The organism is Pseudomonas sp. MBLB4136, from assembly GCF_051904765.1.
Classification (GTDB): domain Bacteria; phylum Pseudomonadota; class Gammaproteobacteria; order Pseudomonadales; family Pseudomonadaceae; genus Aquipseudomonas.
Map to the genome: position 1 here is coordinate 3,500,471 of NZ_CP196713.1, position 56,314 is coordinate 3,556,784.

A 56,314-nucleotide genomic window follows, 5' to 3' on the forward strand; every position below is an offset into this window, starting at 1 on the left:
CAGGCCGAACTGCGCGAGTTCCCCGGTGTCTCGGCACTGATCTACGACCAGACCTGCGCCGCCGAGAAGCGTCGCCGGCGCAAGCGTGGCAAGTTCCCCGACCCGGCACGCCGCGTAGTGATCAACGAGGCCGTGTGCGAAGGCTGCGGCGACTGCAGCAGCAAATCCAACTGCATGTCGGTGGTCGCGGTGGAGACCGAGTTCGGTCGCAAGCGCGAGATCGACCAGTCTTCCTGCAACAAGGACTTCACCTGCCTGTCCGGCTTCTGCCCGAGTTTCGTCACCGTCGAAGGTGGCCAGTTGCGCAAGCCCAAGGCCCTGGCCGAGAACAACGAAGAACACTGGGACCTGCCGCAACCCGCGCCACTCGACCTGGCCGAGCCGTACAGCATCCTGGTCACCGGTGTCGGCGGCACCGGCGTGGTCACCATCGGCGCCCTGCTCGGCATGGCGGCCTTTATCGAAGGCAAGGGGGCGCTCAACCTGGACATGGCCGGCATGGCGCAGAAAGGCGGCGCGGTGTGGTCGCACATCCGCATCGCCGCGCGCCAGGAGCAGCTGTTCGCGCCGCGCATCGCCGAGGGTGAAACCAGCCTGTTGCTCGGCTGCGACCTGGTGGTCAGTGCCAACAGTGAAACCCTGACGAAGTTGCGTCAGGGCATCACCCACGCATTGGTCAACAGCGAGGAAAGCATCACCAGTGCCTTCGTGCGCAGCTTCGCCAAGCAGGCGGAAAGCGGAGATCTGCAAGCCAACCCAGATCCCAAGTTCCAAAGCCAGGACATGGCCGCGCAAATCCGCGAGGCGGTGGGTGACGGTCAAGCCAACTTTATCGACGCCAGCCGGATCGCCACCGCGCTGATGGGAGACTCCATTGCCACCAACACCTTCATGCTCGGCTTTGCCTACCAGAAAGGCTGGCTGCCGGTGGGCGAGGACGCCCTGTTGCAGGCCATCGAGCTGAACGGTACGGCAGTAGCGTTCAACCGTGCGGCTTTCGCCTGGGGCCGCCGCGCGGCCGTCGACCTGCCTCGGGTACAGCGCAACCTCGAGACCAGCAAGGTCCAGAGCAGCGGGCGCCAACTGTCGCAGAGCCTGGAGGAAAGCATTACCCGGCGTGCCGACTTCCTCACCGAGTACCAGGATGCAACCCTGGCCACACGCTATCGGGATCGAGTCGAGCAATTCAGGGAAGCGGAATCGGCCCTGTCCGGCCAGCCGGGTCCACTCACCGAGGCGGTGGCGCGCTACTACTTCAAGGTCCTGGCCATCAAGGACGAGTACGAAGTGGCACGCCTGTTCACCAACGGCGAGTTCCTCAAGAAAATCGAAACAACGTTCGAGGGTGACTACAGCCTGCGCTTCCACCTTGCGCCACCGCTGCTGAACAAGGCCGCCCCCGGCGCTGAACCGACCAAGCGTAGCTTCGGCCCGTGGATGCTCAAGGGTTTCAAGCTGCTGGCCAAACTGAAATTCCTGCGTAACACCAGGCTGGATCCGTTCGGCTACACCCACGAACGCAAAGTCGAGCGCGAGTGGCTGCACAGCTATGAACAGATCCTCGAGCAACTGCTAACGGACCTCAGCCCGGAAAAGCTCGAGATCGCAGTGAAGCTGGCCAGCCTGCCAGATGCCGTGCGCGGCTATGGCCCGGTCAAGGAACGCTACCTGGCTCACGCGCAACAGCAGAAGGCACGACTGCTTGAGCAATGGCGCCATGCAGATCAGTTCCACGATGCCGGCCTGGCCGATAAACCCGTACGGATCCACGCGACCCAACTTTGATCGGGCGGCAGGGCCTTCCCACGAGGGCCCTGCGCACAGCTGCGGATCACAGTAGACACAGCTGTCGAACGCTTAGCCGCCTGGTGATGCAGCCGCGGTTAAATCGGCGGCACCGGGCAAACGTTAACGTAAAGGTAATACCCGCGTGAGCATGCCAAGGACCTACAGCATTTCCGAGCTCGCCCGCGAGATGGAGGTGACCACCCGCACCATCCGCTTCTACGAGGAGCAGGGCCTCCTCGTACCCCAGCGGCGCGGCCAGGAGCGCATCTACTCGCTGCGCGACGGGGTCACCCTGAAGTTGATCTTGCGCGGCAAGCGTATCGGCTTCTCGCTGGCCGAATGCAAGGAGCTGATCGGCATGTACGACCCCGCAGGCGGCAATCGCAAGCAGTTGAGCCGACTCTTGGACAAGATCGCCGCACGCCGGCAGAAACTCGCGCAACAGATGCAGGACATCCAGCACATGCAGCTGGAGCTGAACACCGCCGAACAGCGCTGCCAGGCCGCACTGCTGTCATCGGCACCATGAACCGAAGAATCGACGACCAATACAGGAGAGCTGGACCATGAGCCATTTGCCCGGACTGAATTTCTTCCTCGGTGAAGATATCGACATGCTGCGCGATTCCGTTGCCAGCTTTGCAGCTAAAGAAATCGCACCTCGCGCTGAAGCCGCAGACCGCACCGATCAGTTTCCTATGGACCTCTGGCGCAAGTTCGGCGAAATGGGTCTGCTCGGTATGACCGTACCCGAGCAATACGGCGGTTCAGGCATGGGTTATCTGGCGCACATGATTGCCATGGAAGAAATCTCCCGCGCCGCGGGGGGTATAGGCCTGTCCTACGGCGCCCACTCCAACCTGTGCGTCAACCAGATCAACCGCAACGGCACTGCCGAGCAGAAGGCTAGGTACCTGCCCAAGCTGGTTAGCGGCGAACACATCGGCGCCCTGGCCATGAGCGAGCCCAATGCTGGCTCCGACGTGGTGTCGATGAAGCTGCGTGCCGATAAGCGCGGCGATCGCTATGTGCTCAACGGCAACAAAATGTGGATCACCAACGGCCCCGATTGTGACGTACTGGTGGTCTACGCGAAGACCGACCTGAGCGCCGGTTCCAAAGGCATGACCGCGTTCATTCTTGAGAAGGGCGCGCCTGGCTTCAGCTGTGCGCAGAAGCTGGACAAGCTTGGCATGCGTGGTTCGCACACCGGCGAGTTGGTATTCCAGGATGTAGAGGTTCCCGAGGAGAACGTACTGGGCCAAGTCGGCGAAGGCGTCAAGGTGCTGATGAGCGGTCTCGATTACGAGCGGGCAGTGCTCAGCGGAGGTCCATTGGGGCTGATGCAGGCCGCGATGGACGTGGTGGTGCCTTATATCCACGACCGCAAGCAGTTCGGCCAGAGCATCGGCGAGTTCCAGCTGATCCAGGGCAAGGTCGCCGACATGTACACCACCCTTCAGGCCTGCCGTGCCTATCTCTACGCGGTCGGCAAACACCTCGACGCCCAAGGCAGTAGCCATTTACGCCAGGTCCGCAAGGACTGCGCCGGAGTCATCCTCTATGCCGCGGAGAAAGCCACCTGGCTGGCGGGCGAGGCAATTCAGATTCTCGGTGGCAACGGCTACATCAACGAGTTTCCCGTCGGCCGCCTGTGGCGCGACGCCAAGCTCTACGAGATCGGCGCCGGCACCAGCGAGATCCGCCGCATGCTGATCGGCCGCGAGCTGTTCAACGAAACCAAGTGATCCGTAAGGTGTGCGCGGCCGCGAGGCCGCGCGCACCGGTACAAGGGCAACGGTGCGCACGGCGCACCCTACAGGAAGCGCACATGACCATCCTGCATAGCCAGATCAATACCCGTTCACCGGAGTTCGCCGCCAACCGCGCGGCGATGCTCGAGCAGGTGGGCGCCCTGCGCAGCCTGCTGGCGCGCATCCACGAAGGCGGCGGCGAGAAGGCCCAGCACCGCCATACCTCGCGCGGCAAGTTGCTGCCGCGCGAGCGCATCAACCGCCTGCTCGACGTCGGCTCGCCCTTCCTCGAGATCGGCCAGCTGGCCGCCCACGAGGTGTACGGCGAGGACGTACCGGCCGCCGGCGTGATCGCCGGCATCGGCCGGGTCGAGGGCGTCGAGTGCATGATCGTGGCCAACGACGCCACGGTGAAGGGCGGCAGCTACTACCCGCTGACCGTGAAGAAGCACCTGCGCGCCCAGGCCATCGCCCAGCAGAACCGCCTGCCCTGCATCTACCTGGTGGACTCCGGCGGCGCCAACCTGCCGCGCCAGGACGAGGTGTTCCCCGACCGCGAGCACTTCGGGCGGATCTTCTTCAACCAGGCCAACATGTCGGCCATGGGCATCCCGCAGATCGCCGTGGTCATGGGTTCCTGCACCGCCGGCGGCGCCTATGTGCCGGCCATGGCTGACGAGGCGATCATGGTGCGCAACCAGGCCACCATCTTCCTCGCCGGCCCGCCGCTGGTGAAGGCCGCCACCGGCGAGGTGGTCAGCGCCGAGGACCTCGGCGGCGCCGACGTGCACTGCAAGACCAGCGGCGTGGCCGACCACTATGCCGACAACGACGAGCACGCCCTGGCCCTGGCCCGCCGTAGCATCGCCAACCTCAACTGGCGCAAGCAGGGCGTGCTCAACAACCGCGAGCCGATCGCTCCGCTGTACGACGCCGATGAGCTGTACGGGATCATTCCGAGCGACGCCAAGCAGCCCTTCGATGTGCGCGAGGTGATCGCGCGGCTGGTCGACGGCTCGGCGTTCGACGAGTTCAAGGCGCTGTTCGGCGCCACCCTGGTCTGCGGCTTCGCCCACCTGCACGGCTACCCGGTGGCGATCCTCGCCAACAATGGGATTCTGTTCGCCGAATCGGCGCAGAAAGGCGCGCACTTCATCGAGCTGGCCTGCCAGCGCGGCATTCCCCTGCTGTTCCTGCAGAACATCACCGGTTTTATGGTCGGGCAGAAATATGAAGCGGGAGGGATTGCGAAACATGGCGCCAAGCTGGTCAACGCGGTGGCCTGCGCCAAGGTGCCGAAGTTGACCGTGATCATCGGCGGCAGCTTCGGCGCCGGTAACTACGGTATGTGCGGGCGCGCCTACGACCCGCGCTTCCTGTGGATGTGGCCGAACGCGCGGATCGGCGTGATGGGCGCCGAACAGGCCGCCGGCGTGCTGGTGCAGGTCAAGCACGAACAGGCGGCGCGCGCCGGCCAGGCCTTCTCCGCCGAGGACGAGGCCAAGCTCAAGCAGCCGATCCTCGAGCAGTACGAGCGCCAGGGCCACCCCTACTACTCCAGCGCACGGCTGTGGGACGACGGCGTCATCGACCCGGCGCAGACCCGCGAGGTACTCGGCCTGGCGTTGTCCGCCGCGCTCAATGCGCCGATCGAGCCGACGACCTTTGGCGTGTTCCGCATGTGATGGGTTTTGCCCGTAGGGTGCGCCGTGCGCACCCCCTCGGCCGCCGGTGCGCAGGGCGCACCCTACAGGAATGACCATGAACGATTTCACTACCGTACAACTGGAAACAGACCCGCGCGGCGTCGCCACCCTGTGGCTCAACCGCCCGGAGAAGAACAACGCCTTCAACGCGCAGATGATCCGCGAACTGATCCTCGCCCTGGATGCGGTGCAGGCGGACAAGAGCCTGCGCTTCCTGCTGCTGCGCGGCCGCGGCAAGCACTTCTCCGCCGGTGCCGACCTGGCCTGGATGCAGGAGTCGGCGGCGCTCGACTACAACGCCAACCTCGATGATGCCCGCGAACTGGCCGAGCTGATGTACAACCTGCACAAGCTGCCCATCCCCACCCTGGCGGTGGTCCAGGGCGCGGCCTTTGGTGGTGCAGTCGGCCTGGTGAGTTGCTGCGACATGGCCATCGGCGCCACGGATGCGCTGTTCAGCCTGTCCGAGGTGCGCATCGGCCTGGCCCCGGCGGTGATCAGCCCCTTCGTGGTGCAGGCCATCGGCGAACGCGCCGCCCGCCGGTACGCCCTGACCGCCGAGCGCTTCGGCGGCGAGCGGGCCCGCGAGCTGGGGCTGCTGGCCGAGTGCTATGCGGCCGGGGAACTGGAGCAGGCCTGCGCCGACTGGGTCGGCAACCTGCTGCAGAACAGTCCCCAGGCCATGCAGGCGACCAAGGGCCTGTTGCGCGAAGTCGGCAGCGGCGCGCTGACCCCGGCGCTGCGCCGCTACACCGAGAACGCCATCGCCCGCATCCGCGTCAGCGCCGAGGGCCAGGAGGGCCTCAACGCCTTCCTCACTAAACGCCAACCCAGCTGGCAGGAGCCGCAAGCATGAGCAGCCATATCGACACCCTGCTGGTGGCCAACCGCGGCGAGATCGCCTGCCGGGTGATGCGCACCGCCAAAGCCATGGGCATCAAGACCGTGGCGGTACACAGCGCCATCGACCGTGACGCCCGCCACGTGCGCGAGGCGGACATCGCCATCGACCTGGGCGGCGCCAAGCCCGCCGACAGCTACCTGCGCATCGACGCCCTGATAGCGGCGGCCAAGGCCAGCGGCGCCCAGGCCATCCATCCGGGCTACGGCTTCCTCTCGGAGAACGCCGGCTTCGCCCGCGCCATCGAGCAGGCCGGCCTGCTCTTCCTCGGCCCGCCCGCCTCCGCCATCGACGCCATGGGCAGCAAGTCCGCTGCCAAGGCCCTGATGGAGGCCGCCGGCGTGCCGCTGGTACCCGGCTACCATGGCGAAGCCCAGGACCTGGAGACCTTCCGCGCCGCCGCCGAGGTGATCGGCTACCCGGTGCTGCTCAAGGCCGCCGCTGGCGGTGGCGGCAAGGGCATGAAGGTGGTCGAACGCGAGGCCGAGCTGGCCGAGGCCCTGGCCAGCGCCCAGCGCGAGGCGCAGTCGTCGTTCGGCGATGCGCGCATGCTGGTGGAGAAGTACGTGCTCAAGCCGCGCCACGTGGAGATCCAGGTGTTCGCCGACCGGCACGGCCACTGCCTGTACCTCAACGAGCGCGACTGCTCGATCCAGCGCCGCCACCAGAAGGTGGTGGAGGAAGCCCCCGCCCCGGGCCTGTCCCCCGAGCTGCGCCGCGCCATGGGCGAGGCGGCGGTCAAGGCCGCCCAGGCCATCGGCTATGTCGGCGCCGGCACCGTGGAGTTCCTGCTGGATGAGCGCGGCGATTTCTTCTTCATGGAGATGAATACAAGACTCCAAGTGGAGCACCCGGTGACCGAGGCCATCACCGGCCTCGATCTGGTCGCCTGGCAGATCCGCGTGGCCCGCGGCGAAGCGCTGCCGCTGAGCCAGGAGCAGGTGCCGCTGATCGGTCATGCCATCGAGGTGCGCCTGTACGCCGAGGACCCGGACCACGACTTCCTGCCCTCCACCGGCACCCTGGCGCTGTACCGTGAAGCCAGTGCCGGCGAGGGACGCAGGGTCGACAGCGGCGTGGCCGAAGGCGATGAGGTGTCGCCCTTCTACGACCCCATGCTCGGCAAGCTGATCGCCTGGGGCGACAACCGCGAGGAGGCGCGCCTGCGCCTGCTGGCCATGCTCGACCAGACCGCCATCGGCGGGGTCAGGACCAATTTGGCCTTCCTGCGCCGCGTGCTGGCCCATCCGGCCTTCGCCGACGCCGAGCTGGATACCGGCTTTATCCCCCGCCACCAGCAGCAGTTGCTGCCCGAGGCCGGCGCCCTGCCCGCCGAATTCTGGCAACTGGCGGCCGAAGCCTTCAGCCAAAGCGAGCCGGTGCGGCGCAAGCACGAGGACTATCACTCGCCCTGGAGCGCCACCAGTGGCTGGCGCGCCGGCCTGCCGGCGGAGACCGACCTGCACCTGGCCTGCGGCGGCGAACGCCAGGTGGTGCGCCTGCGCCATAGCGCGCCGTCTGCGGCGCAACTGCGCGGCGAGCAGCTGGTGGTCGAACGGGATGGCCAGCGCCGCAGTCATCTGGCAATCCGTCGTGGCGACACCCTGTACCTAGAATTCCATGGCGAACTGCGCACTGTCAGCCGCGTCGATCCGATCGCCGAAGTCGAAGCCAGCCACAGCCAGCATGGTGGCCTGACCGCACCGATGAACGGCAGCATCGTGCGGGTGCTGGTCGAGGCCGGCCAAGTCGTCGAGGCCGGTGCGGCCCTGGTGGTGCTGGAGGCGATGAAGATGGAGCACAGCATCCGCGCGCCCCACGCCGGCACGGTCAAGGCGCTGTACTGCGGCGAAGGCCAGATGGTCGCCGAAGGCACCCTGCTGGTGGAACTGGAGGAAGAGCCATGACGCTGCCGCAAAAAGTCCGCCTGGTCGAAGTCGGCCCCCGCGACGGTCTGCAGAACGAGAAGCAGCCGATCAGCATCGCCGACAAGGTGCGCCTGGTCGACGAGCTCAGTGCCGCCGGCCTGAGCTATATCGAGGTCGGCAGCTTCGTCTCGCCCAAGTGGGTGCCGCAGATGGCCGGAAGCCGAGAGGTGTTCGCCGGCATTCAGCAGCGCCCGGGTGTCACCTATGCCGCGTTGACGCCCAACATGAAGGGCTTCGAAGCGGCCCTGGAGGCCGGGGTCAAGGAGGTGGCGGTGTTCGCCGCGGCCAGCGAGTCCTTCTCGCAGAAGAACATCAACTGCTCGATCGGCGAGAGCCTGCAGCGTTTTCTGCCGTTGCTGGAGGCGGCCGAGCAGCACGGCGTCCGCGTGCGCGGCTATGTCTCCTGCGTGCTCGGTTGCCCCTACGACGGTTTCATCGCCCCCGAACAGGTGGCCCGCGTGGCCAGCGATCTGTTTGCCATGGGCTGTTACGAGGTGTCTTTGGGCGACACCATCGGCACCGGTACCGCCGGCGATACCCGCCGCCTGATCGAGGTGGTTGGCCGGGATATTCCCCGTGACCGCCTGGCCGGTCACTTCCACGACACCTACGGCCAGGCCCTGGCGAACATCTACGCCAGCCTGCTGGAGGGCGTCAGCGTGTTCGACAGCTCGGTCGCGGGCCTCGGCGGTTGCCCCTACGCCAAGGGCGCCAGCGGCAATGTCGCCAGCGAGGATGTGCTGTACCTGCTCGACGGCCTGGGCATCGCCACCGACGTCGACCTCGAACGGCTGATCGCCGCCGGCCAGCGCATCTGCACGGTGCTGGGCAAAAACACCGGGTCTCGCATCGCGCAGGCGCTCAGCAAATGAGCAAAGCCGCCTAACTATGCCATGAGGAAGTTCACACGATGAATAAGATCTACCCCAGCGCCCACCATGCCCTCGAAGGACTCGTGGAGGACGGCATGACCTTGGCCGTCGGCGGCTTCGGCCTGTGCGGAATCCCCGAAGCACTGATCGAAGCGCTGCGCGAAAGCGGCAAACGCGAACTGACTGTGATCAGCAACAACGCCGGTGTCGACGGCTTTGGGCTAGGTCAACTACTCAGCACCCGACAGATCCGCAAAATGATTTCCTCCTACGTCGGCGAGAACAAGGAGTTCGAGCGCCAGTACCTTGCCGGTGAACTGGAGCTTGAGTTCACCCCACAGGGCACCCTGGCAGAAAAACTACGCGCCGGCGGCGCCGGCATCCCGGCCTTCTTCACCAAAACCGGCTACGGCACCCTGGTTGCCCAAGGAAAGGAAACACGTCAGTTCGACGGCGATTGGTATGTGATGGAGCGCTCACTGACAGCCGACATCGCCTTGATCAAGGCCTGGAAAGCCGACACCTCAGGAAACCTGGTCTTCAACAAGACAGCGCGCAACTTCAACCCTCTGGCGGCCATGGCAGGCAGGACCTGCGTGGTCGAGGTTGAAGAAATAGTCGAGACCGGCGAGCTGGAGGCAGACCAAATTCATCTGCCAGGTATCTATGTCCAGCGCCTCGTGCATAACCCAGCACCACAGAAACGTATCGAACAACGCACCCTACGGAGCGCTTGATCATGGCTTGGACACGCGAACAAATGGCGCAGCGCGCCGCTCAAGAACTGCAGGATGGTTTCTACGTCAACCTGGGTATTGGCCTCCCAACTCTGGTGGCCAACTACATTCCCGAGGGAATGGATGTCTGGCTGCAGAGCGAAAACGGTCTGCTAGGCATTGGTCCCTTTCCACTCGAACACGAGATCGATCCCGACCTTATCAACGCTGGCAAGCAGACCATCACCAGCTTGCCTGGCAGCAGCTTCTTCAATAGCGCCGACTCCTTCGCCATGATCCGCGGCGGTCACATCAACCTCTCGATCCTCGGTGCCATGCAGGTGTCAGCGGATGGCGACCTCGCCAACTGGATGATTCCCGGCAAGATGGTCAAGGGAATGGGTGGAGCCATGGATCTGGTCGCTGGCGTAAAGCGAGTGGTCGTACTGATGGAGCACTGCGCCAAAGGCGGCGCTCACAAGATCCTCCAGCAGTGTGATCTTCCGCTGACCGGCCTCGGTGTCGTCGACCGGATCATCACCGACCTGGCCGTTCTGGATGTAACAGAACAGGGCCTGCGCCTGGTCGAGTTGGCCGAAGGGGTCACCCTCGAGGAGCTTCGAGCAGCTACCGGCTGCCGAGTCCTTAGCTAGCAAAGACAAGGCTAGTTCGTGGGGGCATCCCCCCAACTCGACTGGCCCAATATTTCTGCCTACTGGCAGAGCGTGGCGCACAAATTGTGAGCGGAATAGCGCCACGCCTTTTATCCGGAGCAAATCATGCAAGACGTAGTCATCGTAGCTGCAACCCGAACCGCCATAGGCGCCTTTCAAGGCAGCCTGGCCTCCGTCAGCGCCGTGGAACTGGGCAGCACCGTTATTCGTGCGCTACTCCAGAAAACCGGCCTGGACCCAGACGCTGTCGATGAAGTAATCCTCGGTCAGGTGCTGACTGCCGGATGTGGACAGAACCCCGCGCGCCAGTCGGCGATCAATGCTGGATTGCCAAACAGCGTGCCAGCTCTAACCGTAAATAAACTCTGCGGCTCCGGTCTAAAGACCGTGGCCATGGCAGCCCAAGCGATACGCTGCGGCGATGCCGAGGTGATTATCGCAGGCGGCATGGAAAATATGAGCCTGGCGCCATATGTGCTGGGCAAGGCACGTACCGGCCTACGAATGGGCCATGCCCAGCTGGCCGACTCACTACTTCAGGATGGCCTGATCGATGCCTTCAACGACTACCACATGGGCGTCACCGCGGAGAACTTGGCCGAGCGCTATGAGTTGACCCGCGATGAACAGGACAGCTACGCCGAGCGCTCGCAACGCTTGGCGTGCTCAGCCATAGAGGCAGGCCTATTCGAGGACGAGATCACTCCCGTGGCAATACCCCAGCGCAAGGGCGAGCCGCTGTTGTTCAAAACAGACGAGCAACCTCGCGCCGGGACCTCGGTTGCGTCTCTGGCCATGCTCAAGCCGGTCTTCAAGAAGGACGGGACCGTAACCGCCGGTAATGCCTCCACCATCAATGACGGCGCCGCCGCTGTTTTGCTAATGAGTGCCGCACGAGCAGAAGCGCTAGGCCTACCAGCACTGGCGACTATCCAAGCCTACGCCAGCGCCGGCGTAGACCCCGCCATCATGGGTATTGGCCCAGTCCCGGCCAGTCAAAAATGTCTGGAAAAAGCCGGCTGGAGCTTGGACGACCTCGACTTGATCGAAGCCAACGAGGCCTTCGCTGCGCAGGCCCTGTCTGTAGGCAAGGAACTTGACTGGAACTTCGATAAGGTCAACGTCAACGGCGGAGCCATCGCACTCGGCCATCCCATCGGGGCATCTGGCTGTCGGATATTGGTTAGCTTGCTATACGAAATGATTCGCCGAGATGCCAAAAAAAGTCTCGCCACCCTGTGCATCGGCGGCGGTCAAGGTGTAGCTCTGGCACTTTCCCGACAATAAGGCTAACTGGATGGCTCAGCCAACTGTATAGCGCCTAAGCATGGCCGTCAGTTGGCTTAGCCTTTTCTCAGACACTACGTGATGGAAATCTTCAGGACGCCCAGCGATATGCCAATGAGAAAAGCAACGTCTAATTCGGCCCTTGCTGAGCCACACTCGCAGGTCCGAAACACTGCGCTATATCTGTTTGCCGAACAAGGTTTTCAGAAGGTTAGCCTCAGAAAGCTGGCAAGCGCATTGAGCATGCAGGCCGGCTCCCTCTACAACCACATATCAAGCAAGCAAGATTTACTCTTCGAGCTAATCGATGAGCACGAGACTGACCTGCTTGATGCAATTGAAACAAATCAGCTGAGCGATACAACCCCTGAAGAAAAATTGCTTGCATACATCCGCACGCATGTTGACTTCAACGTTCGCCATGCATGCCGTCGCTCCATCACTCAACTAGAATTCAGAAACCTGAGTCCCGAGCAACAACAAGAGATCCTCGACAGCCGTAACTTGCAAGCGAATACATTGTCGAACATTATTCAACAGGGCGTTCAACGACAGGTTTTTGACCAGATGCAACTTAAAACGACGACAGCCTTGTTGCTTGCCATGCTCAACGAAGCCGCCTCGATGATCAGCACAGACTGCAACACGGCATTGGATGACACGATAGAATCACTTCAGAAGATCATAGTTACTATATTACGCGCCGGGTCGGCAGAAACCTAAGCAGTACCGAAAGAATTGTAGCCTGCCGACTTACTCTCCGGACAAACCAAGCACCGACAAATCAAAGGCCAGATGCACGATGACAAATCAAGACTCTATCCTTGCCCTCATACTCGCAGCGCAAATTCACGGCACCCAAAAAGCAGTAAAAGTCACAGCTAAACGCTGCGCGAAACTACTACCCAAGTCCAAACGCTCACTAATGCTCTCCGTAGCAAAGAGCCCTCGACCAATGACAATGATTGCCGTCCTAATGGATAATTTAGGCGAGGCTAAAAAGCCATTTCATGAGCAAACTATCTAACAAACAATGCGTGCAAGCGCCCACTCACTAATGCCAACCAGGACTCTTCAACTTGTTCTGCCCTGTACCAAAAACTCGACGAACGGCAGATACCTCCATTGACCAGCGGCGACGCATGGTGCACTAAGGAAAGCAGGAAATTAGCCAAGATTACAAATATAAGAAGCGAGCTATCCAATGAAAACAATAACAAATGCCACCTTTTTCTTTTTACTCCTACTTACTGGCTGCGCTGAGTTCAATGAAACAAATGCGAGCGCAGACAGAGCTGTTGACCGCTGCCAAGAACAGAGGGGCGCGTGCGCTCATCATGCAACCGTTACATGGTCTAGTTTTTTTTAATACCCGCAATCTATATCTCCCCATCAAGAATCGCACAAATCAGGCCCGAAGCTCCGCCAAACGACATGGCACACCCGGGCGGAACTTGCCTTGTGAATCGCCCCGGGTTTCCTAGACACTCTCCAAGCTTTGGAAATAGCGCTTTTCAAACTCCACTGGCGATAGCTGTATAGCGCTGCCGTGCCGGCGTTTTGGGTTATAAAACATCTCGATGTAATCGAACACATCACTGCGGGCTTCTTCGCGGGTGCCGTAGGTTTCCCGTCGGATGCGTTCCCGCTTCAGCAACTGGAAAAAGCTTTCTGCTACCGCGTTGTCGTGGCAGTTACCGCGTCGACTCATGCTGCTGATCAGGTTGTTGGCCTTGAGGAAACTCTGCCAATCCGAGCTGCTGAACTGGCTGCCCTGGTCGGAGTGGATCATCACTTCCTGCTTGGGCTTGCGCCGCCACACCGCCATCAGCAATGCATCGATGGCCAGGTCGCTGCACATCCGTGGCTTCATTGACCAGCCAATCACCTGGCGTGAAAACAGATCCAGCACCACCGCCAAGTACAACCAGCCTTCATAGGTGCGGATGTAAGTGATGTCGGTGACCCAGACCTTGTTCGGTTCACTGACGTTGAACTGCCGCTCCAGGCGGTTGGGCGAGGCCACCGTCGGCTTGCCGCCGTAATAGCCGGGGCGCCGACGATAGCCGGTCTGCGAGCGCAGCCCCTCTCCCCGCATCAGGCGAGCCACGCGGTGCCGGCCACAGGACTCCCCCAGCTCACGCAGGTCGTCGTGGATCTTGCGTAGCCGTAGACCCCACCGCTTTCCAGCCAGGCATGTTTGATCAACCCGAGCAGGCGCTGATCTTCCTTGGCGCGTACGGATATCGGCTCGGATAGCCAAGCGTAGTAACCGCTGGGATGCACCTTGAGAGTCTGGCAGAGACGCTGCACTGGATACTCCGCCGACAGCTTGCTGATGACGGCGTACTTCAGCCGGACTCCTTGGCAAAGTACGCGGCGGCCTTCCTAAGAAACACCTTCGACAGCCTGTAGCGCTTTACCCAGGCGTACAGGCTATGAGTGGACACTCCTAGACGCTCTGCCACATCGGCAACGCGCAAGCCGCGCTCGGTGACTTGCTTGACCGCTTCGATCTTGAATTCTTCGGGGTAACGCTGGTTGCTCATGGCACCTCCTGATGGGCCTCATTATGAGGCTTGGAGGCATCTACGAAACCCGGGGCGATTCACCGGCTCCGGTAGCGCCACGCTCGGCTAGATGCCAACAACGCCGTTACACTGATGGCTCCATGCCCGGCCTGGCACTGGAGCGAAGGCGCAGTCGCCTCGCCAGCCCAGCCGTTATGTCCAGCCCCTGTCGCGTCGAACCGCGCAACGAGGACCGATATGAGAACCCCATTCGAGAAAAGTGCTGTGCTTGAAGCCAGCAACCGGCGTGAAGCCGGCCTTCACCACGTGCCCCATCGACTGCCGGTGCCAGCATGATCGAGGTCACCGAGGTTTCCATCGCCGAACTGCGCGCAGCGCTCGAGTCCGGCCAGACCACGGCGGTCGAGCTGGTCCAGGCCTATCTCGCCCGCATCGATGCCTACGACGGCCCGGACACGCCCACCGCCCTCAACGCCGTCGTGGTGCGCAACCCCGAGGCACTTGAAGAGGCACGGGCCTCCGATGCCCGTCGGGCCAGGGGCGCAACCCTCGGTCCGCTCGATGGCATCCCCTATACGGCCAAGGACAGCTACCTGGTCAAGGGCCTCACGGCCGCCTCCGGCAGTCCGGCCTTCGCCAAGCTGATCGCCTACCGCGATGCCTTCACCGTCGAACGGCTGCGCGCGGCCGGGGCGATCTGCCTGGGCAAGACCAATATGCCGCCCATGGCCAACGGCGGCATGCAGCGCGGTGTATACGGCCGGGCGGAGAGCCCGTACAACGCCGACTACCTCACCGCGCCCTTCGCCTCCGGCTCCTCCAATGGCGCCGGCACGGCGACCGCCGCCAGTTTCGCGGCATTCGGCCTCGCCGAGGAAACCTGGTCGAGCGGACGGGGTCCCGCCTCGAACAACGGCCTGTGTGCCTACACGCCGTCGCGCGGGGTGATCTCGGTGCGCGGCAACTGGCCGCTGACCCCGACGATGGACGTGGTCGTGCCGTTCGCCAGGACCATGGCGGACCTCCTCGAGGTGCTCGAAGTGGTGGTGGCGGAAGACCCGGACACCCGGGGCGACCTGTGGCGCATGCAGCCCTGGGTGCCCATTCCCAGCGTGGCCTCGGTCCGCCCGGCCGCCTACGCCGAGCTTGCCGCGACCGCCGAGGCACTCGCCGGCAAGCGCTTCGGCGTGCCGCGCATGTACATCAACGCCGACCCCGACGCTGGCACGGCCGAGTGCCCGGGCATCGGCGGCCCAACGGGACAGCGTATCCACACCCGCCCCTCGGTGATCGGGCTCTGGCAAGCGGCTCGCCAGGCACTCGAAGCCGCCGGCGCCGAAGTGGTCGAAGTCGACTTCCCGCTGGTCTCCAATTGCGAGGGCGATCGCCCCGGCGCGCCCACCGTGTTCAACCGCGGCCTGGTGTCCAAGGAGTTCCTGCATCACGAGCTGTGGGACCTGACGGCCTGGGCCTTCGATGATTTCCTGCAGGCCAACGGCGATCCCAACCTGAATCGCCTGATCGACGTGGACGGGCCGCAGATCTTCCCCCACGACCCGGGAACCCTGCCGAACCGCGAGGGCGACCTCGCCGCGGGCATGGACGAATATGTGCGCATGGCCGAGCGCGGCATCACCCCCTGGGACCGGATCGCCACGCTGCCCGACGGCCTGCGCGGCCTAGAGCAGACCCGCCGCATCGACCTCGAGGACTGGATGGCGCGGCTGGGCCTCGATGCGGTGATCTTCCCGACCGTCGCCGACGTCGGGCCGGCGAACGCCGATGTCGATCCGCAGTCCGCGGACATCGCCTGGAGCAATGGCGTCTGGGTCGCCAACGGCAATCTGGCCATCCGCCACCTGGGCGTTCCGACGGTGACCGTGCCGATGGGCGTCATGGCGGATATCGGCATGCCGGTCGGGCTGACCTTTGCCGGCCGGGCCTATGACGACTCGGCGCTGCTGCGCCTTGCCTCGGCCTTCGAGTCGCTCGGCAGCAAACGCCTGATCCCGCCGCGCACGCCGCCGTTGAGCAGCGGCAAGCCCTAGCAAAAGGCGGGATCGGCGCCGTACTGCCGTACAGGCGACAGACCCGCCCGATGGCAGTGACTGGCTGGATCGGCAGACTGTTAAGCAGCGCCCGCACCGACCTGGCGAAGCTGACGGAATGCCGAGCCGAACTGCCTTCTAAGGGGCCCGGCGACTCCTCCGCTTGCACGGCACTCAGGCAGAAATCCCGCCAGGCCGAACGCGCCGTAGCCAGTCGGCCCATCGACTAGGCTTGCTGGTGACTGCAACTGGCCGCGCGGACGCTGCAGCGGGCGCGGCGACAGAGGGGCTGCTCGTGGAATCTGTGCACTTCGATATCGACGCGGTGCTCCGGCGCCTGCTGGACGAGGCCTACGGCCTGCTCAGCGCCCTGCCACTGCTGGTCCTGGCGCTGCTGGTGGTGTGGCTGGCCTGGCTGGTCGGGCGCTGGCTGTCGCAGCGCACCCTGCTGGAGCGCCTGGCCAGGCGCAATCCGTTTCTGCGCGAACTGGCGCGCACCACCGCGCAGTGGGCGGTGACCTCGATCGGCGTGCTGGTGGCCCTGGAGATCATGGACGCCACCTCGCTGGTCGGCGCCGTGCTGGGCACCGCGGGCGTGCTTGGCGTGGCCCTGGGCTTCGCCTTCAAGGAAACCCTGGAGAACTACCTGGCCGGCATCCTGATGAGCATTCGTCAGCCGTTCTCGCCGCGCGATCATGTGGTGATAGACGGCAACGAGGGCCTGGTGATCGCCCTGACCTCGCGGGCGACCATCCTGATGACCCCGGACGGCAATCACCTGCGCCTGCCCAATGCCCTGGTGTTTCGCAGCGTCACCCTCAACTACACGCGCAACCCCAGCCGGCGCTTCGAGTTCGAGGTCGGCCTGGCCAGCGACGAAGACCTGCTGCGGGCGCAGCAGATCGGCATCGAGCGGCTGCGCCAGCTGGACGGGGTGCTGCAGGCGCCGCCGCCGCGGGCGTTCATCAGCGCCCTCGGCGACTCCAGCGTGCAGCTGCGCTATCACGGCTGGGTCGATCAGCGCAGTCACGATTTTCTGATGGTCAGGAGCGAAGCCATGCGCCAGGTCACCGCGGCGCTGGACGAGGCCGGCATGGACATGCCGGAGCCGATCTATCGGCTGCACATCCACGAGCGGGGCCACGCGCTGCCCGGCGCGCCGGCGGCCAGGCAGGAAGCGCGCCCCGCCGCGCCGGCGCAGGCCGACACGCGGGTGATCACCGACCTGGTCGAACAGATCGAGCAGGAGCAGCGCACCCGCGACGAGGAGGACCTGCTCGACCCGAGCGCGCCGAAGGAATGAACGGCAGCGGACGGGATAAGCCGGGCAAGCACCGCTGAGGCGAGCACAGGCGCCGAGCGCGGCCCAGGGTCGCCGATGCGCAGGAACTGGATCAGCGCGGCGCGGCCAGCCTGTTCACCTCGCGCCGCACCATGCTGGCGTATTCCGCTGGCGACATGTCGCCCAACTGGGCGCGCAGCCACTCCTCCCACTTGCCCTTGCGCTTGCTCTTCTCGGCGAACAGGCGTGCCGCGTCCGCCTTGGCGCGCTGCAGGTTGTGTTGCCACAACTCGAACAGGCGGGCCTTTTCCGCCTCCGCCACGTCGCGCTCTGCCGTGGGTTTGTCTGCCAGGTTGTAGCTCATCGGGCACTCCAGCCGGTGGAAAAAAGCCGCGCATTCTACGCACTTTCCCGCCGCCGGCCAGGGCTAACTGCCGGTGCCGGAGGACCAGTCGTCGCTCGGCGCGCCCTGCATCTGCACCTCCACCACCAGGTCGGTCTTCTCCTCGGGCGTGGGCTGGCCGGTCAGTTCGCCGATCATCGCCCACTGCTGGTCGAGTTCGCCGCTGATCTGCGCCAGGTGATCGATCATCCGCTGTCCGGCGCGCTGGCTGGAGTGGTCGCTGCTGCGCATCAGCTCGAACGACAGCTGCGCCAGCGCCGCCGTCAGGTGAGTCATGCTGCGTGTGGTGAGGTTGAGCAACTGCGCCAGTTGGCGGTCTTTCGCGTCCATACGCCTTCTCCCTTGGCCGAAACGGCGCCGTGCCTGGTCGCTCCGCCAGGAGGCCGGCGCCTTTCACCCTGCCAGCATAGCCGCCAGCGAAGCGAGCGGGCGCGCGCCGCCCTCAGCTCTTCAGGCGGTAGCCGGTCTTGAAGATCCAGCCGACGGCGAGGATGCACAACAGCAGGAAGCCGAGAATCATCGCCAGGCTGATCCCCACATTGACGTCCGACACGCCGTAGAAGCTCCAGCGGAACGCGCTGATCAGGTACACCACCGGGTTGAACAGGGTCACCGTCTGCCACACCGGCGGCAGCATGCTGATCGAGTAGAAGCTGCCGCCGAGGAAGGTCAGCGGCGTGACGATCAGCGCCGGCACCACCTGCAGCTTCTCCCAGCCATCGGCCCAGACGCCGATGATGAAGCCGAACAGGCTGAAGGTCACCGCCGTGAGCACCAGGAAGGCCAGCATCCAGACGGGATGGAGAATCTCGAAGTCGACGAACAGCCGCGCCGTGAGCAGGATGATCAGGCCGAGGATGATCGACTTGGTCGCCGCCGCGCCGACGTAGCCGACCAGAATCTCCAGGTAGGACACCGGCGCCGACAGCAGCTCGTAGATGCTCCCGGAGTACTTGGGCATATAGATGCCGAACGAGGCGTTGGAAATGCTCTCGGTGAGCAGCGCCAGCATGATCAGCCCCGGCACGATGAAGGCGCCGTAGCTGACCCCGTGGACCTCGGTCATGCTCGAGCCGATGGCCGAGCCGAACACCACGAAATACAGCGAGGTGGAAATCACCGGGGTGGCGATGCTCTGCAGCAGGGTGCGCCAGGTGCGCGCCAGCTCGAACAGGTAGATGGCGCGGATCGCGTAGAGGTTCATGCGCGTTGCTCCCGCACCAGGTTGACGAAGATTTCCTCCAGCGAGCTCTGGCTGGACTGCAGGTCCTTGAAGTCGATGCCGTGCTGGGCCAGCTCCCTGAGCAGCTCGGCGATGCCGGTGTGCTCGCGCTGGGCGTCGAAGGTGAACACCAGGGCATGGCCCTCGTCCGCCAGCTCCAGCGGATGGTGCGCCAGTTCGGCGGGGATGTTCGCCAACGGCTGCTGCAGCTGCAGGGTCAGCTGCTTCTTGCCGAGCTTGTGCATCAGCACCTGCTTGTCCTCGACCAGGACGATCCGCCCCTTGCTGATCACCCCGATGCGGTCGGCCATCTCCTCGGCCTCCTCGATGTAGTGGGTGGTGAGGATGATGGTCACCCCGCGCGCGCGCAGGCCGCGCACCATGGCCCACATGTCGCGGCGCAGCTCGACGTCGACCCCGGCGGTGGGCTCGTCGAGAAACAGGATCTGCGGCTCGTGGGACAGCGCCTTGGCGATCATCACCCGGCGCTTCATGCCGCCGGACAACTCCATGATCTTGGCGTCGCGCTTGTCCCACAGCGACAGGTCGCGCAGCAGGCGCTCCAGGTAGGCCGGATCGGCCTTCCTGCCGAACAGCCCGCGACTGAACTTGACCGTGGCCCAGACCGTCTCGAACACGTCGCTGACCAGCTCCTGGGGCACCAGGCCGATCTGCGCACGCGCCGCGCGGTAGTCGCGAACGATGTCGTGACCACCGACCCGCACCGAGCCGCCGCCCGGATTGACGATGCCGCAGATGATGCTGATCAGGGTGGTCTTGCCCGCGCCGTTGGGCCCGAGCAAGGCGAAGATCTCGCCCTGGCGAATCTCCAGGTCGATGCTCTGTAGCGCCGGATGGCCCGAGGCGTAGGTCTTGTTCAGTTGCTGGATGGAGATCACCGGTTGCACGGGGTGGCCTTGGCTGGAAAAAGAAAGGCAGAGTGTAGGGAAACAGGGGTGGGGTAAGGCAAGTGCGGCGTGCGGCCGTGACCGGCGGCCCTTGAGCCGGCCGGGGCAGGCTTGCATGATGGAGCACATGACTCGCGCCGCCGATTCGACCACGCCCGAGCGCGTGCTGGAGGCCTTCCATCCGGCCGTCGGTGCCTGGTTCCGCAGCCAGTTCGCCGCGCCCACCGCGGCGCAGGCTGGCGCCTGGCCGGCGCTCCACGCCGGGCGCTCGACCCTGGTGGCCGCGCCCACCGGCTCGGGCAAGACCCTCACCGCCTTCCTCGCCGCCATCGACGCGCTGGTCCGCCAGGGCCTGGCCGCCGACGGCAGCCTGGAAGACCGCTGCGCCGTGGTCTACGTCTCGCCGCTCAAGGCCCTGTCCAACGACATCCGCCTCAACCTGGAGCAGCCGCTGGCCGGCATCCGCGCCGAACTGGCCCGCCAGGGCCTGGCCGATGTCGAGATCCGCACGGCGGTGCGCACCGGCGACACCAGCCCCGGCGAGCGCGAGGCCATGCGCAAGCGCCCGCCGCACATCCTGGTGACCACCCCGGAATCGCTCTACGTGCTGCTCGGCTCCGAATCCGGGCGCGAGATGCTGGCCGGCTGCCGCAGCCTGATCATCGACGAGATCCACGCCGTCGCCTCCAGCAAGCGCGGCAGCCACCTGATGCTCAGCGTCGAGCGCCTGGAAGCCCTGTGCGGCCGGCCGCTGCAGCGCATCGGCCTGTCCGCCACGCAGAAGCCGCTGGAGGCGGTGGCGCGCCTGCTGCTGGGCAGCCAGGCGCCGCTGCCGGCGCTCGATCCCGAGGTTGATCAACCGGAACTGGCGCTATGCCCTGACGCCGATGGACCGGGGCCGCAACCGGGCGACTGCGCCATAGTCGACATCGGCTACGACCGGGCCCGCGACCTGGCCCTGGAGCTGCCGCCGGTGCCCCTGCAGGCGGTGATGAGCAACGAGGTGTGGGACAGCGTCTACGACCGCCTGGCCGAACTGGCGCGCCAGCATCGCACCACCCTGGTTTTCGTCAACACCCGGCGCCTGGCCGAGCGCGCCTGCCGTCACCTGGCCGAACGCCTGGGCGAAGCGGCGGTGGCCGCGCACCACGGCAGCCTGGCCAAGGCGCAGCGCCTGGACGCCGAGCAGCGTCTCAAACGCGGCGAACTCAAGGTGCTGGTGGCCACCGCCTCGCTGGAGCTGGGCATCGACATCGGCGAGGTGGAGCTGGTCTGCCAGCTCGGCTCGCCGCGCAGCATCGCCGCCCTGCTGCAGCGGGTCGGGCGCTCCGGCCACAGCGTCGGCGGCACGCCCAAGGGCCGTTTGTTCCCGCAGTCGCGCGACGAGCTGGTCGAATGCGCCGCCCTGCTCGACTGCGTGCGCCGCGGCGAGCTGGACGCCCTGGTCATCCCGAAGGCGCCGCTGGACGTACTGGCCCAGCAGATCGTCGCCGAGGTGGCCTGCCGCGAATGGGACGAGGACGCGCTGTTCCAGCTGCTGAGCCGCGCCGCGCCCTACGTCGACCTGCCGCGCGAGAAGTTCGACGCCCTGGTGAAGATGCTCGCCGAGGGCTACAGCGGCCGCCGCGGGGTGCGCGCCGCCTATCTCCATCGCGACGCGGTGAACCGCCGCCTGCGCGGCCGCCGCGGCGCCCGCCTGACCGCCCTCACCTCCGGCGGCACCATTCCCGACAGCGGCGACTACGCCGTGCTGCTGGAGCCCCAGGGCCTGCCGATCGGCAGCCTCAACGAGGACTTCGCCATCGAGAGCATGGCCGGCGACATCTTCCAGCTCGGCAACCAGTCCTACCGCATCCTGCGCATCGAGCCAGGCAAGGTGCGGGTCGAGGATGCCCGTGGCCTGCCGCCGAGCATCCCCTTCTGGCTGGGCGAGGCGCCGGGGCGCACGGACGAGCTGTCGGCCGCGGTGGCGCGGCTGCGCGAGGCAGTGGAACAACAACTGCAGGCCGGGGTGACAGCGGCCACGTCCTGGCTGATGCAGGCCCTCGACCTGGATGAGGCGGCGGCGCGGCAGATAGTCGAGTACCTGGCCCAGGCCCGCGCGGCCCTGGGCGCCCTGCCGACCCAGCAGCGCCTGGTGATGGAGCGCTTCTTCGACGAGTCCGGCGGCATGCAGCTGATCATCCACTCGCCGTTCGGCAGCCGCGTCAACCGTGCCTGGGGCCTGGCCCTGCGCAAGCGCTTCTGCCGCAGCTTCAACTTCGAGTTGCAGGCCGCCGCCAGCGAGGACGCGCTGATCCTCTCGCTGGCCACCAGCCACAGCTTCCCGCTGGACGAGGTGTGGCGCTACCTGCACAGCAACAGCGCCGAGCAGATCCTGGTCCAGGCGTTGCTGGACGCCCCGCTGTTCGCCGTGCGCTGGCGCTGGAACGCCGGCGTCGCCCTGGCCCTGCCGCGCTTCGCCGGCGGCCGCAAGGTGGCGCCGCAACTGCAGCGCATGCGCAGCGAGGACCTGCTGGCCACGGTGTTCCCCGACCAGGTGGCCTGCCTGGAAAACATCGTCGGCGAGCGCGAGATTCCCGACCACCCGCTGGTCACCCAGACCCTCGACGACTGCCTGCACCAGGCCATGGACTGCGAGGCCTGGCTGGCCCTGCTGCGGCGCATGGAGCGCGGCGAAGTCGAGCTGCTCGCCCGCGACCTGCCGGCCCCCTCGGCACTGGCTGCGGAAATCCTCAACGCCCGGCCCTACGCCTTCCTCGACGATGCGCCGCTGGAGGAAAGACGAACCCAGGCGGTGCAGAGTCGGCGCTGGTCCGATCCCGAGTCGAGCGACGACCTTGGCGCCCTGGACCCAGACGCCATCGCCGCGGTGCGCGAGCAGGCCTGGCCCGAGGTGCGCGATGCCGACGAGATGCACGAGGCGCTGCTCAGCCTCGGCGCCATCGCCCAGGCCGAGGCGCAGGCCAACGCCGGCTGGCCGGCCTGGCTGGGGCAACTGGCCAAGGCCCGCCGCGCCACCTGCCTGCAGCTGGACGGCGCGCCGGCGCTGTGGCTGGCGGCCGAACGCCTCAGCCAGTGGCAGGCGTTGCACCCGCAGGGCGCATTCAAGCCGGCCATCCAGGCTCCCCAGGGCTGCGCCGAAAGCTGGAGCGCGGACGCCGCCCTGGTCGAGCTGGTGCGCGGCCGCCTGAGCGGCTTCGGCCCGCTGCCAGCGGCGCGCGTCGCCGCCGATCTGCAGCAGGCGCCGGCGGCGCTGAACCAGGCCCTGCTGGCCTTGGAGCGCGAGGGCTATGTGCTGCGCGGGCGCTTCACTCCGAATGCCGTGGAGGAGGAATGGTGCGAGCGCCATCTGCTGGCCCGCATCCACCGCTGCACGGTGGGGCGCCTGCGGCGCGAGATCGAACCGGTGCAGCCGGCCGACTTCATGCGTTTTCTGTTCGACTGGCAGCGCGTTTCTCCAGCCAGCAGGGTCCGCGGCGCCGAGGCCCTGGGCGGCGTGCTCGGCCAACTGGAAGGTTTCCAGGCGGCGGCCGGCGCCTGGGAAAGCGAGCTGCTGCCGAGCCGGGTCGCCGACTACGGCATCAACTGGCTGGACGAGCTGTGCCGCTCCGGGCGCTGGCTCTGGTGCCGCCTGGCCGGGCGCAGCCGCGCCGCCAGCGGGCCGCTGCGCAGCACGCCGATCGTGCTGCTGCCGCGCAAGAGCCTGGCGCTGTGGCGCGCCTGCCTCGGCGATCTGCCTGCGGCCGAGCCCTCGCCACGCGCCGAACGCCTGCGCCAGGTGCTGGCCGGCCAGGGCGCGCTGTTCTTCGACGAACTGCAGGACGAGGCGCACCTGCTGCGCAGCGAACTGGAGGATGCCCTGGGCGAGCTGGTGAGCCTCGGCCTGGCCCACTCCGACAGCTTCGCCGGCCTGCGCTCGCTGCTGCTGCCGGCGGCCAAGCGCAGCCAGCAACAGCGCCGGGCGCGGCGGGCCCTGGCCAACATGCAGGACGCCGGACGCTGGGCCCTGCTACGCGGACGCGGCGATGAGCCCGACAAACCCGAGCGGGCGGCCGAGGCCCTGGAGCATGTGGCGCGCAGCCTGCTGCGCCGCTATGGCGTGGTCTGCTGGCGTCTGCTGGCCCGCGAGGCCGACTGGCTGCCGTCCTGGCGCGAGCTGCTGCGCACCTACCAGCGCCTGGAGGCGCGGGGCGAGGTTCGCGGCGGGCGCTTCGTCGCCGGGGTGGTCGGCGAGCAGTTCGCCCTGCCGGAAGCGGTCGGCCTGCTGCGCGAAATGCGCAAGCGGCCGGCCGACGGCAGCCTGATCTGCCTGTCGGCCAGCGACCCGCTGAGTCTTGTGGGTACCCTGCTGCCGGGCGCCAAGGTGCCGGCCGTGGCCGGCAATCGCCTCCTCTATCGCGATGGCGTGCCGGTGGCGAGCCTGATCGCCGGCAAGCCCCAGCTGCTGGTCGAGGCCGATGCCTTCAGCGCCGGCCAGTGGCAGGCCGCGCTGCTGCGCCAGGCGGGCGCGCGCCCCCCAGCCGGCCGCTCGCCGCGACGCGCCCGACTGCAACCCTAGGCAGAGCACCCGGCGAGGGCCATGCGGGGTTGAACTTTGCGCCCCGAGGCCGCAGCTTGCCCCACTCAAATGGATTCGGAACGCTGCCCATGTATCACGGAGAACGCCTCAACGCCTGGACCCACCTGGTCGGCGCCCTGCTCGCGACACTCGGCGCCGTCTGGCTGCTAGTGCTGGCCAGCCTGCAGGGCGACCCCTGGAAAATCGTCGCCTTCGCCATCTACGGCCTGAGCCTGGCGCTGCTCTACAGCATCTCCACGCTCTACCACAGCCTGCGCGGGCCGGCGAAAAGCATCATGCGCAAGCTCGACCACCTGTCGATCTACCTGCTGATCGCCGGCAGCTACACGCCCTTCTGCCTGGTGTCCCTGCGCGGGCCCTGGGGCTGGTCGCTGCTTGGCGTTGTCTGGGGGCTGGCGCTGCTCGGCATGCTGCAGGAGCTCAAGCCGCGCTCCGAGGCACGGGTACTGTCCATCGTCATCTATGCGCTGATGGGCTGGATCGTCCTGGTGGCGATCGAGCCGCTGCTGGCCGCCCTCGGCAGCGCAGGCTTCACCTGGCTGGCCGCCGGTGGCGTCTGCTACACGGTGGGCATCGTCTTCTTCGCCTTCGATGAACGCTTCCGCCACTGGCACGGCATCTGGCACCTGTTCGTCATCGCCGGCAGCCTGCTGCACTTCGTGACGCTGTGGCGCTACGTGGTGTGAGCTGGCGGCGCACTCCCGAACCTCGGCTCGCAACACCGTCGCAACCTGACCGCACCAAGAGCGGTGCGTGGATCATCCGCCTGCACGCCTGACTGCGCAGTTACCGGAAAAGGCCGATAACCCTGACGCGAGGCCATTGATGATCATTCCCTGATGTCCTATCAAGCCGCCTCGCTACTTATCTGCCAGCCCGGAAGCCAGAGCGAGCCGGCAACGGCCGCCCCACCGGGCAACTAACGAGCCTTGGCGGCAGCTCGCATGGCCGGTGGACAAGCCAACCCGGTCCGCCCGACCTAGCTGGATGATTTCCGCACTCAACCCACGCTAGATACTGGCTCGCCCTCGGTTGCGAGGGCGATGCAAGAGGCCGCCAACACGCTGGTCGGATCAATCAGCGGTACAGCCGTTGGTTCTGCGCCTGGCAGTTCGATCAGCGGTAGCTCGGTACAACCCAGAATCACCGCTTGAGCGCCTAGCTCCAACATATGGGCGATGGCGGCGGCAAGATCTTCGCTGCAGCGGCCTGAGGTGTGTCCGGCCTTAACGCCGCTATCGCCATATATGGCGGCCATGACCCGTTGCTGTACTGGCTCGTCGGGTACGAGGAGTTCCAGGCCGGAGCCAGCGAACGCCCGATGGTAAACACCGCTGGCGACAGTACCGGAGGTGGCGAGCAGGCCCACACGGCTGATGCCCGGCAGATTGAGCTGGATATGCTTCTGCACTTCGCCAAGCATGTTCAAGATCGGCACGTGCAGATGCGGCTGAATCCTCTCGACGAAGGCATGGGCGGTGTTGCAGGGAATGACGATCACGTCGGCTCCGCCTGCTTCCAGCCGCTTGCCGGTAGCCAGCAGCGCAATGCTCGGATCTTCTCCACCGGCCAGGAGGTTCGCCGTACGATCGGGAATCTGAGGATTCTGTTCGACGAGCATCTTTATGTGGTCCTGGTCGCGCGCCGCCGTGGTCAGCTGAACGACCTTGCGCATGAAGTCGACCGTTGCCGCCGGCCCCACGCCGCCGACGACCCCAACCTTGAACAGGTTGCGCGGATGCCTGGCACCAACGGCCAGAGCGTATTCGGCGTAGGCTTGATTGCTATCGATGACCGGCGCCGCGACGCGAGCGCGCAAGGCCTCGATGAATACGGGAATTTCCGTCAAACCGGGGACTATCACCTCGGCGCCACGCTGGAGCAAACTTTCACAGGCCTTGGCCAGTCTTTCGACGCACGGCAGGTCATGGTGGCCGCTGCGAATGCCCTGCGGGCCATAGACAGCCGTCATCAAGTCATCCGTTTGCACCCGAGCATCGGGATAGACGACGTTCCATTGGTCCGCGAACGCGCGCTCGAACAGCCCCGAGCTCTTGACGAAATTAGACGTCAGCACGCCGATCGAGCGCGCCTCGGGATGATCCCGCTGTATCCGCGCGCGCAGAGCATCCATCAGGTTCACGACGGCCAGACCCAGTTCGGGCCTGAGTTCATCGAGAAAGCAGTGGGAAACGAAGCACGGCACCAGCGCAATATCGACGCCACTGCGCTCCATGCTCCGCAGCGCGTCGTACACATAGAACTTGCGCCGCGTCGGATCGTAGTCGTCCTCGGCTGCCAGCCCGGCGTCGGCAAACGTATGCTGTTCGAAGGCAATATCCAGCTGCTGCTGAGGCGTGCCCTTGATCAGCTTGAGCAGCGTGTCCACTCCAGCTACGGCGCCTAGGCCACCGACAACACCATACTTTTTCGGCGTAGCGCGGCTCGCCATTTTTCTTGCCATGGATAGATCTACCTGCCTGCGAGTGGCCGGGGCCGCAAGCGCCGCCCCGGCGAGAGTCATGCCTTGACCGGATTGGCTTGGACTGCAGCGTCTGCCGACTTGAGCACCTGGTGTGTGTCGTAGAGTTCTTGATCCAACTGTCCTTCGCTCTTGGCGACCAGAACGGAAACGGCACAGTCACCCATTACGTTCACCGAGGTGCGAGCCATATCGAGTATCCGGTCGATGCCGGCGATGATTGCCACGCCTTCCAGTGGCAGGCCGACCGAGGTCAGAACCAGCGACAGCATGATCAGGCCGGCGCCGGGAACCCCTGCGGTGCCGATCGAGGCCAGGGTGGCGGTAAGGACGATGGTGGCGTACTGGGCGAGGCTCAGGTCGATGCCGTAGGCCTGGGCGATGAACAGGACACACACGCCTTGGTAGAGCGCCGTACCATCCATGTTGACGGTCGTGCCAAGCGGCAGCACGAAACTGGATACGCCGCGGGACACGCCCAGGTTGCGCTCAGCCGACATCATCGTAATGGGCAGAGTGCCAGCACTGGAGGTGCTGCTGAAGGCAACGATGGCCGGCTCGATTACGCCTTGGATGTAACGAACGGGATTGAGTCGTGCGACGAACTTTATCAGCCCCGCGTAAACAACTACGGCATGAATAAGGCAACCCAGGTACACCGCGCCAATTACTTTCGCCAGGGGCGCGAGCAGGTCAAGGCCGTAAGTGCCGGCTACCCAGGTGATAAGGGCGAATACGCCATAAGGTGCGAAGGAAATAATGATGCCGGTGAGCTTGTAGAACACTTCGGCAAGCCCATCCATGAACACCTTCACCGGCTTCGCCGCGTCGCCGGTCAGGGTAATGGCCAAGCCGAACAGGATTGCAAAGACGATGATCTGCAGCACGTTGCCCTGGGCAAACGCGGCCACTGGGTTGGCCGGAACCAGGCCGACCAGCGTGGCCACCAGGCTCGGTGATTCCGCCGCGGTTACGGCTTGCGCAGCACCCAGGTCAATCCCGAGGCCCGGCTGGATGACGGCAGCCAGCGCCAGGCCGATCATGATCGCCACCGCCGTGGTGGCCAGGTAAAGCACCATGGTCTTGAGGCTGAGGCGGCCCATGGTGGTCATGTCGCGCAAAGCGGTTACACCACTGACCAGCGAGATGAAAATAAGCGGCACGATCAGCAGTTTGATGCCGTTGAGAAACAGATCGCCGATCGGCTTCACGGCCGCCGCGTATTCACTGTTTCCAGTCTGATTAAGAGTGATGCCAAGTATCAGTCCGAGAGTAAGGGCGATGAAGATCTGTTTCCATAGAGGCATTGCAGTCCAGAAGGAAAGCAAGCCTGGAGTTGGCTGAACGGACGGTGTGTTCAATGAAAAGACTCCCAGTGTTTGAGTGCAGAGTAATAGTTGTTGTAGGCAGTACAGGGGGCGCGGTGGCGGATATCTTTAGTTCTTATCGGGAAGGACAACGAGCGGGTAATTCTTATACGCGCCGGCCCCGGCGCATGCCCAATTCTTCTTTTCGATGAGCAATGCTTTTTGTGCATGGCGCTGGCAAGGGCAGCGTGATCCCGTAAAGTGATGGCTACGGGTGTGAAGGCTAACAGCGCTGAGGTGCGAGTGGACGAAGTAGCAGGCGGGGCCGATGGAAGTTAACTGGCTCGAGGATTTCTTGACGCTCGCCATGACTCGCAATTTTTCGCGAGCGGCCGAGATGCGCAACGTGACGCAACCCGCCTTCAGCCGGCGTATTCAGACCCTGGAGGCCTGGGTTGGCGCGTCGCTCATCGATCGCAGCGTGTTTCCCATTGCCTTGACCCCGGCCGGCAAGGCGTTCCGGGGAACGGCCCAGGAAGTGCTGCAGGCACTGCGCGATGGCAGGGACGAGGTTCAGGGGCTGTTGCCCAGGGGCGGTGGAGTGGTCACCATTTCGGCGTCACATACCCTCGCGGTGAGCTTCTTTGCCGATTGGCATGCGGAACTGCAACGCAACGTGGGTCCGATCAAGGCGCGGGTGCAGGCCGACAACGTGGCCGCCTGTGCCGAGGCGCTGATCTCGGATACCTGTGATCTGATGCTGGCGTATAGCGATTCTGGCGTGGCGAACATAGTGGGTCTGGAGCGCTATCCCTCGGTCCTGCTGGCGAGCGATCGACTGGTTCCGGTCAGCGCGCCCGACGCGGATGGGGCTGCGCTGCATTCACTGAGTGGCACGCAGCTGGTCCCCTATCTGTGCTACCCCAGCAACAGCTTCCTTGGACGCATGACCAGCTCGGTGGTGGAACGCGAGCGCCTGGCCGCAACTCTGGAGTATCGATTCGAATGTTCCATGGCCGATGTACTCAAACGTGGGGCTATTGCCGGCGTTGGATTGGCCTGGGTCCCGGAACGAGTGGTTCGCGATGAGCTCGCATCCGCCGCCCTGGTGCTGGCTGGAGACGAACGGCACTGCATCTCGCTGGGAATCACCCTCTATCGCAAGTCTGGCAGTTGTAGTCCGCAAGTAGAGCGGATCTGGGCCCTGGCGCAGTCCGGGTCCAGCTCGACATGACTGCGCAAACTACCCCCTCCAAATAGGACCCGCCAACTGTGCGGGCCCACCCCTCCCGATCAACCATTGAGGTCCGCCGTCGCATTCGCCACCAAAGGTGAACCACCAGCGCTGCCGGCCCATCGAACCGGACGAAGCGCGTCGCCGGCTGCCGGGACGTCCAGAACCTTGCATCAGCAGCGGGGCGAGTAGCCTGCCCCCCTACTCAATCTTGAAGCCGCGCTAGGCTGGACAACGTTTACTTGTCCACGGGTTTCTGTGCTTGGCTGACTCGGCCGGCACTGCCACTCCTCGCCGCCGCCCCCACTCGCAAGTAGCCACTCGTAACTACCAACGACGCCGGCCAAGATCTCGTTGCAGCGGCCGCTGCTGTCGGCACGGTTGCATGCCATTTCCAGTTTTCTAGGACTGTTCGCCTTGAGCAATCCGTAGTTCATGCGACGGGGCCAAACATTCGACTGAGCCAGCAGCTCCCGGTTGCTATAGCACCCAGGACGAGTACAGCACTCATCCTTTGCTACCGGCCAACTTGCCCTGCTGCCGGCCCCGGGCCTGCAGCAGGGCGCGGCTCGCAAAAAGGCGGCGCGCGGGGAGCGTCAATACGGCACTCGGCTCGTTCGCTACGCTCACTAGGACCGGCTGATACCGCCTCTTTGCCGTCGTTGGGCGGCACTCGGCTGGGCAGCTGGTCAATTACAGTGAGGAACGAATCATGTTCAGCAGATCATTGGTTGTTCGCATAGGCTCGCTTGGGCTCGTGCTGCTCGGCCTCAACGGCAACTTCGCGTTTGCGCAAACGGCAGATACGGAGAAGGCGCTGGCACTCAACCCCGATAGCCCGCAGCTCGAGTGGGGGGCGTGCCCGCCGTTCTTGCCGGCGGGATGTGCAATCGCGGTTCTGCACGGCGATCCGTCCAAGGAGAACCTGGACGTCTTCCTTAAGCTTCCCGGGTTGTCTGAAGTGCCCGCGCACTGGCACACATCGGCAGAGCGCATGGTGCTGGTCTCCGGGGTGCTGCACGTCACCTATGAGGGGCAGAGCGAATCCATCCTCACCCCCGGGACCTACGCGTACGGGCCGGCGAAACGCCCGCACCATGGCCGCTGCGCGAGCGCCGATCCGTGCATTCTGTTTATCGCTTTCGAGTCTCCGCTGGACGCCGTGCCAGTCGCAGCGCCTGCGGACTAGCGACGATGCAGGCTCCGCCCGTCGCAGCGCCAACCGGGGCGGGCGCAGCTTGCTCCTTGGCTGTCGATCGCCCTGCCCGCTGGCAGGCGTCCGGTCTGCGCAGGGCGCGGCGAGCCGGCCCATGACGCTGTCGAACCGGTGGATGCCGCATTGGAATCTACTGGCGAATGCAAACGATTCCAATTGCCCCTATAATGCCGGCTTTTCGCCCGAGGCCGGCTTGCCGTGGACGCGCTCTCCTTACTCTTTGCACATCTTGGCGAACTGCTGATCGAGCCGGTCATCAAGCAGTTCTCCGGCATTTTCGACCTCAACGGCCGCTTCGGCGTGGTGTTCCTCTCGGTTTCCTATGCCGTGGCCTACGCCCTGTTCCGCTGGCGCAAGCGGCACGGGCTGACCGAGGCGCGCTCGTTCTGGCAGTTCATCGGCGGCAGCAAGGTGTACTTCCACCCTTCGGCGCTGCTGGATTACCGCTACTACTTCGTGCGGGCCATTCTCAAGGTCGCACTGGTGGTGCCCATCGTCGGCCTGGTCGATCCCTATATCCTGCGCTCGGCCGACTACATGGCCTTCTTCACCAACCTGTGGGGCGCGCGGCCGCAACTGGGTGAGAACCTGGCGCTGTCCCTGCTGTACGGGCTGGGCGTGTTTCTGGTGCTCGATTTCGTGCATTACTGGGCCCACCGCGCCTTTCACTCGCGCTTGCTGTGGGAGTTCCACAAGGTGCATCACTCGGCGCCGGTGCTGGTGCCGGCGACCGCGAGCCGGGTGCACTTCGTGGAGAAGATCGTCGGCAAGCTGGCGACCGCCGTGTTTCTGGGCGCCTACGCCGGCACCTTCTGGTACCTCTGTGGCGGCGAGATCAGTCGCTACACCCTGTTCGGCGTGACCTACCTGGTGTTCATCTGCAACGCGCTGGCGGCCAACCTGCGCCACAGCCACGTCTGGCTGTCGTTCGGGCCGGTCATCGAGCACGTACTGAACAGCCCGGCCCAGCACCAGATCCACCACAGCGCCGCGCCCAAGCACTTCAACAAGAACTTCTCGACCAACCTGTCCCTCTGGGACTGGATGTTCGGCACGCTCTACGTCACCACCTCCAAGCCCGAGCCGCTGCAGTTCGGCACCCCCGATCACGCGCGCTACCTGACGATCTACAGCCTGATCGTCACGCCCTTCGTGACCACGGCGCGCAAGTACCTCCCGGGGAAGCGCCCGCGCACGACGACTTCGGCGCGCTCGGAAAGCTCCTACTCCTGACCGCCCCCATAGCGCCCTGCCGTCCTAGAACAGGCCGAGCTGGCCGTCGACCAGTGCGCCGAAGTCGTCATCGACGAACGGCAGGATGGCGTCGGCCACCGGCCGCAGCTGGCGCGTCACGTAGTGGTCATAGTCGATGGCCGCCTGCCGGCACTCCAGCGGCTCCGGCCCCGCCAGGGTGATCACGTAGCTGATCCAGCCGCCGCTCTGGTACTGCCGCGGCCTTCCCTGGCGTGCGTTGTAGTCGTCGGCGAGGCGCGCGGCGCGCACGTGCGGCGGCACGTTGCGCTGGTAGTCGTCCAGGCGCCGGCGCAGGCGCTTGCGGTAGACCAGCAGCTCATCCAGCTCGCCGGCCAGGGTGCGGCGCACGTAGTCGCGCACATAGGCCTGGTACGGCTGGCGATGGAAGACCCGCCAATAGAGCTCCTGCTGGAACTGCTGGGCCAGCGGCGACCAGTCGGTGCGCACGGTTTCCAGGCCCTTGTAGACCATCTCGTCGCTGCCGTCGGCGCGCCGCACCAGGCCGGCGTAGCGCTTCTTGCTGCCCTCCTCGGCGCCGCGGATGGTGGGCATCAGAAAGCGCCGGTAATGGGTCTCGAACTGCAGCTCCAGGGCGCTGTCCAGGCCGAACTCGGCCCGCAGGTGCTCGCGCCACCACTGGTTGACCCGCTGCACCAGGGCCCGGCCGATGCGCGCGGCGTCGGCCTCGTCGTGGGCACGCTTGAGCCAGACGAAGGTGGAATCGGTGTCGCCGTAGATCACCGCGTAGCCTTCGACCTCGATCAGCTCGCGGGTGCGGCGCATGATCTCGTGGCCGCGCAGGGTGATGGACGAGGCCAGGCGAGGGTCGAAGAAGCGGCAGCCGCTGGAGCCGAGCACGCCGTAGAAGGCGTTCATGATGATCTTCAGCGCCTGGGACAACGGCTGGTTGCCGTCGCGCTTGGCCGCCTCGCGCCCCTGCCAGACTCGCGCGGCGATGGCCGGCAGGCAATGCCGGGTGCGCGAGAAGCGCGCGCCGCGAAAGCCCGGCACCGAGTCGCTGTCATCCGGATGGCGCAGGCCCTCGACCAGGCCCACCGGGTCGATCAGGAAGGTGCGGATGATCGAGGGGTAGAGGCTCTTGTAGTCGAGCACCAGCACCGATTCGTACAGGCCCGGTTGCGAGTCCATCACGAAGCCGCCGGGGCTGGCTTCCGGCAGGCGCTCGCCGAGGTTCGGCGCGACGAAGCCCTGGCGGTGCATCTGCGGCATGTACAGGTGGGTGAAGGCGGCGACCGAACCGCCGCTGCGGTCGGCGGGCAGGCCGGTGACCGTGGCGCGCTCGAGCAGGAAGGTCAGCAGCTCGGTCTTGGCGAAGATCCGCGTGACCAGCTCGCAGTCGCGCAGGTTGTAGCGCGCCAGGGCGGGCTTTTCTTCGGCGAACATGCGGTTGATTTCATCCATGCGCTGGTAGGGGTTGTCGAGCGACTTGCCTTCGCCGAGCAGGGTCTGGGCGACGCTTTCCAGGCTGAACGAGGGAAAGCTCCAGGTCGCCGAGCGCAGCGCCTCGATGCCGTCGATCAACAGGCGCCCGGCCGCCGCGGCGAAGTAGTGGTTGTTGCGGCTGCCATGCTCGCGCCACTCCATCGGCTCGCCACCGCGGCCCAGGCGCAAGGGCACCTGCAACTGCTGGGCGTGGGCGTGGAGCACGCGCAGGTCGAACTGCACCAGGTTCCAGCCGATGATCGCGTCGGGGTCGTGTTCGGCCAGCCAGTCGTTGAGCCGCGCCAGCAGCTCGGCGCGGCTGGCGCAGTAGTCGAGGCGAAAGTCGAGCGCCGCCTGCGCGCCGTTGGCCGGGCCGAGCATGTAGACCTGGCGCTGGCCACAGCCTTCCAGGGCGATGGAATAGAGCTCGCCCTTCTCCGTGGTTTCGATGTCGAGGGACACCAGGCGCAGGCGCGGCCGGTAGTCCGGCGCCGGCTTCATCCGCGCCTCGCGCAGCACGCCGTGCTCATCCGGCGTGCCGGCGAAGCTCACCGGGGCGGTGATGAAGCGCTCCATCAGGTAGCGTTCCGGCGGACGGATATCGGCTTCGTAGACGCTCACGCTCTGCTGGCGCAGCAGCTTGTCGATGCGCATCAGCTGGCGATGCTGGCGGCAGTACAGGCCGAGCACCGGGCGCTGGCGAAAGTCGCGCAGGCCCAGCGGCCGCAGTTCCACCTCGCGTTCGCCGCGCAGCAGCGCCGCGGCGCGCTCGCGCTGCTCGGCCGGAATGAAGGCCACCGAGGGCTGGCTAGGCAGGCGGATCAGCCGGGGGCCCTGGTCGGTGGCCAGCCAGAACTCGACTTCGGTGCCCGCGGGCGTATCGCGCCAGTGCCGGGTCAGGACGAAACCCTGCTGAAGATCCACCACCGCAACCCCAAGTTCCTGTTTCAGCGGGCGATTCTACGTGGCATGGGCAAGGATTGCGCGGCCGCCGGCCGGGCCATGCGATCATCCCGGGAAATTCTGCCGGGGCGGCCTAACGAACCCGCGCCGCCGCGGTCCAACCCGCGGTTGGGCGACGCCAATGGCCACGCCCCAAGAGCCTGATAGTCCGTGGGAGCTTTCCTTGTCTGCTACATATTCGCGCCAGCTGCTGCGCCTGGCGGTTCTCCTGCTGGGCCTGGGCTCCAGCCTGCCCGCCCTCGCCTGCCCGGCCGGCCAGCACCGGGTCTGCGTGGTCACCTGCTTCTGCGCCCCGGGTAGCCGGGAGGAGATGGGCGCCCTCTTCGACGACCTCGGCAAGATGGCCGCCGCGAGCCTGGAACAGTGGCTGGTGCGCTCGCGCAACACGGCGGCCGCCGGGATCACCCACCCCATCCCGCTGCATATCCGCGCCCATCTGGAGCCCTACTTCGACCTGCGGGTGCTCGACTCGGCGCGCTACAAGGTCGGCGACGATGTGCAGCTGAACGCCGCGCACACCATGCTGCAGAACCCCGACGTCAGCGCCGTGACCCTGGTCGATATCATCGTCTTCCGCCACGAGCACGACGCACTCGACAACGTGGCGCTCTGGGCCCACGAGCTGCACCACGTGCAGCAATACCTGGAGTGGGGCGTGGGCGAGTTCGCCCGGCGCTATACCCGCGACCACCAGGCGGTCGAGGCACCGGCCTACGAGATCCAGCGCCAGGTGGCCAGGACACTGCGCCCCGCGCCCGGACCGGGCTAAAGCGGCTCAATCCACCGCGAAGCAGTACAGCAGCCCTGCCCCGCCGGTGCCGATCAGCGCTTCCTGGCTGCAACCGCGGCTGGCATGGGAGGAGTTCCACGAGCGCGACGGCGCATCGTCGCGCAGGCCCATGCGGTCGTGGTGGCCGACCTGGGCGGCGCCCTCGCCACTGCTGGTCCAGTTGCTGCAGGTGCGGTCCTCGCCGGGAGCGAACGCGGTGCCGTCGGCCTGGGAACCGGTGAGGATGTCGTGCTGGTTCGGCGAGTCGCCACGGCCCTTGATGGTTGCGCCGTACTCGTCCAGGGCGCTCGCCTTGTCCAACAGGTTGTCGCCATGCAGCTGCGCGACGCTGCCGGCGATGACCACGCCCCTGGCGTTCTGCCAGGGGCCCGGACCGATGCGATCGCGGGCATTGATCGCCGGCGCGCCATCGACGGCCGATACGCTGAGGTAGGCATGCCAGGTGTGCTGACCGGCGCCAGCGGCTGCGGCCAGGCGCTGGCAATGGCCATCGGCACCGATCAGCCCGCCGAGGTCGGCCCCCTTGCCCATGCCCTGGCTGGTGACGAAGAAGCTCATGTCGGCCGGGCCGGCCTGACTGGCCAGGCTGCAGCTGAGGGTGAACAGCGCCGCGGGCAGGCTGCGGCTCAGAGACACTTTGAACATGTGCGATCCTCCTGTGCAAATGCGCCCCCCAGCGCCGAGTGACAACCCTTCAGCCTAGATGATGGCGGCGCACATCGCTGCACCCCGCGTCGGCCCATGGGACGGCTGCCAGACGCCGGAAAAATTGCCACACTACGGCTCACAGGCCGCACAGGCGGCATGCCGACTGAGGAGAGAAGCTTGATGCAGCCATCCATCACCCCGGTGACCGAAGCCGACGACCTCCTGCCGTTGCTGCGCGCCTGCGACCTGCCGGTGGCCGATATCGCCCCGAGCCAGAGCCAGCAGTTCTTCGCCCTGCGCGACGACCGCGGACTGCTCGGCGTGGTCGGCCTCGAGCTGATGCAGGACCTGGCCCTGTTGCGCTCCCTGGCCGTCGATCCGGCCCATCGCGGCAAGGGCCTGGCCACGGAACTGGTGGCCTTCTGCGAAACACGCGCCCGCGAGCAAGGGGTGCAGCGCTTGTTCCTGCTGACCACCACCGCCGCGCGCTACTTCTCCCGGCTCGGTTACCAGCCGGCAGACAAGTGCGCGGCGCCGCCGGCCATCCAGGCCACGGCGCAGTTCGCCGGGCTGTGCCCGGCCTCCTCGAGCCTGCTGTACAAGAGCCTCGGGCGCCCCCGTCCCTGAACCCGGCCCGCCCCTGGGCACGGCGCTGTCGACTGCGGCGGCCCTGGCCGGGGCCACCGTGCTAGAGCGCCGGCCGGCCCCAAGCCCGGTCAAGTGCGCTACCCTGCGCAGGCGGATGGATGTCGCCGCAGCTCAACCAAGGATTCGCCGCACCTCATGCCCACCCATACGCCGTTCCCTCGCCATCTCGCCGTGCTGCTGCTGGCCGCGTTGGCCTGTGTCCTGGCCGGCAACCACGTCGCCGCGCGGGTGGCCTTCGACCACGATGCCGGGGTGCTGCTGGCGGTGCTGTGCCGCTCGGGCACGACCCTGCTGGTGCTCGGCGGCCTGGTGCTCTATCAGCGGCAAAGCCTGCGCCTGCCGCCGGGGACCTGGCCCTGGCAATTGCTCATGGGCCTGCTGTTGGCCATTCAGAGCCTGTGCCTGTACTCGGCCGTGGCGCGCATCCCGGTGGCCCTGGCCCTGCTCGCCGCCAGCACCTTTCCGATCATCCTGGCCCTGCTCACCTGGGCCCTCGGCGGGCCGCCGCCGACCCGGCGCAGCGCCTGGCTGATGGGCCTGATCCTCTGTGGCCTGCTGTTCGCCCTGGACGTGCCGGCCCACCTGAGCGGCGACGCGCAGACCGGCTCGGCGTCGCTGCTGGGCATCGGCCTGGCGCTGTGTGCCGCCTGCGCCTTCGCCGCCGCCTTGTGGGTCAGCGAGCACCGCCTGGCGGGCCTGCGCGGTTCGGTGCGCAGCATGCTGACCATGCTGGTGGTGTTCGCCAGCTCACTGCTGGCCGGCGCCCTGGAGCTGATACCCGGCGGCGCCGCGCAGCCGTCCAGCAGCGTCGGCTGGCTCGCCCTGACGATACTGGCGATGCTCTACGGAACCGGGTTCAGCCTGCTGTTCATCTGCATGCCGCGCCTGGACATGGCCCGCAACGCGCCGGTGATGAACCTCGAGCCAGTGGCGACGCTGCTGCTCGGCTGGCTGGTGCTGGGGCAGATGCTGGGCCCGCTACAACTGCTCGGCGGGGCCATAGTGGTCGGCGGCATCGTGCTGCTGGCCTATCGTAAACAACCTTAGGTATTCATCGTGTTTGCCACCGGCTCGACTCAACCATCAGCCGCCGCCAAGGAGGACCTCCGCATGCCGATCAAGCCCATCCACACCACCGCCTTTCTGGCCCTGCTCGCCCTGCTCGGCGGCTGCAGCTCGACCGCCACGCCAAGCGCCGGCAGTGGCGTCAGCGACACCAGCTGCCGGGCCGAGGCGGTGCCGGGCATGCTGGGCAAGCCGGCCACCGCCGCGCGCATCGAGCGGGCGCGGGAGCAGACCGGAGCGAGATCCGTGCGGGTGGTGGCGCCCGGCGATATGGTGACCCTCGAGCACGACCCGCAGCGCCTGACCATCGACATCGACGAAGCCGAGGTGATCCAGCGCATCAGTTGCGGCTGATCCGGTTCGAACTAGCTGGCGGCAGCACCGCCCGGGCTCAGTCCTCCAGCGAGTGCAGCAGTGGCAGGGAGGCGATCAGGTCGCTGAAGCGCTTGCCCTGAATCATCACGTGCTCGCGCAACAGCTGATTGGCCTTGTCCGCCTCGCCGGCGCGGATCGCCGCGACTATCGCCGCGTGCTCGTTGAGCGAGTTGGGAATGCGGTCGCGTATGCGCAGCTGCAGGCGCCGGTAGGGACGCAGGCGACGGCGCAGGATCCAGGCCTGCTCGACCAGAAAGGCGTTCTGACTCGCCGCATAGATGATGCCGTGGAACACATCGTTACGCTCCGAGTAGAGGTCCGGATCGCCGCAGGACCGGACTTCCTCGCAGGCCCGTTCGGCCGCCACCAGGGCCTCCTCCTGGGCCTTGCTGATGCGTCGCGCGGCCAGGCGACCGCACATGCCTTCGAGCTCGGCCATCACCTCGAACATCTCCACCAGGGTGTGCGGACCGACTTCCGCCACCACCGCACCGCGGCGCGGGCGGATTTCCACCAACCCGGCATTGGCCAACTGGTTCAGCGCTTCGCGCACCGGCGTGCGGGACACGCCGAAGCGCTCGGCCAGCTCGGTTTCGTCAAGGTGCTTGCCCGGCGGCAGCTTGCCGGCGGCTATTAGTGCTTCGATCTCGTCACGGACTGCTTCCGAGCGCATCTTGTTCATTAGAAACCCACACCCGCATACACAACTGGTGAAACGCCGCCTGGGCGCCCGATCCTGCATACAGGAAAACAGGCCTTGCACCCGAAAGCGAATCTCAAGGGTGCATGTTAAGCGCGGAGTGAGCGGAATTACAGCCGCCTCGCTGGCCGTCGAGCGCTGCGCCACCCTGCCCTGGTGACGCAGATGCCCGCGGCAGGTGCCTCCAGCGCCCGGGTTGCGCAGCTCCGGTCGTGCGTCTCGGTTAACTCTGGCGCGCAGACCGGTCATACTGCGCTACCTGCATTCGAGCCACCCTGCCCTACCTATGCGCATTCACGTCACCTTTATCGACCGCGTCGGCATCACCCAGGAAGTGCTGGCCCTGCTCGGCGGGCGCAATCTCAACCTGGACGCGGTGGAGATGGTGCCGCCGAACGTCTATATCGACGCGCCGACGCTCAGCCCGGTGGTGCTCGATGAACTGCGCGAGGCGCTGTTCCAGGTGCGCGGCGTACAGGCGGTGACCGTGGTCGACATCCTCCCCGGCCAGCGCCGCCGCCTGCAACTCGACGCCCTGCTGGCGGCGATGAGCGATCCGGTGCTGGCGGTGGATGGCGAGGGCCGCGTGCTGCTGGCCAACCCGGCCCTGGCCGACCTGTGCGGACGCGAGCCGGAGGGTCTGCCCTTGGGCGAACTGTTCGCCGACCCGGCGCTGCAGGCCGCGCTGCTGGAGCAGCGCTTCCGCCTGCCGCTGCGCGAGGTCACCCTCAACGGCCAGGCCCTGCTGCTCGATGCCACGCCGATCAGCGAGACCGGCGACACCGGCCTGCACCAGCTGGCCGGCGGCCTGCTCACCCTGTACGCGCCGAGCCGAATCGGCGAGCGCTTGGCCGCGCTGCACCATGACCACGTCGAGGGCTTCGACTCGCTGCTCGGCGAGTCGCTGCCGATCCGCACCCTGAAGACCCGCGCCCTGCGCGTCGCCAGCCTCGACGCGCCACTGCTGATCCACGGCGAAACCGGCACCGGCAAGGAGCTGGTGGCGCGCGGTTGCCATGCCATCAGCGCACGGCGTAACGCGCCCTTCCTGGCGCTGAACTGCGCCGCGCTGCCGGAGAACCTGGCCGAGAGCGAGCTGTTCGGCTACGCGCCCGGCGCCTTCACCGGCGCCCAGCGCGGCGGCAAGCCGGGGCTGCTGGAGCTGGCCAACCAGGGCACGGTGTTTCTCGACGAGATCGGCGAGATGTCGCCCTACCTGCAGGCCAAGCTGCTGCGTTTCTTGAGCGACGGCAGCTTCCGCCGGGTCGGCGGCGAGCGCGAGGTCAAGGTCAACGTGCGCATCCTCAGCGCCACCCACCGCGACCTGGAGAAAATGGTCAGCGACGGCGGCTTCCGCGAGGACCTGTTCTACCGCCTCAACGTGCTCAACCTGGAGGTGCCGCCGCTACGCGAGCGCGGCCAGGACATCCTGCTGCTGGCACGGCACTTCATGCGCCAGGCCTGCACGCAGATCCAGCGCCTGCAGTGCCACCTGGCGCCGGACACCTATGCGGCGCTGCTGGCCAACCGCTGGCCGGGCAACGTGCGCCAGCTGCAGAACGTGATCTTCCGCGCCGCGGCGATCTGCGAGAGCAACCTGGTGCAGATCGACGACCTGGACATCGCCGGCACCGCGGTGGCGCCGCAACAGCTGGACGGCGAGATCGGCAGCCTGGAGTCGGCGGTGGCCGGCTTCGAGAAGGCCCTGCTGGAGAAGCTCTACGTCAGCCACCCCTCCAGCCGCCAGCTGGCCGCACGGCTGCAGACCTCGCACAGCGCCATCGCCATGCGCCTGCGCAAGTACGGGATTCCCGGCAAGGGTTGAGCCGGCGCCGCTGTTAACTCGAGCAGCGCGGCCCCGCACCGCGTCCGGGCTACCGCCCCCACGGCCCTCGCCTCTTGGCTCAGCGGGCGTGGCGCTGCAGGTTGGCCATCATCGCCTGCAACGCCTCGATATTGTCGGCCGGATGCACGGCCCCTTCGAAGTCGCAGATCTGCTGCCAGTGGGCGGCCACGTCCTCCGGGCTGAAACCCTGGTGCGGATCGAAGCCGGCGCCGAGACTGCGCTCCCAGCGGGTCTTGCCGATCCAGCCGCCGCCGACCTCGAACAACCCGGCCGTGTCCTGGCACTCGGCACTGCCCAGGTAGACCACCAGGGGGCTGACCAGCTCGGGCTTGAGTTGTTCGAACACCTGGGCGGGAATCAGCCCCTCGGTCATCCGCGTGCCGCCGGTGGGGGCGATGGCATTGACCAGGATGTTGCTCTTGCGCCCCTCGACGGCCAGGGTGCGGGTCAGGCCATAAAGCCCGAGCTTGGCCATGCCGTAGTTGGACTGGCCGAAGTTGCCGTAGATGCCGGAGGTCGAGGCGGTGAAGATCACCCGTCCATAGGCCCGCTCGCGCATGTGCGGCCAGGCCGCGCGGGTCACCTTGTAGGCGCCCTCGACATGCACCCGGTAGACCTGCTCCCAGTCGGCGTCCTCCATCTTGTGAAAGGTCTTGTCGCGCAGGATGCCGGCGTTGTTCACCACCACGTCGACACGCCCGAAGGCGTCCAGGGCATGCTGGACGATCTTGTCGCCATCAGTCACCGAGTCGTGGTTGGCGACCGCGCTGCCGCCGGCGGCGCGGATCTGCGCGACCACCTGGTCCGCCGCCGAGGCGCTGGCGCCTTCGCCATGGGTGCTGCCGCCCAGATCGTTGACCACCACCCGGGCGCCATGCTGGGCGAACAGCAGGGCATGGGCACGGCCCAGGCCGCCCCCGGCGCCGGTGACGATCACGACCTGGTCTTGAAAACGGATGCTGGCAGTCATGCAAGAGGCTCCTGGTGAATTTCGAGTGCCGGGAGTGTCCAGCAGGTCATCGATGGTCACAAGCAAGCCGGCGCCGCTGAATGGCAGCCGATAAGGCTGCGGGATGCCCTCCCCGGATTCAGGCCGGCCTGATCAGGCTCAGGTGGTTGTACAGGTGCAGCACATGGGCCTGGGCATACTCGGCATGGCTCAGCTGGCCGTAGGCGAAGTGCGGGCGCAACTGGCCTCGATGCCCGGCGAACACGTCGAAGGCGCGCTGCAAGCGCTGCAAGGCCAGGGCCTGGCTGGCCGGTTCGCTCAGCGGCGCGGCCCCCGGTATGGCTTCGCTGAGCGGATGACGCATGGCGCCGCGGGCGGCGAATACACCGAAGGCCAGCGCCCCGGCACTGGCGCGGAACCAGGCCGGCTTGAGTTCGGGATAGCCACTGATGGAGTACTCGATGCTCTGGGCGCAGTGATTGAACACCTCGACCGGGCTCCAGCCCTCGAGGCTGACCAGGGGGCGATCGGCCAGGTCGGCCAGTACCCGCTGCGCGCCCGCCAGGCTCAGCTCGCCCGGCGCTTCGCCGCGTCCCAGGCACCAGTAGCCGCCACCGGCCACCACCACGGCGCCCAACGCCCCCAGCTTGAGCAGGTGGCGCCTGTTCATGCCCGCTCCTCCAGCGCCTGCCTGAAGCGCAGATAATGCTGCAGCACCAGGGCCGGCGCCTCGGTCTGCGGGTAGTGGCCGATACCCTCCAGGGACACCGTGTCCGGCGCCGGGATCAACTCACGGTAGCGCGCCAGCATGTGCGCCCCGGATATCGGGTCGGCGGCGCCGTCGATCAGCCGCAACGGCACCGCGCCCCGCTGCATGGCCGCCAGCCAGCGCTGGCGCTGCGCGCGCCGCTCCGGCATGTAGCGGATCAGCCGGTGCATCACCGCCGGCCCGTCGTTGTGCGCGATCAGGCGCCAGAAGTCATCCAGCTCGGTCTCGCTGGGCTGGGTCTGCGGGCCGAACACCCGGGAAAAATTGGCCGCCAGCTTGCGTCGATTGAACAGCCTGCCGATCAGCTCTCCCAGGGGACTCAGCAGCAGGCGCTGGACCAGCACCGGCCGGTGGGTCTCGGGGAACAGGCCACCATTGAGGAACACGCAGCTGGCCAGCCGCAGGCGCCCTTCGTGATGCCGCGCCAGCAATTCCTGGGCTACGCTGTCGCCGTAGTCGTGGGCCAGCACGTGCACGCCACCGCCGATCCCCAGGTGCGCCAGCAAGGCCTGCTGCAGGTCGGCCTGCTCCAGCAGGCTGTAGGCATGGCCGCGCGGCTTGGCCGAATAGCCGAAGCCGAGCATGTCGCAGGCGATCAGCCGGTATTTCTGCGCCAGTGGCTGCCACAGGTAATGCCAGTCCCAACTGGCGGTGGGAAAGCCGTGGATCAGCAGCAGCGGCTCGGCACTCTCGGCGCCGGCGCTCCAGTAGCGCATGGCGTGGCCGCGAAAGGCGAAGCCCTGGCCACGCGCCCGCCAGTCGTCCAGGGCGAGGCCAGCCAGCGCGCTCATTCGGCGTAGCCGGGCAGCTGCGCATCGAGCTTGCGCAGCAGCGCCGGCCACGGCAGCGCGCCGCCCATGCCCTGGGGCGACTTCATCACCCCGGCGACCATGGCCTGGGCGCCGTCGAGAATCTGCCGGGGAATCTGGATCAGCTCGGCGCCGCCGCTCTGCGCCATCACCTGGATCTCGCAGGCGCGCTGCAGGATGAACATCATCAGGAAGGCGTCGGCGATGCTGCCGGCGGCGGTGAGCAGGCCGTGGTTGGGCAGGATCATGAAGTGCTTGTCGCCCAGGTCGGCCTGCAGCCGGGCCTTCTCGTCGTGGTTCAGCGCCACCCCCTCGTAGCCGTGGTAGGCCAGGCTCGACAGCACGAACAGCGACTGTTGCGACAGCGGCAGCAGGCCCTGCTTCTGCGCCGACACGGCGATGCCGGCGGCGGTGTGGATATGCAGCACGCAGGCCACATCGTGGCGCACCTCGTGCACCGCGCTGTGGATGGTGTAGCCGGCCGGGTTGATGTCGAAGGGGCTGTCCATCAGCTTGTTGCCGGCCAGATCGATCTTCACCAGGCTGGAGGCGGTGATCTCGTGGAACATCAGGCCGTAGGGGTTGATCAGGAACTCTTCGCGGCCCGGCAGCTTGGCCGAGATGTGGGTGAAGATCAGGTCATCCCAGCCGTACAGGGCGATCAGTCGATAGCAGGCGGCCAGGTCGACACGGGCCTGCCATTCGGCGGCGGACACCTGGTCCTTGAGGTTCACGACAGGCAGGGCATGGGCTTGGGTCACGGCAGCCTCCTCGGCGGTTATCAGTCTGCGACTGCCGAGGAGTCTAGCGAGGCGCGCGGCGACCGTGAGTCGCCCTGCCGGCCAGCTTAGTGACCCAACGGGTCAGCGCGGCGCCTCTAGAACAATTCCGGGTACTGCCGGCGCAGCAGCGGCCAGGCCGCCTGGGCGGCGGCATCCTCGCTGAGCAGCTGGAAACCGGCGAAATCGAAGCCCGGCGCCACCGTGCAGCCGACCAGGCTGAAGTCGCCGAGGCTGCGCGCCGCCTGCCAGGCCTGAGCCGGCACCGCGCGCTGCGGCAACTGCCCGGTCGCGACCGGGCCGAGGCGTTCGGCGCGGATGCTCGCCGGCGACTCGGCGACCAGCAGCTCCAGCGGCGCGCCCTCGTGGAAGTGCCACAGCTCGTCGGCGTCGACCCGGTGCCAGCGGCTGGCCACGCCGGCCGGCAGCAGGAACAGGATCGCCGTGGAACAGGGTCTGCCGTTCGGCAGGCACTGGGCCGACTCGAACAGCCGCCGATAGTAGCCGCCCTCGGGATGCGCCTGCAGCTGCAGCGCCGCGATCAGCTCGGCCGCGCGCGGATGCATCAGGCCTTCAGCGTGGCGATGAACGCCGCCAGCCAGGGCTCGGCATCGCTCTCCGGGGTGACGCTCTCGCTGGCATCCAGGCGCAGCATCTCGGCGACCTCGCGGATGCCCAGTTCGGCGTACAGTTCGCGCACCAGTTCGCCACCGCCACAGAAAGTATCGCCGTAGCTGGCGTCGCCCAGGGCGATCACCCCGCCGGGCAGGCCGCTCCAGGCCGGCAGGTGGTCGCGAATGGCAAAGTACAGCGGCTGCAGGTTGTCCGGCAGCTCGCCCATGCCGGTCGTCGAGGTCACCACTAGAAACGCCTCGGGGGCGAACGCCTGAACCTCCGCGAGGCTGGCGCGTGGGTCGTGCCAGGCCTCCAGGCCGGCGTCCTTGAGCAGGCGCTCGGCGTGTCGGGCGACCTCCTCGGCGGTGCCGTAGACCGACCCGGACAGAATGGCGACTTTCATAGAATTGCTCCGTACCAGAGGGAAATCGCCGGGCATTATGCCGCAAGTGGACAGCCCCTCCGGATGTTTTAGAATGCAGCGACATGGACCGGGAATACGCCTCATGATCAACGCCAAACTGCTGCAACTGGTGATCGACGCCTCCAACGACGGCATAGTGGTGGCCGAGCAGGAGGGCGACGACAACATCCTCATCTACGCCAACCCCGCCTTCGAAGAGCTCACCGGCTACAGCAACGATGAGATCCTCTACCGCGACTGCCGCTTTCTGCAGAACGACGACCACGACCAACCGGGCCTGCAAGCCATTCGCTACGCGGTGCAGAACCACCAGCCGTGCCGGCAGGTCATCCGCAACTACCGCAAGGACGGCAGCCTGTTCTGGAACGAGCTGTCGATCACCCCGGTGTTCAACGATGCCGACCAGCTGACCTACTACATCGGCATCCAGAAGGATGTCACCGAGCAGGTGCTTGCCCAGCAGCGGGTCGAGCAGCTGGAAGTCCAGGTGGCCAGCCTCGAGGCCGAATTGGCGCTGCTACGGGCACAGCCCTAACAAAAGGCGAGCTACGCTGTCTCAGAAGGACCAGCCCTTTTGCGTAGTATTCGCCCATGCAAGACCAGCCTCTGCTCACCCAGGCGGAAAGGGACTTCCTCAAACGACTGCAACAGCCGGACAAGGACGCGCGCAAACCGGCGCCCAACCTGCAACTCGACGCCGGCGAGCAGATCAAGGCGTTGCTGGCCAATTGCGCCGCCAACCAGCAGCTGACCATCGAAGCGCACCTGGCCAACCAGCGCCTGACCTTCACCGCCCAGCTGAGCGAAGACGACCAGCACGAACAGCACCTGGAACTCGGCACCCCGCAGATATTCGACGAGGGCCCGGCCAGTCGCGCCTGGCGCCTGCCCCTGGAGCCCGCCGTGGCGCTTAACCAGCGCAACGCCAAGGCCAGCGAGCTGTGGGTCCATGAACTGTCGATGAACGGCCTGCTGATCGAGCACCGCGGCCAGGCCGCGCCGCCCAGGCAGTTCAGCCTGCTGCTGCCGCTGTCCGGACAGAAGCCGATCGCCATCGACGGCGTGCTGGTACGCCGCACCGGCAGCGGCCTGCTGGCCTACCGGCTCAAGGCCCTGGGCCAACGCGGCAGCGATCGCCTGCTGCAATTCATCTACCAGCAGCACCGGCTGCGCTTCCCGGATGTCCATCGCACCTGATCAGGTGCAGCTCGACGCCAGACAAAAAAAGACCCGCGAAAGCGCGGGTCGAGTGCTTGGCAGGGTCTGAGCCCTTCTCGGGATAAAAAGTCCGACAGCCAATGATTCCAAGCGAGGATGGCAGTCCAGCGGAGGACGGCTGTCGGAGTACGCATTGGGAGCATGCGCTGGGGCGTCGTCGCAACCGCCTAGCGCCCGAAAAACCTATACAATAAATTTTAATGTACAATATTTGCACAACAAAACCCCACAACAGGCAAGGACTACCTGCACAGAGCGTACAGTGAAAAGCGGGGGTCCAGGACCAGAGGCGGCGACCCCCTGAGCGTGCAGCAGCCAAGGGCTAGCCGCATGCGGAGCGCGTGACAGCGGAGCTCAGGTATCCAGGTGACCGGCGAGGAACTGCTGCAGACGCCGTTGCATCAGGCGCCCCTCGCTGCCCAGGCAGGCGATGGGCGAGCCGTGCAGGCTGTCTTCGGCCAGGTCCGCGCCTTCACCGGCCAGCACCAGCGGGCAATCCACCGCCAGCGCCAGGCGCGACAGCAAGCGCGGCAGCTCGCTGCTCGGCGGCTGGTTGGAAAACAGCACCAGGGCCTGCGGCTGCACCTTGTCGCAGACCAGCGCCAGCTCTTCCAGCGGCTGCCCCAGCCCCAGCACAGTCACGCCCACCTCCGGACCGCCGAGCAGCAAGCCGGCCACCAGCAGCTGCAACTCGCGACAGTGGCCAGGCAGGGCGGCGAGCAGCACGCGCTCCTCGACCTGGGCGCGCAGGTTCTGCAAGCGCTGCAAAACCCGGGCGCGCAGGAAGGTATCGAGGAACAACCACTCGCTGGTCTGGCCGTAGTCGTCCTGGCGGATCAGCAGCTCCTGCCACAGCGGCATCAGCACATCCTGGAACACCACCGGCAACGGGTAACTGGCGAACACCTGGCCGTACAGCTGCTCGAGCCTGGGCTCGTCGAAATTGCCGATCGCCCGGCGCAGCTGCGCCTGCCAGTCGGCCCACTCCCCCGAGGTGACCTCCTGATAGACCGGGGTCGAGGCGGCCTTGGTGGCACTGCTCTTGGCCAGGATCTTGCCGACCTTGCTGACCGCCACGCCGCGTTCGATCCACGCCAGGATGCTGCGCACCGACTCAATATCGGCCTGGGAATACAGGCGATGGCCGCTTTCCGTGCGGGTCGGCTGGATCAGCCCGTAACGCCGCTCCCAGGCACGCAAGGTCACCGGATTGACCCCGGTCAGGCGCGACACTTCACGGATGGGGAACAGCTCTTCCTGCTTGAGGGCACTGGAAGCGAGGGAGGGGGCACCAGCGAGATCGGACATGGGGCACTATCGCGACGGAAAAGGTTGCCGGCATTGTAACCCAGCGTCGGGCACCTTACATTGTACAAAGTTTGTACAGCATATCCGCCCCCCCTTTCGGGCGCCGAGCCTCCAGACTCAGGACCAGCGCCTGACCGCTGGTCAGCAAAAGCACGAACGGCCTCGGCATGCTGGCTAATTTCGCAGAAAACGGAATAATCCTTGCCTGTCATTTACACGCAGCCCATCACCCCGGGCTGCGTGCCGCGCGTCCCCTACCCGGATGACGCGCCGATCGCAATGGAGATACACAATGTCTGCAGAACCCGTCACCCTGATGGTGGCGCGCCGCGTCGCCAGCGGCCGCTATCACGACCTGATCGCCTGGCTGCATGAAGGCGAACAGCTGGCCACCGACTTTCCCGGCTACCTGGGCTCCGGCGTACTGGCCCCGCCACCGGGCGATGACGAGTTCCAGATCGTCTTCCGCTTCGCCGACCAGCAGACCCTGGCCTCCTGGGAGCACTCCGCCTCGCGCCGCGCCTGGCTCGAGCGCGGCAGCGGCCTGTTCGCCCAGCCCCAGGAGCGCCGGGCCATCGGCCTCGATGCCTGGTTCGGCGCCAGCCATCGGCAAGCGCCGCGCTGGAAGCAGAGCATCGCCATCTGGCTGGCCTTCTTCCCGGTGTCACTGGCCTTCAACCTGGTATTCGGCAGCGCCCTGGCGGACGTCTCGCTGCTGCCGCGCATACTGCTCACCACCCTGGCCCTGACCCCGCTGATGACCTACCTGTTCATCCCGCTGGTCACGCGCCTGCTGGCGCCCTGGCTGCAGCGCGACAGCGCCGCTCCCCTGCACCGTCCCAGCGCCGCCGCGGGGCGCTGACGCCGGAGCGACAGGAGCACACCAGGATCAGCCCGTTACAAGACGGGCTTGGCGCTGTGCTCGTCCGCAGCAACACCGGCTCGTCCCCACCCACGCCGGGCGGCGCTGCGCAACGGCCAGGTGCCCCACCACATCTGTACAACAAAAACATTATTGTACAGCACCAGGACAAGTTTTCACGGCATCTGCGCATCCCCGCAAACGCCATACAACTCAATCAAATAGCCTGTCCATGAGGGCGCGGAAGCGATTCCGGCTCGCCCAAGGCTTGTACAAAAAAGCGCTGTGGTATAAGTTTGCCGCTGGTTCAGTCGACACCGCGCCGTACTGGTCAGGTACCCGGTCTCGGTGCCGCTGAGCCTCTTAATCACTACTCCGAGCCCAAGCATGAGCGCGAGCCCAGCCCCCATCCTGATTACCGGCGCCAGCCAGCGGGTCGGCCTGCACTGTGCCGAGCGATTGCTCGAGGAGGGTCACCCGGTGATCGTGACCTTCCGCAGCGAGCGCGAGGGACTGCAGCGCTTGCGCGCGATGGGCGCGCTGACGCTGCCGGCCGACTTCTCGGACGAGGCCGGCATCCTCGCCTTCATCGAACAGCTGAAGCAGCACACCGACCGCCTGCGGGCGATCGTGCACAACGCCTCCGCCTGGCTGAGCGCCGCCCCCGGCCAGGAAGCCGCGGTGTTCCAGCAGCTGTTCAGCGTGCACATGCTGGCGCCCTACCTGATCAACCTGCACTGCGCGGACCTGCTGCGCCGCTCGACGCCGGCCGACATCGTCCACATCAGCGACGATGTGGCACGCAAGGGCAGCGCCAAGCGCGCGGCCTATTGCGCCAGCAAGGCCGGACTGGACAGCCTGACCCTGTCCTTCGCCGCCCAGTTCGCCCCGCAGATCAAGGTCAACGGCATCGCCCCGGCCCTGATCATGTTCAACCCCGAGGACGACGCCGAGTACCGCGCCAAGACCCTCGACAAATCCGTGCTGGGCATCGAGCCCGGACCGCAGGTGATCTACCAGAGCCTGCGCTACCTGCTGGACAACCCCTACGTGACCGGCACCACCCTCACCGTCAACGGCGGCCGCCACCTCAAATGAGGCGCGCCGCGAGGACCCTGCGATGAACCCACCCATGTCCAACCACTACCGCGAGATCCTCATCGGCGTCGGCGAGGACCCCGAGCGCGAAGGCCTGCTGGACACGCCGAAGCGCGCGGCCAAGGCCATGCAGTACCTCTGCCACGGCTACCAGACCAGCCTCGAGGAGGTGGTCAACGGCGCGCTGTTCGCCTCCGACAACGACGAGATGGTGATGGTCAAGGACGTCGAGCTGTACTCGCTGTGCGAGCACCACCTGCTGCCCTTCATCGGCAAGGCCCATGTTGCCTATATCCCCACCGGCAAGGTGCTGGGCCTGTCGAAGGTGGCGCGGATCGTCGACATGTTCGCCCGCCGCCTGCAGATCCAGGAGAACCTGACCCGGCAGATCGCCGAGGCGGTGCAGCAGGTCACCAACGCCGCCGGTGTGGCAGTGGTGATCGAGGCCAAGCACATGTGCATGATGATGCGCGGGGTGGAGAAGCAGAACTCGGTGATGAGCACCTCGGTGATGCTCGGCGCCTTCCGCGAGTCGACCAACACCCGCCAGGAATTCCTGCAACTGATCGGACGGAGCCACTGAACATGCCGCGACTGGAACCCGGGATGGCGCGCATCCGCGTCAAGGACCTGCGCCTGCGCACCTACATCGGCATCAAGGAAGAGGAGATCAACAACAAGCAGGACGTGCTGATCAACCTGACCATCCTCTACCCGGCGGTGGACGCGGTGCGCGACAACGACATCGACCACGCACTGAACTACCGCACCATCACCAAGGCGATCATCCAGCACGTCGAAGGCAACCGCTTCGCCCTGCTCGAGCGCCTGACCCAGGAAATCCTCGACCTGGTGATGGAGCACGCCTCGGTGCGTTACGCCGAGGTGGAGGTCGACAAGCCCCACGCCCTGCGTTTCGCCGAATCGGTGTCGATCACCCTCGCCGGCCATCGCTGACTGGCACGGCCGACCACCCGGCGCCGCGCTGCGCCGGGGCATTGCCGTCAGCCAGGCGGGCTCTTATCATCGGCGACCACACAGTCAGCCTGCCCCGAGAGAGCACCGCCATGACCGAGCAAGAACGCCTCGAACTCGAAGCTGCCGCCTTCCGCAGCTTGCTGCAACACCTGCGCAGCCGCCCCGATGTGCAGAACATCGACCTGATGAACCTCGCCGGCTTCTGCCGCAACTGCCTGTCCAAGTGGTACAAGGCCGCCGCCGACGACCTCGGCCTGCAGGTCACCCCGGACCAGGCCCGCGAGGAGATCTACGGCATGCCCTATGCCGAGTGGAAGGCCAAATACCAGAAGGAAGCCAGCGCCGAACAGCAGGCGGCCTTCGACAAGGGCAAGCAGGCATGAGTGCGCTGAACGACTTCCGCGCCCGCCTGCGCAGCGAACAATTCGCCTTCGCCGAGACCCTGGCCTTTATCGCCGAGCACTACGACTACCAGCCGAGCGCCTTCCACAACGGTGCGGTGGAGAATGCCGCCGGGCAGAACGAGGGCTCGTGCAAGACCCTAGGCCTGGCCCTGCTCGAAGGCCTGAGCCTGGAAGAGACCCTGCTGTGCTTCGGCGAACACTACCGCAGCGTGCTGGCCACCCCGAACGGTAGCGACCACGGCAATATCCGCGCCCTGATGGACACCGGCCTGGCCGGCGTGCGCTTCGAGCACCTGCCGCTCGCCCGCAAGGGCTGAGCCCCGAGGCCATAACGCCCGCGCAGAAAAAAGCCCCGCATCTCGCGGGGCTTTTTCGTATCGCTGAACCTATTGGCCGTCGAGGTAGCGCTCCACGTCCAGGGCCGCCATGCAGCCGGCGCCGGCCGAGGTGATGGCCTGGCGGTAGACGTGGTCGGCCACGTCGCCGGCGGCGAACACACCCGGCACATTGGTCGCGGTGGCGTTGCCGTCGCGGCCGCCGTTGACCACCAGATATCCGTCCTTGAGCGCCAGCTGGCCCTCGAACAGCGAGGTGTTCGGCGTATGGCCGATGGCGACGAACAGGCCGTCGACCTTCAGCTCGGCGCTGCTGCCATCGCCCTGCTTCAGGCGCACGCCGGTCACGCCCATGTTGTCGCCCAGCACCTCGTCGACCTCGGCATTGAGGCGCAGCTCGATCTTGCCCTCGGCAATGCGCTCCTTGAGCTTGTCCTGCAGGATCTTCTCGGCGCGGAAGGTCTCGCGGCGGTGCACCAGGGTCACCTTACTGGCGATATTGGCCAGGTACAGCGCCTCCTCCACCGCGGTGTTGCCGCCGCCGACCACCGCCACCTCGCGGTTGCGGTAGAAGAAGCCGTCGCAGGTGGCGCAGGCCGAGACGCCCTTGCCCATGAAGGCTTCCTCGCTCGGCAGGCCCAGGTAGCGGGCGCTGGCGCCGGTGGCGATGATCAGCGCATCGCAGCTGTAGGTGGCGCTGTCGCCGACCAGGGTGAACGGCTTGCCGGCCAGGTCCACGGCATTGATATAGTCGTAGACGATCTCGGTCTCGAAACGCTCGGCGTGCTCCTGCATGCGCTGCATCAGCGCCGGACCGGTGAGGCCATGGACGTCGCCCGGCCAGTTGTCGACCTCGGTGGTGGTGGTCAGCTGGCCGCCGGCCTGCAGGCCGGTGATCAGCAGCGGCTTGAGATTGGCCCGCGCGGCGTAGACCGCGGCGCTGTAGCCGGCCGGGCCGGAACCGAGGATGATCACCCGGGCATGACGTGCTGCAGACATATCTGACTCCTGCCGGTGGCTCGACCGGTGCGAATAAAAGGGGGCTAGCTGAGCACTTGGGGAAGGCTGTGTAGGAGCGCTAGCCACCGAAACGTTGCAACCCCGCTGCGCATCGCGGGCTACGGGGCTGATTGACTGCGGCGCAGGCTACCCAAGCCCGCGAGGCTTAGGAAATACCCTTTGCCAATACGTGGGATAGAGATCGCTAATAACGGCCCGAACGAACCGCTTGCGACAGGTTCATAGAGCGTCCGGCGACTTTCCCCTGCCCGACAAAGCCGGTAAGGTCGGCGCCACGTCCACCTGACGGAGAACCCTATGCCCGCTCCCGTTCTATCCGGCCCGCAATACCTCGGCGAAGGCCTGAAACTGGTGCTCAGCCCTGGCCTGCGGCTGTTCGTACTGCTGCCCCTGGCAATCAACCTGATCCTCTTCGTCGCCCTGGTCGGTTTCGCCGTGCAGCAGTTCGGCGGCTGGGTCGACACCTTCATGCCGAGCCTGCCGGACTGGCTGGGCTTTCTCGAATACCTGCTGTGGCCACTGTTCGTGGTGCTGGTGCTGCTGATGGTGTTCTTCAGCTTCACCATGCTGGCCAACATCATCGCCGCGCCCTTCAACGGCTTCCTCGCCGAAAAGGTCGAGGTGGTGGTACGCGGCGAAGACCCCTTCCCCGCCTTCAGCTGGGGCGAACTGCTGGCCATGGTGCCGCGCACCCTCGGCCGCGAGGCACGCAAGCTGCTGTACTTCCTGCCACGGGCCATCGGCCTGCTGATCCTCACCTTCATCCCGGTGGTCAACCTGATCGCCGCGCCGCTGTGGCTGCTGTTCGGGGTGTGGATGATGGCCATCCAGTACATCGACTACCCGGCGGACAACAACAAGATGAGCTGGCCGGACATGCTCGCCTGGCTGCGCGAGAAGCGCTGGCAGAGCCTGGGGTTCGGCGGCATCACCTACGCCGCGCTGCTGGTGCCGGGGCTGAACATCCTGATGATGCCGGCGGCGGTGGCCGGCGCGACCTTGTTCTGGGTGCGCGAGCGCGGCGAGGGCGCTGTCACCATTACGCAACGTTAAGGTCATATCCGCTACATGGCGGCGGTCGACACTGCCGCCATGAGTACAGCCCCGCTATCCATCGCCCTGATCAGTGAAACCTTCCCGCCGGAGATCAACGGCGTGGCCAACACCCTTGGCCGCCTGGCGCAGGGGCTGCGCGCTCGCGGCCATCGCCTGCAACTGGTGCGCCCCCGGCAGGACAGCGAGCAGAACCGGCCCAGCAGCGAGCAGCTGCTGCTGACCCGCGGCTGGCCAGTGCCCGGCTACCCCGGCCTGCAGTGGGGCCAGGCGGCGCGGCACAAGCTGCTGCGCCACTGGCGGCTGCGGCGCCCGGACGTGGTCTATATCGCCACCGAGGGTCCGTTAGGCCTGTCCGCCCTGCGCGCCGCCCGGCGCCTGCGGATTCCGGTGGTCAGCGGCTTTCACACCAACTTTCAGCTCTACACCAGGCATTACGGCTTCGGCTTGCTGGCCCGTGCCCTGACCGGCTACCTGCGCTGGTTCCACAACCGCTGCCGGATGACCCTGGTGCCGAGTCTCAGCCAGCAGCAGGAGCTGCAGCGCCGCGGCTTCGAGCGCCTGGAGCTGCTGGCGCGTGGCGTCGATGCCCAGTTGTTCCACCCGATAAAGCGCTCAGCGGAACTGCGCCAGGGCTGGGGCCTGGAGGATGACGACATCGCCGTACTGCATGTCGGCCGCCTCGCCGCCGAGAAGAATCTCGGCCTGCTGGTGGCGAGTTTTCGCGCCCTGCAGGCCGCGCACCCGCGACGCCGCCTGCAGCTGATCCTGGTTGGCGACGGTCCGGCGCGGGCCAGCCTCCAGCAGCAACTGCCGGACGCCCGCTTCTGTGGCCTGCAGCGCGGCGAGGCACTGGCCGCGCACTACGCCTCGGGCGACCTGTTCCTGTTTCCCAGCCTCTCGGAAACCTTCGGCAATGTGGTGCTCGAAGCCCAGGCCTCGGGACTCGGCGTGGTGGCCTTCGACCAGGCCGCGGCAGCGCAGCACATCCGCCACGGGCACAGCGGCGTGCTGGCCGGCGCCGGCGACGAACAGGGCTTTATCGCGGCGGCGCAGTGGCTGCTGGCGGATCGAGAAAACCTGCGCCGGGCCCGCCTTAACGCCCGGCAGCACGCCGCGCAGCAGGGCTGGGACGCCATAGTCGAGCGCTTCGAACAGCTGCTGCGCAGCGCCCTGCTCCCAGCCGCCAACGGCCTGCCAGGCGGGGCCGGCATCCTGCTCAAGCGCGAGTAAGCAAAGCCGCAGCCGCCCGTGCCTTGGCGGCCGCCCCCGCTCCGGACAGCAACGACCACTCATCTATCCCCGTACCCGTTTCGCGGAGAACGGCGCGCACTCCGCCACCAGCTCTCCCCGCCGGGCCCGGACGACGCGCAACCGTGGCGCCAGGCGCGAGAGCACAAAGTCATTTACATCACCCAATGAGAATTATTACCATTAGTGAATGACTTTTATTGAATGCACTGCCACCTGCCCAACTGCGCAGCCCGCTCGTACGGGGCGCGTCCAAGCCAGCACCACCAAGTACCACGCCATGGGATCCCGTCCCGGCGATCCGGCCGGTCACGCCCGCCAATCCGGCGCGCTCTAGACCTGCCACCCCTCGGAGGCGCCTCCCGCGCCTCCAAACCCATCGTTAATACTGAGACCCGCTCATGCACAACAGCGCTCGACTTCTTTCATTGCCCCTCAGCCTGCTGACGCTCGCCATCAGCCACGCCGCCCTAGCCGACACAAGCAGCGCCCAGACGGTCCTCGCCCCGACGGTGATCAAGGGCGATGTGCTGGGCACGGCCAGCGACGCCGAAGTGCGCAAATACCCCGGCAGCCGCAGCGTGGTCGGCGCCGAGGATCTGAGCAAGGCCAGCGTGCGCGGCCTCGACGATGCCCTGCAGCGCGTTCCCGGGGTCAAGGTGTTCGACGAGACCGGCACCGGTGCGCTGCCGCAGATCTCCGTGCGCGGTCTCTACGAGAGCCGCAGCGGTCGCGCCCAGGTGCTCTCCGACGGCATCCCGCTGTCTCTGGCACCTTACGGCCAGACCAGCCTGTCGCTATTCCCGCAGACCCTGGCCACGGTCGAGCGCATCGACATCGTGCGCGGCGGCGCCGCCGTGCAGTACGGCCCCAACAACGTCGGCGGGGTGATCAACTTCATCAGCAAACCCATCCCCCGGCAGTGGGAGAGTACCCTGCAGGAACGCGCCACCTTCGCCCCAGGCGGGCGCAGCCTGTGGGACAGCTACCTTGGCACCGGCGGCTACCTCACCGACAACTTCGGCCTGCAACTGGACCTCAACACCGTCACCGGCGAGTACGGCCGCGAGCACTCCGACAGCGAGGTACAGAACTACCGCCTGCGCGGCCAGTGGGACATCGACGACACGCGCAGCCTGAGCTTCGGCGTGCAGCGCTACAAGGCCGACCTGGACCTGGCCGGCGCCCTCAGCGTGGCCGACTACAAGGACGACCCGCGCCAGTCGACCCGCGACCTCGACCGCTTCGAGGGCGACAGCGATCGTGTGTGGGCCACCTACAGCCGGTACCTCGGGGCCATCGGCCCGTTCGACGCGGCGGAGTTCAGCTGGACCAACTTCGCCCAGCACAGCTACCGCAACTTCCTCGTCGGCCTGCCCTTCACCCCCGACGCCACGCCGACCACCTTCCAGGACGCGCCGCGCGACTTCCGCGTCTGGGGCAGCGAGCCGCGCCTGAGCCTGAGCATCGACGGCGACCGCGTCAGCCAGACCTGGCTGCTCGGCGCCCGCCTGGTCAAGGAAGACGTCGACTTCGAGGTCAACCGCCAGAACCTGGGCACAGGCGCGCACAGCGTGATCCGCGACTGGACCTTCGACGACGAGGCCAAGGCCGCCTATGTCAGCAACGAGATCGAGCTGCTCGACGGCCGCCTGACCATCACCCCCGGAGTGCGCTACGAGCATGCGCGCATGGAATACGCCGACGGCGTCAGCGCAGTCGAACGTGACAGTGTCGCCGAGGAGTGGCTGCCCGGCCTGAGTCTGGGCTATCAGCTCAGCGATGCCTGGTTCGCCTATGCCAACGCGCAGAAGTCCCTGCGCGTGCCGCAGATCACCTCCATCGTCAAAGAGGGCGACGTCGCCGCCG

Annotated in this window: 52 protein-coding genes and 1 pseudogene (2 of these 53 cut by a window edge); 35 read left to right on the top strand and 18 right to left on the bottom strand. The window is 66.3% G+C overall.

What is annotated here, in order from left to right; genetic code table 11:
* The 12 genes from ACSX1D_RS15860 to ACSX1D_RS15915 form a co-directional block, all read left to right on the top strand.
* Positions 1-1,785 carry the 3' portion of an indolepyruvate ferredoxin oxidoreductase family protein gene (locus tag ACSX1D_RS15860; protein ID WP_439859424.1) on the top strand. 1,779 nt of this gene lie to the left of the window's left edge, so 1,785 of the gene's 3,564 nt are visible here — the last part of the coding sequence; its start codon lies off the left edge, out of view; its stop codon occupies positions 1,783-1,785.
* A gap of 151 nt (positions 1,786-1,936) precedes the next feature.
* A complete protein-coding gene (locus tag ACSX1D_RS15865; protein ID WP_439862342.1) occupies positions 1,937-2,317 on the top strand; it encodes a MerR family transcriptional regulator in 381 nt (126 codons plus the stop codon).
* A 37-nt stretch (positions 2,318-2,354) separates the two neighbouring features.
* Positions 2,355-3,536 (top strand): isovaleryl-CoA dehydrogenase, encoded by a 1,182-nt coding sequence (locus ACSX1D_RS15870; RefSeq protein WP_439859425.1) that lies wholly within the window; start codon positions 2,355-2,357, stop codon positions 3,534-3,536.
* 83 nt (positions 3,537-3,619) lie between these two features.
* Positions 3,620-5,227 (top strand): carboxyl transferase domain-containing protein, encoded by a 1,608-nt coding sequence (locus tag ACSX1D_RS15875; RefSeq protein ID WP_439859426.1) that lies wholly within the window; start codon positions 3,620-3,622, stop codon positions 5,225-5,227.
* 76 nt (positions 5,228-5,303) lie between these two features.
* Entirely contained in the window at positions 5,304-6,104 is an 801-nt protein-coding gene (locus tag ACSX1D_RS15880; protein WP_439859427.1) for a gamma-carboxygeranoyl-CoA hydratase, read from the top strand.
* On the top strand, positions 6,101-8,056 hold the full coding sequence (locus tag ACSX1D_RS15885; protein WP_439859428.1) for an acetyl/propionyl/methylcrotonyl-CoA carboxylase subunit alpha: 1,956 nt from the start codon (positions 6,101-6,103) through the stop codon (positions 8,054-8,056). Before ACSX1D_RS15880 ends, ACSX1D_RS15885 begins: the two co-directional genes overlap by 4 nt.
* The gene (locus ACSX1D_RS15890; RefSeq protein ID WP_439859429.1) at positions 8,053-8,949 is read left to right on the top strand and encodes a hydroxymethylglutaryl-CoA lyase; all 897 of its coding nucleotides are present in this window, start codon (positions 8,053-8,055) and stop codon (positions 8,947-8,949) included. Before ACSX1D_RS15885 ends, ACSX1D_RS15890 begins: the two co-directional genes overlap by 4 nt.
* A gap of 38 nt (positions 8,950-8,987) precedes the next feature.
* Complete coding sequence (locus tag ACSX1D_RS15895; protein ID WP_439859430.1) at positions 8,988-9,686, top strand: CoA transferase subunit A; 699 nt, start codon at positions 8,988-8,990, stop codon at positions 9,684-9,686.
* Positions 9,687-9,688: 2 nt separating this feature from the next.
* On the top strand, positions 9,689-10,318 hold the full coding sequence (locus ACSX1D_RS15900) for a CoA transferase subunit B (RefSeq protein ID WP_439859431.1): 630 nt from the start codon (positions 9,689-9,691) through the stop codon (positions 10,316-10,318).
* A 126-nt stretch (positions 10,319-10,444) separates the two neighbouring features.
* Positions 10,445-11,626: an acetyl-CoA C-acetyltransferase gene (locus ACSX1D_RS15905; protein ID WP_439859432.1), complete on the top strand. Its 1,182-nt coding sequence runs from the start codon at positions 10,445-10,447 to the stop codon at positions 11,624-11,626.
* Positions 11,627-11,707: 81 nt separating this feature from the next.
* Positions 11,708-12,349 (top strand): TetR/AcrR family transcriptional regulator, encoded by a 642-nt coding sequence (locus ACSX1D_RS15910; RefSeq protein ID WP_439862343.1) that lies wholly within the window; start codon positions 11,708-11,710, stop codon positions 12,347-12,349.
* 79 nt (positions 12,350-12,428) lie between these two features.
* Positions 12,429-12,653: a DUF7740 domain-containing protein gene (locus ACSX1D_RS15915; RefSeq protein WP_439859433.1), complete on the top strand. Its 225-nt coding sequence runs from the start codon at positions 12,429-12,431 to the stop codon at positions 12,651-12,653.
* A gap of 453 nt (positions 12,654-13,106) precedes the next feature.
* Here the strand turns inward: ACSX1D_RS15915 and ACSX1D_RS15920 are convergent.
* A pseudogene (locus ACSX1D_RS15920) lies at positions 13,107-14,175 on the bottom strand (IS3 family transposase).
* A 314-nt stretch (positions 14,176-14,489) separates the two neighbouring features.
* On the opposite strand from ACSX1D_RS15920, the gene ACSX1D_RS15925 reads away from it, so the two are divergent.
* Together ACSX1D_RS15925 and ACSX1D_RS15930 are read left to right on the top strand one after the other, a co-directional pair.
* Positions 14,490-16,205, top strand: a complete 1,716-nt coding sequence (locus ACSX1D_RS15925; RefSeq protein WP_439859434.1) for an amidase — start codon at positions 14,490-14,492, stop codon at positions 16,203-16,205.
* 295 nt (positions 16,206-16,500) lie between these two features.
* Positions 16,501-17,508 carry a mechanosensitive ion channel family protein gene (locus ACSX1D_RS15930; protein ID WP_439859435.1) on the top strand — a complete coding sequence of 336 codons (1,008 nt, stop codon included), beginning with the start codon at positions 16,501-16,503 and terminating at the stop codon, positions 17,506-17,508.
* 91 nt (positions 17,509-17,599) lie between these two features.
* On the opposite strand, the gene ACSX1D_RS15935 is transcribed toward ACSX1D_RS15930, so the two are convergent.
* From ACSX1D_RS15935 to ACSX1D_RS15950, 4 genes are all read right to left on the bottom strand, one after another.
* Positions 17,600-17,851, bottom strand: a complete 252-nt coding sequence (locus ACSX1D_RS15935; protein WP_439859436.1) for a hypothetical protein — start codon at positions 17,849-17,851, stop codon at positions 17,600-17,602.
* Positions 17,852-17,914: 63 nt separating this feature from the next.
* A complete protein-coding gene (locus ACSX1D_RS15940; RefSeq protein ID WP_439859437.1) occupies positions 17,915-18,220 on the bottom strand; it encodes a hypothetical protein in 306 nt (101 codons plus the stop codon).
* A 112-nt stretch (positions 18,221-18,332) separates the two neighbouring features.
* Positions 18,333-19,094 (bottom strand): ABC transporter permease, encoded by a 762-nt coding sequence (locus tag ACSX1D_RS15945; RefSeq protein WP_439859438.1) that lies wholly within the window; start codon positions 19,092-19,094, stop codon positions 18,333-18,335.
* Positions 19,091-20,020: an ABC transporter ATP-binding protein gene (locus tag ACSX1D_RS15950; protein WP_439859439.1), complete on the bottom strand. Its 930-nt coding sequence runs from the start codon at positions 20,018-20,020 to the stop codon at positions 19,091-19,093. The genes ACSX1D_RS15945 and ACSX1D_RS15950 overlap by 4 nt, the downstream gene beginning before the upstream one ends.
* 127 nt (positions 20,021-20,147) lie before the next feature.
* On the opposite strand from ACSX1D_RS15950, the gene ACSX1D_RS15955 reads away from it, so the two are divergent.
* Positions 20,148-24,581, top strand: coding sequence for a DEAD/DEAH box helicase (locus ACSX1D_RS15955; protein ID WP_439859440.1), 4,434 nt, complete (start codon positions 20,148-20,150; stop codon positions 24,579-24,581).
* 89 nt (positions 24,582-24,670) lie between these two features.
* Positions 24,671-25,288: a PAQR family membrane homeostasis protein TrhA gene (trhA, locus tag ACSX1D_RS15960; RefSeq protein WP_439859441.1), complete on the top strand. Its 618-nt coding sequence runs from the start codon at positions 24,671-24,673 to the stop codon at positions 25,286-25,288.
* A 314-nt stretch (positions 25,289-25,602) separates the two neighbouring features.
* On the opposite strand, the gene ACSX1D_RS15965 is transcribed toward trhA, so the two are convergent.
* Both ACSX1D_RS15965 and ACSX1D_RS15970 read right to left on the bottom strand, forming a co-directional pair.
* On the bottom strand, positions 25,603-27,066 hold the full coding sequence (locus ACSX1D_RS15965) for an aspartate/glutamate racemase family protein (protein ID WP_439859442.1): 1,464 nt from the start codon (positions 27,064-27,066) through the stop codon (positions 25,603-25,605).
* A 56-nt stretch (positions 27,067-27,122) separates the two neighbouring features.
* On the bottom strand, positions 27,123-28,391 hold the full coding sequence (locus tag ACSX1D_RS15970; protein ID WP_439862344.1) for a dicarboxylate/amino acid:cation symporter: 1,269 nt from the start codon (positions 28,389-28,391) through the stop codon (positions 27,123-27,125).
* Between the two features lie 328 nt (positions 28,392-28,719).
* On the opposite strand from ACSX1D_RS15970, the gene ACSX1D_RS15975 reads away from it, so the two are divergent.
* The 3 genes from ACSX1D_RS15975 (at position 28,720) to ACSX1D_RS15985 (ending at position 32,074) form a co-directional block, all read left to right on the top strand.
* Positions 28,720-29,625 carry a LysR substrate-binding domain-containing protein gene (locus tag ACSX1D_RS15975; protein WP_439859443.1) on the top strand — a complete coding sequence of 302 codons (906 nt, stop codon included), beginning with the start codon at positions 28,720-28,722 and terminating at the stop codon, positions 29,623-29,625.
* Positions 29,626-30,337: 712 nt separating this feature from the next.
* Positions 30,338-30,814: a cupin domain-containing protein gene (locus tag ACSX1D_RS15980; protein ID WP_439859444.1), complete on the top strand. Its 477-nt coding sequence runs from the start codon at positions 30,338-30,340 to the stop codon at positions 30,812-30,814.
* Between the two features lie 225 nt (positions 30,815-31,039).
* On the top strand, positions 31,040-32,074 hold the full coding sequence (locus tag ACSX1D_RS15985; protein ID WP_439859445.1) for a sterol desaturase family protein: 1,035 nt from the start codon (positions 31,040-31,042) through the stop codon (positions 32,072-32,074).
* Positions 32,075-32,098: 24 nt separating this feature from the next.
* Here ACSX1D_RS15985 and ACSX1D_RS15990 read toward each other — a convergent pair whose 3' ends face one another.
* The gene (locus ACSX1D_RS15990) at positions 32,099-34,462 is read right to left on the bottom strand and encodes a DNA polymerase II (RefSeq protein ID WP_439859446.1); all 2,364 of its coding nucleotides are present in this window, start codon (positions 34,460-34,462) and stop codon (positions 32,099-32,101) included.
* Between the two features lie 202 nt (positions 34,463-34,664).
* On the opposite strand from ACSX1D_RS15990, the gene ACSX1D_RS15995 reads away from it, so the two are divergent.
* Entirely contained in the window at positions 34,665-35,270 is a 606-nt protein-coding gene (locus tag ACSX1D_RS15995; RefSeq protein WP_439859447.1) for an eCIS core domain-containing protein, read from the top strand.
* Between the two features lie 6 nt (positions 35,271-35,276).
* Here the strand turns inward: ACSX1D_RS15995 and ACSX1D_RS16000 are convergent, their stop codons facing one another.
* Positions 35,277-35,936: a hypothetical protein gene (locus ACSX1D_RS16000; protein ID WP_439859448.1), complete on the bottom strand. Its 660-nt coding sequence runs from the start codon at positions 35,934-35,936 to the stop codon at positions 35,277-35,279.
* 183 nt (positions 35,937-36,119) lie between these two features.
* Between ACSX1D_RS16000 and arsN2 the strand changes: the two genes are divergently transcribed.
* From arsN2 to ACSX1D_RS16015, 3 genes are all read left to right on the top strand, one after another.
* Positions 36,120-36,566, top strand: a complete 447-nt coding sequence (gene arsN2 / locus ACSX1D_RS16005) for an arsenic resistance N-acetyltransferase ArsN2 (RefSeq protein ID WP_439859449.1) — start codon at positions 36,120-36,122, stop codon at positions 36,564-36,566.
* 156 nt (positions 36,567-36,722) lie between these two features.
* On the top strand, positions 36,723-37,634 hold the full coding sequence (locus tag ACSX1D_RS16010; protein WP_439859450.1) for an EamA family transporter: 912 nt from the start codon (positions 36,723-36,725) through the stop codon (positions 37,632-37,634).
* 63 nt (positions 37,635-37,697) lie between these two features.
* Positions 37,698-38,006 (top strand): I78 family peptidase inhibitor, encoded by a 309-nt coding sequence (locus ACSX1D_RS16015; RefSeq protein ID WP_439859451.1) that lies wholly within the window; start codon positions 37,698-37,700, stop codon positions 38,004-38,006.
* A 37-nt stretch (positions 38,007-38,043) separates the two neighbouring features.
* On the opposite strand, the gene ACSX1D_RS16020 is transcribed toward ACSX1D_RS16015, so the two are convergent.
* Positions 38,044-38,709, bottom strand: a complete 666-nt coding sequence (locus ACSX1D_RS16020; RefSeq protein WP_439859452.1) for a GntR family transcriptional regulator — start codon at positions 38,707-38,709, stop codon at positions 38,044-38,046.
* 304 nt (positions 38,710-39,013) lie between these two features.
* Between ACSX1D_RS16020 and ACSX1D_RS16025 the strand changes: the two genes are divergently transcribed.
* Positions 39,014-40,552 (top strand): sigma-54-dependent transcriptional regulator, encoded by a 1,539-nt coding sequence (locus tag ACSX1D_RS16025; RefSeq protein ID WP_439859453.1) that lies wholly within the window; start codon positions 39,014-39,016, stop codon positions 40,550-40,552.
* A 79-nt stretch (positions 40,553-40,631) separates the two neighbouring features.
* On the opposite strand, the gene ACSX1D_RS16030 is transcribed toward ACSX1D_RS16025, so the two are convergent.
* The 6 genes from ACSX1D_RS16030 to ACSX1D_RS16055 form a co-directional block, all read right to left on the bottom strand.
* Positions 40,632-41,543 (bottom strand): SDR family oxidoreductase, encoded by a 912-nt coding sequence (locus tag ACSX1D_RS16030; protein WP_439859454.1) that lies wholly within the window; start codon positions 41,541-41,543, stop codon positions 40,632-40,634.
* Between the two features lie 118 nt (positions 41,544-41,661).
* Positions 41,662-42,192 (bottom strand): DUF1569 domain-containing protein, encoded by a 531-nt coding sequence (locus ACSX1D_RS16035; protein WP_439859455.1) that lies wholly within the window; start codon positions 42,190-42,192, stop codon positions 41,662-41,664.
* Positions 42,189-43,082, bottom strand: a complete 894-nt coding sequence (locus ACSX1D_RS16040) for an alpha/beta fold hydrolase (protein ID WP_439859456.1) — start codon at positions 43,080-43,082, stop codon at positions 42,189-42,191. Before ACSX1D_RS16040 ends, ACSX1D_RS16035 begins: the two co-directional genes overlap by 4 nt.
* Positions 43,079-43,861 carry a class II aldolase/adducin family protein gene (locus ACSX1D_RS16045; protein WP_439859457.1) on the bottom strand — a complete coding sequence of 261 codons (783 nt, stop codon included), beginning with the start codon at positions 43,859-43,861 and terminating at the stop codon, positions 43,079-43,081. The genes ACSX1D_RS16040 and ACSX1D_RS16045 overlap by 4 nt, the downstream gene beginning before the upstream one ends.
* Positions 43,862-43,977: 116 nt before the next feature.
* Positions 43,978-44,445: a cupin domain-containing protein gene (locus ACSX1D_RS16050; RefSeq protein WP_439859458.1), complete on the bottom strand. Its 468-nt coding sequence runs from the start codon at positions 44,443-44,445 to the stop codon at positions 43,978-43,980.
* A complete protein-coding gene (locus tag ACSX1D_RS16055; protein WP_439859459.1) occupies positions 44,445-44,897 on the bottom strand; it encodes a flavodoxin in 453 nt (150 codons plus the stop codon). Before ACSX1D_RS16055 ends, ACSX1D_RS16050 begins: the two co-directional genes overlap by 1 nt.
* Positions 44,898-45,000: 103 nt before the next feature.
* On the opposite strand from ACSX1D_RS16055, the gene ACSX1D_RS16060 reads away from it, so the two are divergent.
* Together ACSX1D_RS16060 and ACSX1D_RS16065 are read left to right on the top strand one after the other, a co-directional pair.
* On the top strand, positions 45,001-45,453 hold the full coding sequence (locus ACSX1D_RS16060; RefSeq protein ID WP_439859460.1) for a PAS domain-containing protein: 453 nt from the start codon (positions 45,001-45,003) through the stop codon (positions 45,451-45,453).
* A gap of 56 nt (positions 45,454-45,509) precedes the next feature.
* Positions 45,510-46,115, top strand: a complete 606-nt coding sequence (locus ACSX1D_RS16065; RefSeq protein ID WP_439859461.1) for a hypothetical protein — start codon at positions 45,510-45,512, stop codon at positions 46,113-46,115.
* 375 nt (positions 46,116-46,490) lie between these two features.
* Here the strand turns inward: ACSX1D_RS16065 and ACSX1D_RS16070 are convergent, their stop codons facing one another.
* The gene (locus tag ACSX1D_RS16070) at positions 46,491-47,444 is read right to left on the bottom strand and encodes a MerR family transcriptional regulator (protein WP_439859462.1); all 954 of its coding nucleotides are present in this window, start codon (positions 47,442-47,444) and stop codon (positions 46,491-46,493) included.
* 292 nt (positions 47,445-47,736) lie between these two features.
* On the opposite strand from ACSX1D_RS16070, the gene ACSX1D_RS16075 reads away from it, so the two are divergent.
* The 6 genes from ACSX1D_RS16075 to ACSX1D_RS16100 all read left to right on the top strand — a co-directional run bounded on the left by ACSX1D_RS16075 (position 47,737) and on the right by ACSX1D_RS16100 (position 51,103).
* Positions 47,737-48,306 (top strand): antibiotic biosynthesis monooxygenase, encoded by a 570-nt coding sequence (locus ACSX1D_RS16075; RefSeq protein ID WP_439859463.1) that lies wholly within the window; start codon positions 47,737-47,739, stop codon positions 48,304-48,306.
* Positions 48,307-48,693: 387 nt separating this feature from the next.
* Positions 48,694-49,404: a dihydromonapterin reductase gene (gene folM / locus ACSX1D_RS16080; protein WP_439859464.1), complete on the top strand. Its 711-nt coding sequence runs from the start codon at positions 48,694-48,696 to the stop codon at positions 49,402-49,404.
* A 22-nt stretch (positions 49,405-49,426) separates the two neighbouring features.
* Positions 49,427-49,987 (top strand): GTP cyclohydrolase I FolE, encoded by a 561-nt coding sequence (gene folE / locus ACSX1D_RS16085; RefSeq protein ID WP_439859465.1) that lies wholly within the window; start codon positions 49,427-49,429, stop codon positions 49,985-49,987.
* Between the two features lie 2 nt (positions 49,988-49,989).
* A complete protein-coding gene (gene folX, locus ACSX1D_RS16090; RefSeq protein ID WP_439859466.1) occupies positions 49,990-50,361 on the top strand; it encodes a dihydroneopterin triphosphate 2'-epimerase in 372 nt (123 codons plus the stop codon).
* A gap of 110 nt (positions 50,362-50,471) precedes the next feature.
* Positions 50,472-50,765, top strand: coding sequence for a DUF1244 domain-containing protein (locus tag ACSX1D_RS16095; RefSeq protein WP_439859467.1), 294 nt, complete (start codon positions 50,472-50,474; stop codon positions 50,763-50,765).
* The gene (locus ACSX1D_RS16100; protein ID WP_439859468.1) at positions 50,762-51,103 is read left to right on the top strand and encodes a HopJ type III effector protein; all 342 of its coding nucleotides are present in this window, start codon (positions 50,762-50,764) and stop codon (positions 51,101-51,103) included. Before ACSX1D_RS16095 ends, ACSX1D_RS16100 begins: the two co-directional genes overlap by 4 nt.
* Positions 51,104-51,172: 69 nt before the next feature.
* Here the strand turns inward: ACSX1D_RS16100 and trxB are convergent, their stop codons facing one another.
* Positions 51,173-52,120, bottom strand: coding sequence for a thioredoxin-disulfide reductase (trxB, locus tag ACSX1D_RS16105; protein WP_439859469.1), 948 nt, complete (start codon positions 52,118-52,120; stop codon positions 51,173-51,175).
* Between the two features lie 318 nt (positions 52,121-52,438).
* Here trxB and cysZ point away from each other — a divergent pair, with 318 nt between their 5' ends.
* The 3 genes from cysZ to ACSX1D_RS16120 all read left to right on the top strand — a co-directional run.
* Positions 52,439-53,194, top strand: coding sequence for a sulfate transporter CysZ (cysZ, locus tag ACSX1D_RS16110; RefSeq protein ID WP_439859470.1), 756 nt, complete (start codon positions 52,439-52,441; stop codon positions 53,192-53,194).
* Between the two features lie 39 nt (positions 53,195-53,233).
* Positions 53,234-54,427: a glycosyltransferase family 4 protein gene (locus ACSX1D_RS16115; protein ID WP_439859471.1), complete on the top strand. Its 1,194-nt coding sequence runs from the start codon at positions 53,234-53,236 to the stop codon at positions 54,425-54,427.
* A 419-nt stretch (positions 54,428-54,846) separates the two neighbouring features.
* Positions 54,847-56,314, top strand: the 5' portion of a protein-coding gene (locus tag ACSX1D_RS16120; RefSeq protein ID WP_439859472.1) for a TonB-dependent receptor family protein. The gene runs 617 nt beyond the window's last position; 1,468 of the gene's 2,085 nt are visible here — the first part of the coding sequence; the start codon lies at positions 54,847-54,849; its stop codon lies beyond the right edge, outside the window.

Bases quoted from the DNA above. Each gene is read 5' to 3' on its own strand.
- ACSX1D_RS15865 (WP_439862342.1), top strand. From the start codon at position 1,937: ATGCCAAGGACCTACAGCATTTCCGAGCTCGCCCGCGAGATGGAGGTG.
- ACSX1D_RS15870 (WP_439859425.1), top strand. From the start codon at position 2,355: ATGAGCCATTTGCCCGGACTGAATTTCTTCCTCGGTGAAGATATCGAC.
- ACSX1D_RS15875 (WP_439859426.1), top strand. From the start codon at position 3,620: ATGACCATCCTGCATAGCCAGATCAATACCCGTTCACCGGAGTTCGCC.
- ACSX1D_RS15880 (WP_439859427.1), top strand. From the start codon at position 5,304: ATGAACGATTTCACTACCGTACAACTGGAAACAGACCCGCGCGGCGTC.
- ACSX1D_RS15885 (WP_439859428.1), top strand. From the start codon at position 6,101: ATGAGCAGCCATATCGACACCCTGCTGGTGGCCAACCGCGGCGAGATC.
- ACSX1D_RS15890 (WP_439859429.1), top strand. From the start codon at position 8,053: ATGACGCTGCCGCAAAAAGTCCGCCTGGTCGAAGTCGGCCCCCGCGAC.
- ACSX1D_RS15895 (WP_439859430.1), top strand. From the start codon at position 8,988: ATGAATAAGATCTACCCCAGCGCCCACCATGCCCTCGAAGGACTCGTG.
- ACSX1D_RS15900 (WP_439859431.1), top strand. From the start codon at position 9,689: ATGGCTTGGACACGCGAACAAATGGCGCAGCGCGCCGCTCAAGAACTG.
- ACSX1D_RS15905 (WP_439859432.1), top strand. From the start codon at position 10,445: ATGCAAGACGTAGTCATCGTAGCTGCAACCCGAACCGCCATAGGCGCC.
- ACSX1D_RS15910 (WP_439862343.1), top strand. From the start codon at position 11,708: ATGGAAATCTTCAGGACGCCCAGCGATATGCCAATGAGAAAAGCAACG.
- ACSX1D_RS15915 (WP_439859433.1), top strand. From the start codon at position 12,429: ATGACAAATCAAGACTCTATCCTTGCCCTCATACTCGCAGCGCAAATT.
- ACSX1D_RS15925 (WP_439859434.1), top strand. From the start codon at position 14,490: ATGATCGAGGTCACCGAGGTTTCCATCGCCGAACTGCGCGCAGCGCTC.
- ACSX1D_RS15935 (WP_439859436.1), bottom strand. From the start codon at position 17,851: ATGAGCTACAACCTGGCAGACAAACCCACGGCAGAGCGCGACGTGGCG.
- ACSX1D_RS15940 (WP_439859437.1), bottom strand. From the start codon at position 18,220: ATGGACGCGAAAGACCGCCAACTGGCGCAGTTGCTCAACCTCACCACA.
- ACSX1D_RS15945 (WP_439859438.1), bottom strand. From the start codon at position 19,094: ATGAACCTCTACGCGATCCGCGCCATCTACCTGTTCGAGCTGGCGCGC.
- ACSX1D_RS15955 (WP_439859440.1), top strand. From the start codon at position 20,148: ATGACTCGCGCCGCCGATTCGACCACGCCCGAGCGCGTGCTGGAGGCC.
- trhA (WP_439859441.1), top strand. From the start codon at position 24,671: ATGTATCACGGAGAACGCCTCAACGCCTGGACCCACCTGGTCGGCGCC.
- ACSX1D_RS15965 (WP_439859442.1), bottom strand. From the start codon at position 27,066: ATGGCAAGAAAAATGGCGAGCCGCGCTACGCCGAAAAAGTATGGTGTT.
- ACSX1D_RS15970 (WP_439862344.1), bottom strand. From the start codon at position 28,391: ATGCCTCTATGGAAACAGATCTTCATCGCCCTTACTCTCGGACTGATA.
- ACSX1D_RS15975 (WP_439859443.1), top strand. From the start codon at position 28,720: ATGGAAGTTAACTGGCTCGAGGATTTCTTGACGCTCGCCATGACTCGC.
- ACSX1D_RS15980 (WP_439859444.1), top strand. From the start codon at position 30,338: ATGTTCAGCAGATCATTGGTTGTTCGCATAGGCTCGCTTGGGCTCGTG.
- ACSX1D_RS16000 (WP_439859448.1), bottom strand. From the start codon at position 35,936: ATGTTCAAAGTGTCTCTGAGCCGCAGCCTGCCCGCGGCGCTGTTCACC.
- arsN2 (WP_439859449.1), top strand. From the start codon at position 36,120: ATGCAGCCATCCATCACCCCGGTGACCGAAGCCGACGACCTCCTGCCG.
- ACSX1D_RS16010 (WP_439859450.1), top strand. From the start codon at position 36,723: ATGCCCACCCATACGCCGTTCCCTCGCCATCTCGCCGTGCTGCTGCTG.
- ACSX1D_RS16015 (WP_439859451.1), top strand. From the start codon at position 37,698: ATGCCGATCAAGCCCATCCACACCACCGCCTTTCTGGCCCTGCTCGCC.
- ACSX1D_RS16020 (WP_439859452.1), bottom strand. From the start codon at position 38,709: ATGAACAAGATGCGCTCGGAAGCAGTCCGTGACGAGATCGAAGCACTA.
- ACSX1D_RS16025 (WP_439859453.1), top strand. From the start codon at position 39,014: ATGCGCATTCACGTCACCTTTATCGACCGCGTCGGCATCACCCAGGAA.
- ACSX1D_RS16030 (WP_439859454.1), bottom strand. From the start codon at position 41,543: ATGACTGCCAGCATCCGTTTTCAAGACCAGGTCGTGATCGTCACCGGC.
- ACSX1D_RS16035 (WP_439859455.1), bottom strand. From the start codon at position 42,192: ATGAACAGGCGCCACCTGCTCAAGCTGGGGGCGTTGGGCGCCGTGGTG.
- ACSX1D_RS16040 (WP_439859456.1), bottom strand. From the start codon at position 43,082: ATGAGCGCGCTGGCTGGCCTCGCCCTGGACGACTGGCGGGCGCGTGGC.
- ACSX1D_RS16050 (WP_439859458.1), bottom strand. From the start codon at position 44,445: ATGCATCCGCGCGCGGCCGAGCTGATCGCGGCGCTGCAGCTGCAGGCG.
- ACSX1D_RS16055 (WP_439859459.1), bottom strand. From the start codon at position 44,897: ATGAAAGTCGCCATTCTGTCCGGGTCGGTCTACGGCACCGCCGAGGAG.
- ACSX1D_RS16060 (WP_439859460.1), top strand. From the start codon at position 45,001: ATGATCAACGCCAAACTGCTGCAACTGGTGATCGACGCCTCCAACGAC.
- ACSX1D_RS16065 (WP_439859461.1), top strand. From the start codon at position 45,510: ATGCAAGACCAGCCTCTGCTCACCCAGGCGGAAAGGGACTTCCTCAAA.
- ACSX1D_RS16070 (WP_439859462.1), bottom strand. From the start codon at position 47,444: ATGTCCGATCTCGCTGGTGCCCCCTCCCTCGCTTCCAGTGCCCTCAAG.
- ACSX1D_RS16075 (WP_439859463.1), top strand. From the start codon at position 47,737: ATGTCTGCAGAACCCGTCACCCTGATGGTGGCGCGCCGCGTCGCCAGC.
- folM (WP_439859464.1), top strand. From the start codon at position 48,694: ATGAGCGCGAGCCCAGCCCCCATCCTGATTACCGGCGCCAGCCAGCGG.
- folE (WP_439859465.1), top strand. From the start codon at position 49,427: ATGAACCCACCCATGTCCAACCACTACCGCGAGATCCTCATCGGCGTC.
- folX (WP_439859466.1), top strand. From the start codon at position 49,990: ATGCCGCGACTGGAACCCGGGATGGCGCGCATCCGCGTCAAGGACCTG.
- ACSX1D_RS16095 (WP_439859467.1), top strand. From the start codon at position 50,472: ATGACCGAGCAAGAACGCCTCGAACTCGAAGCTGCCGCCTTCCGCAGC.
- ACSX1D_RS16100 (WP_439859468.1), top strand. From the start codon at position 50,762: ATGAGTGCGCTGAACGACTTCCGCGCCCGCCTGCGCAGCGAACAATTC.
- trxB (WP_439859469.1), bottom strand. From the start codon at position 52,120: ATGTCTGCAGCACGTCATGCCCGGGTGATCATCCTCGGTTCCGGCCCG.
- cysZ (WP_439859470.1), top strand. From the start codon at position 52,439: ATGCCCGCTCCCGTTCTATCCGGCCCGCAATACCTCGGCGAAGGCCTG.
- ACSX1D_RS16115 (WP_439859471.1), top strand. From the start codon at position 53,234: ATGAGTACAGCCCCGCTATCCATCGCCCTGATCAGTGAAACCTTCCCG.